General features: G+C 67.3%; 59 protein-coding genes (2 of these 59 running past the window's edge). 26 read left to right on the top strand and 33 right to left on the bottom strand.

Translation table 11 applies throughout. The features are described from left to right. Window positions 1-1,175 carry the 3' portion of a type IV secretory system conjugative DNA transfer family protein gene (locus D9599_RS15840; protein ID WP_198382239.1) on the top strand. The gene continues 1,138 nt to the left of window position 1, outside the view, so only the last 1,175 of its 2,313 coding nucleotides appear in the window; its start codon lies off the left edge, out of view; it ends in the stop codon at window positions 1,173-1,175. A 211-nt stretch (window positions 1,176-1,386) separates the two neighbouring features. Here the strand turns inward: D9599_RS15840 and D9599_RS15835 are convergent, their stop codons facing one another. The 4 genes from D9599_RS15835 to D9599_RS15820 form a co-directional block, all read right to left on the bottom strand. Continuing rightward, window positions 1,387-2,046 (bottom strand): DsbA family protein, encoded by a 660-nt coding sequence (locus tag D9599_RS15835; protein WP_198382238.1) that lies wholly within the window; start codon window positions 2,044-2,046, stop codon window positions 1,387-1,389. Between the two features lie 34 nt (window positions 2,047-2,080). After that, window positions 2,081-4,180, bottom strand: a complete 2,100-nt coding sequence (locus tag D9599_RS15830) for a protein-disulfide reductase DsbD (RefSeq protein ID WP_232480557.1) — start codon at window positions 4,178-4,180, stop codon at window positions 2,081-2,083. A gap of 89 nt (window positions 4,181-4,269) precedes the next feature. Then, window positions 4,270-5,667 carry an ATP-binding protein gene (locus D9599_RS15825; RefSeq protein ID WP_198382237.1) on the bottom strand — a complete coding sequence of 466 codons (1,398 nt, stop codon included), beginning with the start codon at window positions 5,665-5,667 and terminating at the stop codon, window positions 4,270-4,272. Continuing rightward, on the bottom strand, window positions 5,664-6,329 hold the full coding sequence (locus D9599_RS15820) for a winged helix-turn-helix domain-containing protein (RefSeq protein WP_198382285.1): 666 nt from the start codon (window positions 6,327-6,329) through the stop codon (window positions 5,664-5,666). Before D9599_RS15820 ends, D9599_RS15825 begins: the two co-directional genes overlap by 4 nt. 217 nt (window positions 6,330-6,546) lie before the next feature. On the opposite strand from D9599_RS15820, the gene D9599_RS15815 reads away from it, so the two are divergent. Next, window positions 6,547-7,356 (top strand): TlpA disulfide reductase family protein, encoded by an 810-nt coding sequence (locus D9599_RS15815; RefSeq protein ID WP_198382236.1) that lies wholly within the window; start codon window positions 6,547-6,549, stop codon window positions 7,354-7,356. A gap of 48 nt (window positions 7,357-7,404) precedes the next feature. Here the strand turns inward: D9599_RS15815 and D9599_RS15810 are convergent, their stop codons facing one another. Genes D9599_RS15810 through D9599_RS15780 form a run of 7 tightly spaced genes read right to left on the bottom strand, consistent with a single transcriptional unit; the run spans window position 7,405 to window position 15,218 of the window. Continuing rightward, window positions 7,405-8,223 carry an OBAP family protein gene (locus D9599_RS15810; RefSeq protein ID WP_232480556.1) on the bottom strand — a complete coding sequence of 273 codons (819 nt, stop codon included), beginning with the start codon at window positions 8,221-8,223 and terminating at the stop codon, window positions 7,405-7,407. A 32-nt stretch (window positions 8,224-8,255) separates the two neighbouring features. Further along, complete coding sequence (locus D9599_RS15805) at window positions 8,256-9,638, bottom strand: rhodanese-like domain-containing protein (protein WP_198382235.1); 1,383 nt, start codon at window positions 9,636-9,638, stop codon at window positions 8,256-8,258. 50 nt (window positions 9,639-9,688) lie between these two features. Further along, window positions 9,689-10,612, bottom strand: coding sequence for a substrate-binding domain-containing protein (locus D9599_RS15800; protein WP_198382234.1), 924 nt, complete (start codon window positions 10,610-10,612; stop codon window positions 9,689-9,691). A 53-nt stretch (window positions 10,613-10,665) separates the two neighbouring features. Further along, window positions 10,666-11,448: a transcriptional initiation protein Tat gene (locus D9599_RS31385; RefSeq protein WP_232480555.1), complete on the bottom strand. Its 783-nt coding sequence runs from the start codon at window positions 11,446-11,448 to the stop codon at window positions 10,666-10,668. Window positions 11,449-11,490: 42 nt separating this feature from the next. Continuing rightward, entirely contained in the window at window positions 11,491-12,948 is a 1,458-nt protein-coding gene (locus D9599_RS15790) for a bifunctional UDP-sugar hydrolase/5'-nucleotidase (RefSeq protein ID WP_198382233.1), read from the bottom strand. A gap of 30 nt (window positions 12,949-12,978) precedes the next feature. Then, window positions 12,979-13,905 (bottom strand): MBL fold metallo-hydrolase, encoded by a 927-nt coding sequence (locus tag D9599_RS15785; RefSeq protein WP_198382232.1) that lies wholly within the window; start codon window positions 13,903-13,905, stop codon window positions 12,979-12,981. Next, window positions 13,902-15,218 carry an FAD/NAD(P)-binding oxidoreductase gene (locus tag D9599_RS15780; protein WP_232480554.1) on the bottom strand — a complete coding sequence of 439 codons (1,317 nt, stop codon included), beginning with the start codon at window positions 15,216-15,218 and terminating at the stop codon, window positions 13,902-13,904. Before D9599_RS15780 ends, D9599_RS15785 begins: the two co-directional genes overlap by 4 nt. A 184-nt stretch (window positions 15,219-15,402) precedes the next feature. Here D9599_RS15780 and D9599_RS15775 point away from each other — a divergent pair, with 184 nt between their 5' ends. From D9599_RS15775 to D9599_RS15755, 5 genes are all read left to right on the top strand, one after another. After that, window positions 15,403-16,068 carry a peroxiredoxin gene (locus D9599_RS15775; protein ID WP_198382231.1) on the top strand — a complete coding sequence of 222 codons (666 nt, stop codon included), beginning with the start codon at window positions 15,403-15,405 and terminating at the stop codon, window positions 16,066-16,068. Continuing rightward, window positions 16,065-16,436 carry a helix-turn-helix transcriptional regulator gene (locus D9599_RS15770; protein WP_198382230.1) on the top strand — a complete coding sequence of 124 codons (372 nt, stop codon included), beginning with the start codon at window positions 16,065-16,067 and terminating at the stop codon, window positions 16,434-16,436. Before D9599_RS15775 ends, D9599_RS15770 begins: the two co-directional genes overlap by 4 nt. Before the next feature lie 8 nt (window positions 16,437-16,444). Beyond that, window positions 16,445-17,230 (top strand): sulfite exporter TauE/SafE family protein, encoded by a 786-nt coding sequence (locus D9599_RS15765; protein ID WP_375373054.1) that lies wholly within the window; start codon window positions 16,445-16,447, stop codon window positions 17,228-17,230. A 39-nt stretch (window positions 17,231-17,269) separates the two neighbouring features. Further along, a complete protein-coding gene (locus D9599_RS15760; RefSeq protein WP_198382229.1) occupies window positions 17,270-18,031 on the top strand; it encodes a substrate-binding domain-containing protein in 762 nt (253 codons plus the stop codon). Window positions 18,032-18,442: 411 nt separating this feature from the next. Then, window positions 18,443-19,237 carry a c-type cytochrome gene (locus D9599_RS15755; RefSeq protein WP_198382228.1) on the top strand — a complete coding sequence of 265 codons (795 nt, stop codon included), beginning with the start codon at window positions 18,443-18,445 and terminating at the stop codon, window positions 19,235-19,237. Window positions 19,238-19,369: 132 nt separating this feature from the next. Here the strand turns inward: D9599_RS15755 and D9599_RS15750 are convergent, their stop codons facing one another. Together D9599_RS15750 and D9599_RS15745 are read right to left on the bottom strand one after the other, a co-directional pair. Continuing rightward, window positions 19,370-19,846, bottom strand: coding sequence for a hypothetical protein (locus tag D9599_RS15750; protein ID WP_198382227.1), 477 nt, complete (start codon window positions 19,844-19,846; stop codon window positions 19,370-19,372). A 12-nt stretch (window positions 19,847-19,858) separates the two neighbouring features. Then, window positions 19,859-21,160: a sulfite oxidase gene (locus tag D9599_RS15745; protein WP_198382226.1), complete on the bottom strand. Its 1,302-nt coding sequence runs from the start codon at window positions 21,158-21,160 to the stop codon at window positions 19,859-19,861. Window positions 21,161-21,260: 100 nt separating this feature from the next. Between D9599_RS15745 and D9599_RS15740 the strand changes: the two genes are divergently transcribed. The 3 genes from D9599_RS15740 (at window position 21,261) to D9599_RS15730 (ending at window position 24,273) form a co-directional block, all read left to right on the top strand. Beyond that, entirely contained in the window at window positions 21,261-21,770 is a 510-nt protein-coding gene (locus D9599_RS15740; RefSeq protein ID WP_309228640.1) for an RNA polymerase sigma factor, read from the top strand. After that, window positions 21,767-22,471 (top strand): hypothetical protein, encoded by a 705-nt coding sequence (locus D9599_RS15735; protein WP_198382224.1) that lies wholly within the window; start codon window positions 21,767-21,769, stop codon window positions 22,469-22,471. Before D9599_RS15740 ends, D9599_RS15735 begins: the two co-directional genes overlap by 4 nt. A gap of 62 nt (window positions 22,472-22,533) precedes the next feature. After that, entirely contained in the window at window positions 22,534-24,273 is a 1,740-nt protein-coding gene (locus D9599_RS15730) for a chloride channel protein (RefSeq protein WP_309228639.1), read from the top strand. A gap of 80 nt (window positions 24,274-24,353) precedes the next feature. On the opposite strand, the gene mobF is transcribed toward D9599_RS15730, so the two are convergent. Then, window positions 24,354-27,455, bottom strand: a complete 3,102-nt coding sequence (gene mobF / locus D9599_RS15725) for a MobF family relaxase (RefSeq protein WP_232480552.1) — start codon at window positions 27,453-27,455, stop codon at window positions 24,354-24,356. Then, window positions 27,455-27,772: a hypothetical protein gene (locus D9599_RS15720; RefSeq protein ID WP_198382222.1), complete on the bottom strand. Its 318-nt coding sequence runs from the start codon at window positions 27,770-27,772 to the stop codon at window positions 27,455-27,457. Before D9599_RS15720 ends, mobF begins: the two co-directional genes overlap by 1 nt. 836 nt (window positions 27,773-28,608) lie before the next feature. Here D9599_RS15720 and D9599_RS15715 point away from each other — a divergent pair. The 5 genes from D9599_RS15715 (at window position 28,609) to D9599_RS15695 (ending at window position 31,788) form a co-directional block, all read left to right on the top strand. After that, on the top strand, window positions 28,609-29,430 hold the full coding sequence (locus D9599_RS15715; protein ID WP_232480551.1) for a hypothetical protein: 822 nt from the start codon (window positions 28,609-28,611) through the stop codon (window positions 29,428-29,430). Then, window positions 29,427-30,101: a hypothetical protein gene (locus D9599_RS15710; protein ID WP_198382220.1), complete on the top strand. Its 675-nt coding sequence runs from the start codon at window positions 29,427-29,429 to the stop codon at window positions 30,099-30,101. The genes D9599_RS15715 and D9599_RS15710 overlap by 4 nt, the downstream gene beginning before the upstream one ends. A gap of 517 nt (window positions 30,102-30,618) precedes the next feature. Beyond that, window positions 30,619-31,023 (top strand): hypothetical protein, encoded by a 405-nt coding sequence (locus D9599_RS15705; protein WP_198382219.1) that lies wholly within the window; start codon window positions 30,619-30,621, stop codon window positions 31,021-31,023. Between the two features lie 13 nt (window positions 31,024-31,036). Beyond that, complete coding sequence (locus tag D9599_RS15700; protein WP_198382218.1) at window positions 31,037-31,456, top strand: hypothetical protein; 420 nt, start codon at window positions 31,037-31,039, stop codon at window positions 31,454-31,456. Window positions 31,457-31,590: 134 nt separating this feature from the next. Further along, window positions 31,591-31,788, top strand: a complete 198-nt coding sequence (locus D9599_RS15695; RefSeq protein WP_198382217.1) for a hypothetical protein — start codon at window positions 31,591-31,593, stop codon at window positions 31,786-31,788. Here D9599_RS15695 and D9599_RS15690 read toward each other — a convergent pair. From D9599_RS15690 to D9599_RS15680, 3 genes are all read right to left on the bottom strand, one after another. Then, window positions 31,757-31,963 (bottom strand): helix-turn-helix transcriptional regulator, encoded by a 207-nt coding sequence (locus D9599_RS15690; RefSeq protein WP_232480550.1) that lies wholly within the window; start codon window positions 31,961-31,963, stop codon window positions 31,757-31,759. The two genes, D9599_RS15695 and D9599_RS15690, sit on opposite strands and share 32 nt — an antisense overlap. 495 nt (window positions 31,964-32,458) lie before the next feature. Further along, window positions 32,459-33,193 carry a hypothetical protein gene (locus D9599_RS15685; RefSeq protein ID WP_198382216.1) on the bottom strand — a complete coding sequence of 245 codons (735 nt, stop codon included), beginning with the start codon at window positions 33,191-33,193 and terminating at the stop codon, window positions 32,459-32,461. Between the two features lie 826 nt (window positions 33,194-34,019). Beyond that, on the bottom strand, window positions 34,020-34,259 hold the full coding sequence (locus D9599_RS15680) for a hypothetical protein (protein WP_198382215.1): 240 nt from the start codon (window positions 34,257-34,259) through the stop codon (window positions 34,020-34,022). A gap of 131 nt (window positions 34,260-34,390) precedes the next feature. On the opposite strand from D9599_RS15680, the gene D9599_RS15675 reads away from it, so the two are divergent. After that, window positions 34,391-34,951 (top strand): hypothetical protein, encoded by a 561-nt coding sequence (locus tag D9599_RS15675; protein WP_309228638.1) that lies wholly within the window; start codon window positions 34,391-34,393, stop codon window positions 34,949-34,951. A 40-nt stretch (window positions 34,952-34,991) separates the two neighbouring features. Here the strand turns inward: D9599_RS15675 and D9599_RS15670 are convergent, their stop codons facing one another. The 8 genes from D9599_RS15670 to D9599_RS15635 form a co-directional block, all read right to left on the bottom strand. Beyond that, window positions 34,992-35,198 (bottom strand): hypothetical protein, encoded by a 207-nt coding sequence (locus D9599_RS15670; protein WP_198382214.1) that lies wholly within the window; start codon window positions 35,196-35,198, stop codon window positions 34,992-34,994. Window positions 35,199-35,352: 154 nt separating this feature from the next. Continuing rightward, window positions 35,353-35,751 carry a hypothetical protein gene (locus D9599_RS15665; protein ID WP_198382213.1) on the bottom strand — a complete coding sequence of 133 codons (399 nt, stop codon included), beginning with the start codon at window positions 35,749-35,751 and terminating at the stop codon, window positions 35,353-35,355. Between the two features lie 2 nt (window positions 35,752-35,753). After that, the gene (locus tag D9599_RS15660; protein ID WP_198382212.1) at window positions 35,754-36,023 is read right to left on the bottom strand and encodes a hypothetical protein; all 270 of its coding nucleotides are present in this window, start codon (window positions 36,021-36,023) and stop codon (window positions 35,754-35,756) included. 10 nt (window positions 36,024-36,033) lie between these two features. After that, window positions 36,034-36,312 (bottom strand): hypothetical protein, encoded by a 279-nt coding sequence (locus tag D9599_RS15655; RefSeq protein ID WP_198382211.1) that lies wholly within the window; start codon window positions 36,310-36,312, stop codon window positions 36,034-36,036. A gap of 106 nt (window positions 36,313-36,418) precedes the next feature. Further along, complete coding sequence (ssb, locus tag D9599_RS15650; RefSeq protein ID WP_198382210.1) at window positions 36,419-36,952, bottom strand: single-stranded DNA-binding protein; 534 nt, start codon at window positions 36,950-36,952, stop codon at window positions 36,419-36,421. A 388-nt stretch (window positions 36,953-37,340) separates the two neighbouring features. Next, complete coding sequence (locus tag D9599_RS15645) at window positions 37,341-38,285, bottom strand: hypothetical protein (RefSeq protein WP_198382209.1); 945 nt, start codon at window positions 38,283-38,285, stop codon at window positions 37,341-37,343. A gap of 80 nt (window positions 38,286-38,365) precedes the next feature. After that, on the bottom strand, window positions 38,366-38,878 hold the full coding sequence (locus tag D9599_RS15640; RefSeq protein ID WP_198382208.1) for a hypothetical protein: 513 nt from the start codon (window positions 38,876-38,878) through the stop codon (window positions 38,366-38,368). Window positions 38,879-39,076: 198 nt separating this feature from the next. Further along, window positions 39,077-39,571 (bottom strand): hypothetical protein, encoded by a 495-nt coding sequence (locus D9599_RS15635; RefSeq protein WP_198382207.1) that lies wholly within the window; start codon window positions 39,569-39,571, stop codon window positions 39,077-39,079. 129 nt (window positions 39,572-39,700) lie between these two features. On the opposite strand from D9599_RS15635, the gene D9599_RS15630 reads away from it, so the two are divergent. Continuing rightward, window positions 39,701-40,252: a hypothetical protein gene (locus D9599_RS15630; protein WP_198382206.1), complete on the top strand. Its 552-nt coding sequence runs from the start codon at window positions 39,701-39,703 to the stop codon at window positions 40,250-40,252. A 21-nt stretch (window positions 40,253-40,273) separates the two neighbouring features. Here D9599_RS15630 and D9599_RS15625 read toward each other — a convergent pair whose 3' ends face one another. The 4 genes from D9599_RS15625 to D9599_RS15610 all read right to left on the bottom strand — a co-directional run bounded on the left by D9599_RS15625 (window position 40,274) and on the right by D9599_RS15610 (window position 43,953). Beyond that, entirely contained in the window at window positions 40,274-40,630 is a 357-nt protein-coding gene (locus D9599_RS15625) for a hypothetical protein (RefSeq protein WP_198382205.1), read from the bottom strand. 139 nt (window positions 40,631-40,769) lie between these two features. After that, window positions 40,770-42,578 (bottom strand): DNA cytosine methyltransferase, encoded by a 1,809-nt coding sequence (locus D9599_RS15620; protein WP_198382204.1) that lies wholly within the window; start codon window positions 42,576-42,578, stop codon window positions 40,770-40,772. Window positions 42,579-42,676: 98 nt separating this feature from the next. After that, window positions 42,677-43,381, bottom strand: coding sequence for a hypothetical protein (locus tag D9599_RS15615; protein ID WP_198382203.1), 705 nt, complete (start codon window positions 43,379-43,381; stop codon window positions 42,677-42,679). A gap of 212 nt (window positions 43,382-43,593) precedes the next feature. Further along, window positions 43,594-43,953: a hypothetical protein gene (locus D9599_RS15610; RefSeq protein ID WP_198382202.1), complete on the bottom strand. Its 360-nt coding sequence runs from the start codon at window positions 43,951-43,953 to the stop codon at window positions 43,594-43,596. 62 nt (window positions 43,954-44,015) lie between these two features. On the opposite strand from D9599_RS15610, the gene D9599_RS15605 reads away from it, so the two are divergent. The 6 genes from D9599_RS15605 (at window position 44,016) to D9599_RS15580 (ending at window position 50,903) form a co-directional block, all read left to right on the top strand. Beyond that, window positions 44,016-44,773 (top strand): IS5 family transposase gene (locus tag D9599_RS15605; RefSeq protein ID WP_198382186.1). Its coding sequence is split into 2 segments (ribosomal slippage): window positions 44,016-44,349 and window positions 44,349-44,773, totalling 759 coding nucleotides; the frame shifts between segments, so codons are not numbered across the junction. A gap of 127 nt (window positions 44,774-44,900) precedes the next feature. Then, window positions 44,901-46,007 carry an L-dopachrome tautomerase-related protein gene (locus tag D9599_RS15600; RefSeq protein WP_198382201.1) on the top strand — a complete coding sequence of 369 codons (1,107 nt, stop codon included), beginning with the start codon at window positions 44,901-44,903 and terminating at the stop codon, window positions 46,005-46,007. Window positions 46,008-46,015: 8 nt separating this feature from the next. Beyond that, entirely contained in the window at window positions 46,016-47,098 is a 1,083-nt protein-coding gene (locus D9599_RS15595; protein ID WP_198382200.1) for a catalase family protein, read from the top strand. A gap of 23 nt (window positions 47,099-47,121) precedes the next feature. Continuing rightward, window positions 47,122-47,634 carry a (2Fe-2S)-binding protein gene (locus tag D9599_RS15590; RefSeq protein ID WP_109462180.1) on the top strand — a complete coding sequence of 171 codons (513 nt, stop codon included), beginning with the start codon at window positions 47,122-47,124 and terminating at the stop codon, window positions 47,632-47,634. Further along, window positions 47,631-48,644, top strand: a complete 1,014-nt coding sequence (locus D9599_RS15585) for a xanthine dehydrogenase family protein subunit M (protein WP_198382199.1) — start codon at window positions 47,631-47,633, stop codon at window positions 48,642-48,644. The genes D9599_RS15590 and D9599_RS15585 overlap by 4 nt, the downstream gene beginning before the upstream one ends. 12 nt (window positions 48,645-48,656) lie before the next feature. Continuing rightward, window positions 48,657-50,903, top strand: a complete 2,247-nt coding sequence (locus D9599_RS15580; RefSeq protein ID WP_198382198.1) for a xanthine dehydrogenase family protein molybdopterin-binding subunit — start codon at window positions 48,657-48,659, stop codon at window positions 50,901-50,903. Window positions 50,904-50,946: 43 nt separating this feature from the next. Here D9599_RS15580 and D9599_RS15575 read toward each other — a convergent pair whose 3' ends face one another. The 3 genes from D9599_RS15575 to D9599_RS15565 all read right to left on the bottom strand — a co-directional run bounded on the left by D9599_RS15575 (window position 50,947) and on the right by D9599_RS15565 (window position 53,085). Continuing rightward, window positions 50,947-51,594, bottom strand: coding sequence for a TMEM175 family protein (locus tag D9599_RS15575; protein WP_255531587.1), 648 nt, complete (start codon window positions 51,592-51,594; stop codon window positions 50,947-50,949). Window positions 51,595-51,600: 6 nt separating this feature from the next. Continuing rightward, window positions 51,601-52,431, bottom strand: coding sequence for an aldo/keto reductase (locus D9599_RS15570; protein ID WP_198382196.1), 831 nt, complete (start codon window positions 52,429-52,431; stop codon window positions 51,601-51,603). Window positions 52,432-52,506: 75 nt separating this feature from the next. Continuing rightward, window positions 52,507-53,085 (bottom strand): TetR/AcrR family transcriptional regulator, encoded by a 579-nt coding sequence (locus tag D9599_RS15565; protein ID WP_198382195.1) that lies wholly within the window; start codon window positions 53,083-53,085, stop codon window positions 52,507-52,509. Between the two features lie 138 nt (window positions 53,086-53,223). On the opposite strand from D9599_RS15565, the gene D9599_RS15560 reads away from it, so the two are divergent. The 3 genes from D9599_RS15560 to D9599_RS15550 all read left to right on the top strand — a co-directional run. Continuing rightward, the gene (locus D9599_RS15560; RefSeq protein WP_198382194.1) at window positions 53,224-54,213 is read left to right on the top strand and encodes a zinc-dependent alcohol dehydrogenase family protein; all 990 of its coding nucleotides are present in this window, start codon (window positions 53,224-53,226) and stop codon (window positions 54,211-54,213) included. A 192-nt stretch (window positions 54,214-54,405) separates the two neighbouring features. After that, complete coding sequence (locus D9599_RS15555) at window positions 54,406-54,696, top strand: metal/formaldehyde-sensitive transcriptional repressor (protein WP_109462186.1); 291 nt, start codon at window positions 54,406-54,408, stop codon at window positions 54,694-54,696. Between the two features lie 96 nt (window positions 54,697-54,792). Further along, window positions 54,793-55,336, top strand: partial view of an IS5 family transposase gene (locus D9599_RS15550; RefSeq protein WP_198382193.1) — the 5' portion only. Its footprint extends 278 nt past the window's final position; the window shows 544 of its 822 coding nt (coding positions 1-544); it begins with the start codon at window positions 54,793-54,795; its stop codon lies off the right edge, out of view.

Here is a 55,336-nt window from a genome sequence, read left to right as displayed (position 1 = left end):
TGGTGGTGAACCTCCCGGCGCTGGAGAACTCCGACGACACCCTGGCCGCGCTGGGCAAGATCGTGGTGGCCTCGCTGCGCGGCATGCTGGCCCAGCTCCTCGGTGCCAAGCTGGAGGGCGACAGTAAGGAGATCTTCTCGCTCAAGCCGGGCATGGGTGAGGGACCCTTCCACGTCGTATTCGACGAGGTGGCGTATTACGCCACCAACGGCATGGACCGGATGCTGGCGATGGGGCGCGGCCTGAACATCATGTTCTGGCTCTGCTTCCAGGAGGTATCCGGCATCTGGGCGCGGCTGGGAGAGAAGACCGCATCGCTGCTCGGCAATGCCAATCTGACCATCGCCATGCGACAGCAGGACGCCAACCGCACCCGGGAGTGGATCGAGAAGACTGCCGGTGAGACCGAAGTGACGCAGGCCACCTCCTTCGTGGCGGGCGAGGCCGGGCAGTACCGCGAGGGTCCCTCGGCCGAGGTCCGCAAGGTGAACCGGGTGGCGTGGTCGGACCTGCAGAAGCTGCTGGAAGGCGAGGCCATCGTGATGCTGGGCGGGCGGCGAGTGTACGCCAAGCTGTTCCACGCCGACGTCAAGGCGGATGGTCCGATCCGCCGAAACCGGCCGCTGATCCTCCCCGGCCTTGCCAAGGCCGGGCAGGAGCCTGGCGGCTTGGTGAAGAACGTCGTCGTTCGGCTGGAGAGTGGGCGCGTTCCTCCTGGGCTGCCGGTCACGGAAGATCCGGTGCTACGGGCGATGGTGGATGCTTTCCGCACCAGCAACGCCGAAACGACTGAAGGGCGGATCGCTGCAGCCATCGCCGCTGCCGGCGCGACGTCCCTCCCCGCCCCGGCCAACGACGCCCTGCCAGAGCCGCCCGTCACGAGCAGCCAGCCCATGATGGAGGCGGTAAAGGTGGTCCCAGCCGGCGATAGGGCCGCGAGCCCGGCCCCCGCTTCGTCGGCGCGGATCGTTGCCGGAGATCGCGGTCTGTCGGCGTCGATCGCCGCGATTGAAGTGGCGCACGGCGACTCGCCGGCCATGGCCGAGCGCATCGGCCGGGAGGTCGCTCGCAGCGTGATCGAGGCTGGCATACTCGACCTTCCCGACCCACCGGTCATGACGGCCAAGGAACTGGCCGCGCGGCTGAGACTGCTCCTCGAGAAGTTGGCGGCATGATCGCGGCCGACCTTTCGGACCCCCGTCGCGTCCTCGCTGCCATCCATTATCCCGCGACGATGGCCGATCTGGCGGGGTCAAGCGGACGGTCGGTCACCGAGGCCACGCAGACCCGCTCTGCCTCATTTGGAACGTTAGAGCGGTAACCTACTGCCTAGGCCCGCATTTCATTACACGGACGGCCTCATCATGCTCCGCCAGGGCATGTTGCCTAGCTCTCGGAGCGGATCTTCCCCACGACCTCCCGCATCCCAGCCAAGTCCATCCCACCTGGGACGAGGTACCGGCCGATGACGAAGCCTGGCGTGCCCTGGAGCCGGAGTTGACGAGCCTGCACCAGGGCCTCGCCAAGGGCGACATCAATTTCATCCGAGCGCTGCCGCTGGTCGCGTTCGAGCGCGATCAAGTTGATGCCCGAACTCTCCGCAGCTGCCCGGACACGGTTGTCGTCCAGCCTTCCAGGGAGCCGCATCAAGGCTTGATGCAGGGGTTCGTAGCGCCCCTCCTGCCAACGGGACGCCAGCGCCATCCGCGCCGCATAGGTGGATGTCGGCGTCAGCATCGGCCAATGCTTGTGAACGAGGCGGACCCCGGGATCTTCCTCCAGCAACGCCCGCACATCCGGCTGAACCCTGCGGCAGACCGGACACTGGTAGTCGAAGAACTCGACCATGGTGACGTCACCGGCCGGGTTCCCCAGGATCACCGCGCTCGGACCACGGGCCAGTTCGGCCAGCAGGCCGCTACCACCGCCCTGGCCGGGTGACGCCGCGTGGGCCGGTGACGGCGCGCTCCGACCGATCGTCCAGGCGGCGGCGCCGAACACGGCGACCCCTCCAAGGGCCGTGGCTGCGATCGTGCGACGCTTCATGGGCTGCTCCTGGCAGTTGAGGAAGGAGGCTGGATCAGGGTGCGCGTCCCAGCGCTTCATCAAGCGCCTGGAGAACGCGTTCCTTGGTCAGCAGCTCGGGAAGAACGATGCCGTCCCGTGCGGCAGGGCCGTAGACGACGTTGAAGGGGATGCCATAGCGATCGAACCTTCGCAGGTAGGCCGAGATGACAGGATCGGGCCGGGTCCAATCCGCGAGCATCGGCGAGACATCCGCGCCGTTCAGGCGGCGGGCCACCTCGACATCGGCGAGTGCCACGCGCTCGTTGACCTTGCAGGTGAGGCACCAGTCGGCGGTGACGCCGACGAACACAACACCACCCGCCTCCACGCGCCCCGCGATCTCGGTTTCCTGGAAGCGCGACCAGTTCACCCCGGCCACCGCGCGCGCGGGCGCGTCAGCGGCGTCCGGCAGGACGGTCGCGGTCAGGGGGGCAAGGAGGGCTGCAGCGAGGAGCGACAGGGCTGCCAGCGCCGCCGTTGTGGAGCGCCCCGGACCGCCCTCATCGATCCCAACAAGGATCGCCGCGAGGGCGATCATCAGCAGAGCGACGATCGCCGCAGCGGCGACGCCGGTCTGGACCGAGAGGATAGAGAGAAGCCAGACCGCGGTCAGGACGAGCGGCACGGCGAGGAGGCGCCGCAGGGTCAACATCCACCGCCCCGGCCGGGGCAGCCGCGTGGCCAGTGAGGGTAGCGTGGCCACCAGTAGGTAGGGCAGCGCGAGGCCAAGGCCGAGGGCGGCGAAGACCAGGTAGATCTCGGTCGCTCCGCGCGACAGGGCGAAGCCGACCGCCGTGCCGAGGAACGGCGCCGAGCACGGCGTCGCGAGCAGGGTTGCGAAGGCGCCGGTCGCGAAATGACCGGCCAGTGATCCCTCCTTCCGGCCGCCGCCGCCGAGCTTGTCTGCCAGCAGGCGCGGCAGCGGGATCTCGAACAGGCCGAGCAGGTTGGCCGAGAAGAGCGTCAGGAGAATGACCAGCAGGATGAGGAAGAGGGGCTGCTGGAACTGGATGCCCCAACCGATCCCGGCTCCCGCGATCTTGAGGCCGACCATCGCCGTTGCGAGGACCAGAAACGAGAAGAGGATCCCCGCCGCGGAGGCCAGAAAGCCCGCGCGTACGGAGCGCGGCGTGCCGCCGCCGTGCCGGGCGGCCGACAAGAGCTTCAGGGACAGGACCGGCAGCACGCAAGGCATGAGGTTGAGGATCAGCCCGCCGAGCAAAGCGGTGGCGAGGATGCTCGCAAGCCGCGCGACGTTCCCGCGGTCGTCGGCTTTCCAGCCCTCCCCCGCTACGCCAGGGGGTTGCCCGGCCGTTGCCCGGACATGGGCCTCGACAGCCCTGGAGCCGTCCAGCAGCGTCAGCCGGAGCATCGCCGAGGTCACGTCCAACCCCTCCGGAAGGGGCGGTGCGAGAGGAGCGGTCAGTTCGACCCGGCGCCGCTCGGTGGCGAAGCGGAGGCGGGGCGCTCCGAAAGCGAGCGGCGCCTCGGCCTCCACCAGAAGATCCGGCTCCCCAAACGGGGTCTGCGCGGTCGCGACGACTCGCAGTTCTGGTCCGCCGGATGCCTGTACGATCTCGGCTCTATCGAGGGTGACACCCTCCTGCTCGGCCGTCCTGGGCACCAGGGCGCGGAAGGCCTCGATCCGTGCGGCATCGGCATCGCGGCCGACGGATCCGGGATCGATGTCGGCAGCGAAGGCGATCTCCACCCGGGTGCAGATGTCGCTGCAGACGTAGACCGCTCCCCTCACGTCGAGCCGGGCGGAGGCACCCGGATCGGCCAAGCGGACATCGAGGGGGAGAACAACGCTCCCGTCGTAGCCGATCGTCTCGAAGCCCATGAAGGCCTGACGGTGCGGTGCGGGCCATCCCACCCCGACCTCTGCGACATTCAACGACGCCGACGTATCGATCTCGGGCGGGAAGCCGCCATCGCCGGGCGAGCGCCAATACGTCTTCCACCCGGGCCGCAGGTCGATCTCAAGACCCAGCCTAGCCCGGCCGGCACCGTACATTCCTCCCTCCAGGAGACGGACCGTCGCTCCGGGGGAAACGATGTCGGCGGCGCGGGAAGGACCAGGCGCGGTGAGGCAGAGGGCGACGGCGAGCAATGCCGCCGCCCCTCCCTGGGCTAGCGACCGGATCGCGGCGGCCAGCCACGTCCGGGCGCGGTGCCGTGCTTGTGGGTGCCGGCACCCCGTCACGAACACCGCCCCCTCTCGTGCGCCGCGGTCACCGTGGCCGGCGCCGCGCGGTGGATCGCCGTCGCCGGGACGACGATCCCGGCGCGCAGGCCGCCACGCGGACGGTTCGCGAGTTGGAGTTCGGCGCCGCAGCGCCGGAGGGCGAGCTCCGCGATCGACAGGCCGAGGCCGGTGCCGGTGCCCCGGCGGTGGCGACCGCGGAAGAAGCGGCGTGTGACGACGTCGATCTCGTCCGCCGGGATGCCCGGCCCCTCGTCGTCGACCGCGATGACGAGGGACCCGCCGGAGGTGTCGCACCGGACGAGCACCTCTCCGCCGGAGCGGGAGTGCTGCACCGCGTTCTCGACGAGGTTCCTCAGCGCGGTGAAGAGCAGCCGCTCCGGCATCCGAACGTGAACTTCCTGCAACCCGCCCCCCGCTCTCAAGGCCACGTCGCGCGCCCGGCCACCGGGCGTGAACTCCTGCTCGAGAAGCGCGAACATGGCCCGGAGGTCGATGACCTCGGGCCGCGCCGCCTCGCCCTCCGCTTCCAACTGGGACAGGTCCAGCAGCTGGCGGACCAGCCGGGACGTCCGGTCGACCGAGACGAGGATCTGTCGCAGGGCCCGATCGCGCATCGCCTCGTCGCGGGCCGACAGCGCGACCTGTGCCTGGGTTCGCAGACCCGCCAGCGGCGTGCGCAGCTCGTGCGCGGCGAAGGAGGTGAACTGCCGCTCGCGCTCACGGGCATCCGCGACGCGCGCTAGGAGGCCGTCCAAGGCATCGGCCACGGGTCGGATCTCCCGGGTGCCCAGGTCGATCGGGATGGGCGCAACGTCGTCGGCCCGTCGCTGTCCCAGCACCGACGCTAGGCGGCTCAGGGGCGCCAAGCCGCGTCCGACGCAGAGCCAGATGAGACCGGCCAGCAGCGGGAGTATCAGCGCCACGGGCACCGCCAGCCCGAGGATCATGTCGCGCACGAGGCGCTCCCGGACCCTGACGTTATCCCCGACCAAGATCCTGACCTGGCGCACCGGATCGTCGATGGCGTAGACGCGCCAGCGCTCCCCGTCGACGAGCGTCTCAGAGATGCCCTCCCCACGATCCGCGAGCGCCACGCTCGGCGCCCCGGAGGACCGCCCGAGGAGGCGCCCATCGAGCGACCATATCTGGCACGAGAGCTGGCGCCCGTAGCTGCCCTCGGGCAGGGCGGGAACGGAGAGCGCTCCTTCCCCGCCGATCGACTGCCCTGCGACGAGCGAGGACACCATCCGTCCCGCCTCGACCAAGCGCGCGTCCAGCGCCCGCCCCAGCTCTCGCTGGGTGCTGACCCAGATCCAGCCCGCCGCGAGCAGCCAGACAAGCGCGGTGGCCCCCGTGAGAAGGAGGAACAGTCGGGTCCGAATGGAGTTCATCGGGCGGCCGTGTCGATGCGGTAGCCGGATCCCCGGACGGTCTGGATGACGTCCCGCCCGATCTTGGCCCGGAGGTTGTGGATGTGGACCTCGACCGCGTTGCTCTCGACCTCCTCCTGCCAGCCGTAGAGGCGCTCCTGCAGGCTGTCCTTCGAGAGAACGATCCCCGGGCGTTCCATAAGCGCCTCAAGGATCGCGAACTCACGACGGGAAAGCGGGACGGGATGGCCGTCCCGCGCGAGGGAGCGGCGGGCCTGATCCAGGATCAACCCGTGGCATTCGAGGACGGGTGACGACCGCCCCTGCGCGCGGCGGGTGATGGCCCTCAAGCGCGCGGCGACCTCCTCGAGGTCGAAGGGCTTGCCCAGGTAGTCGTCCGCCCCGCCGTCCAGGCCCGCGATCCGGTCCCCCACCGCGTCCCTCGCCGTCAGCAGCAGGACGGGCGTCCGGTCACCACGGGCGCGAAGCTCCCCGAGGACCGACAGGCCGGACCCGTCCGGCAGCATGAGGTCGAGAACCACCGCGCCGAAGGCGCCGGCGCGCAGGGCGGCGTGGGCGTCCTCGCAGGTGCCTACAGCATCGGCGTGGATGCCGTGTAGCGACAGCCCGGCCCTGATGCCGTCCAGCAATACCTCGTCGTCCTCCACCAGCAGGATCCGCACGGTCACTTCCCTCCCGGGGATGCCCGCATGCGGGGCGATCCTTAAAGCTACCTTAATGTCCGCTCCGTACCCGGCCGCGATCGATGCGCGCCGGCGAGGTCCGGCCTCGGAGCAGGTTCAGTCCATGCCTCACGCCTTTCCGGCGGCGCGGTTCCCGTCGCGCAACATCCAGAGCCGGCCTTGCCGGCACGGCACCGGCCGCACGGAAGGCTGACGCGTGGGAGCGGTGTCCCTGGGCCCTCTCGTCATGGCGACCGACCGGCTCGCCGCGATCCTCGGCATCGGCGCCTTCTTGCTTGCCGCCTCGCTGCTGTCGGATCGGAAGGATGCCCGGTTCGGCCCCTGGGCCGCGATCGCCGTGCCACTCGGCGTCGTGGCGGCGAGGCTCGGGCACGTGCTCGAGCACGCCGGGACCTTTGCGCAGGAGCCTCTCAGGGCCTTCGCCTTCTGGCAGGGAGGCTTCTCCTTTCTCTGGGCCATCCCGCCAGTCCTCCTCTTCACCCTCTACCGCCTGCGGGAAGTCCGGGCTCTGATATGGGCGACGGCTCCGGTCGCCTTCGGCATGCTCGCCTGGGCGGGCGCGTTCCAGCTCGCCGCACTGGCCTCCGGTGATCCCAGACCACTGCCCTCCATCACTCTGCAGCAGGTCCAGGGCGATCCGATCGACCTCGCAGATACGGATGGCCGTCCGCGGGTTCTGAACCTCTGGGCCACATGGTGCCCGCCCTGCCGTCGGGAGATGCCCCTCCTCGCGGAAGTCTCGCGGGCTACTCCGGGCGTCGACTTCCTGTTCGTCAATCAGGGAGAGGGAAGCGCTAGGATCGTGGAATACCTCTCAAGGGAGGGACTGGAGCTGACGCATGTCGTGCTCGACTCCACTTCCGAAATCACTAGATACTTCGGAGTTCGTGGAATTCCGGTGACACTGTTCTTCGGCGCGGATGGAAGGATGCGGCACCTGCATGTCGGTGAGGTATCCCGCGAAGCGCTCGCGGAATACCTTCGTTCCATCCGCGGGGCCTCCTGAAGGCGCCACAGATACCGATGGACCTGAGCGGTATCAGGGAAGAGCGTCTCAACGCTTGTTCCGGACCGGGACGGTGTTGACGGCGAGTTGGGGTGTCTGGCCACCCTCCCACGAGTTGGCGCCTGCCGCTGGCGTCGGGACGGGGATGTCGGAGCGCGCCTTCCGCTTGTCGGCCATGGATACCCCGAGATTGCGATCACGCTGGGCGATGATTGCCGGATCGATCTGCCCGTCACGCGTATAACCCATCATCAGCTGCGGGATGCCGAGCGGCAGCGTGTCGCCGCGATCGACCTGCCAGGTATGCCAGGTCTTGCCGTAGGTGGTGGTGAGCGTGCGCATCGCGGTCGTCTCCACCGCTTCCGGAATCCCGGGCATCACGAGCAGGCCCGAGGTCGTCTCGTAATGGTGGCTGTGCCAAAGCTTCTTCTCGTCCTCGGAAAGCTGCAGGTAGAGCTTCTCGGAGACGATGTACTCGATGCCGATCAGACGGGCCTGCTCGTGGTTCGCATCGAAAATCGTGCACTGGTGCAGATCCTCGGTGAGATGCGTGCAGAAGTGATGCGCTTCGACAGGACGGCCCATGTCGTCGGCGTAGAAGTGGAACCCGTTCAGATAGAGGTTCATCGCGTTCAGCGGCGCCTTGGTCTGAAGCACGGCCGCCCCCGCGTCCAGCATCTGGCTGCGCGTCGAGTGCGGCGCGCCAGCCGCGGCCGGACCGCCCGGGTGCGGTGCGGGCGTCGGTGCCGCGGGGGATTGGGCGAGGGCTTGCCCGCAGGAACAGGCAACCACCGCCGATGCAGCTGTCGCGGCTAGGTTCGTCCCGAAGCGACGGCGGTTCATCGGGGATTGCAGTCGGTTCATCATCGAGCCTCCTCAATCAGGTTGGGCCTCATGGATCAGCGCTCGACGGGCAATTCGGCATGCTTCCATGCCGTCCAGGAGCCGGGAGTGTTGAAGACCTGTCCGAACCCCGCTGCGGCCAGCACCGACGCTCCGATGGATGCCCGGTAGCCAGTGCCGCAGTAGGTCACGACGGGACGGTCGGGGTCGAGTTCGCCCGACCGCTCGGACAGGTGGGGCACGTAGATGTTCTGTGCCCCGGGAACGTGCCCTGCTTCGAACTCCTCCGGGCTACGGACGTCGAGGATCTGCAGACCGGGGTTCGCCCGGCGGTCATCCAGCGCCTGGACCGTCCACTGGTCCACATGCCGCAAGGGCTTTGCGGCGTTCTGCCAGGCCGTCAGGCCCTGACCGAGCCACCCGAGCACCGTATCGTAGCCCAGGCGGAAGGCATGGGTCGCAGCCTCCAGGGCCTGCTCCGGTCCCTCGGCGACCAGCACGATGGGAGTCCCATGCTCGACCATCCATCCCAGCCAGGTCGGGAACTCCTTTCCGATCCCGATGTTGAGCGCACCCGGGACATGCCCACCGCCGAAGGCCAGCATGGACCGGGTATCGATCGCGACCGCTCCCTCCCGCATGGCCTTTTCGAATGCGTCGGGCTTCATGGGAGGCGGAACCGGGACTACGCCCCGCACCGGTGCCCCGGCCGCGTTGATCCGCTTCAGGCGGGCGTAGTGGCGGGGCGGCTCGGGCATCCCTTCCAGCAGCCATGACGTGAATGCCTCACGTCCGCGGGGTTCCAGGGCCGGATTAACGGCCCGCTCATGCCCGACGGTGCTCGCCAGCAGGTCGCCAAGCGACTTGCCACAGGCTGATCCAGCACCGTGTCCTGGCCAAACAGCGGTGCCGTTCCCCATGGGCAGGACCTTCTCGAACAGGCTGTCGTACAACTCCCCGGCGAGACGCCGCTCGAGGTCGTTTCCGAGGAGATCCGGACGCCCGACGTCCAGGTTGAACAGCGTGTCCCCGGTGAAGGCGCCGAATGGTGCCTTCCCCTGCTTCCTGGCCGACAGGGCCAGGGTGACATGCTCAGGTGTATGGCCTGGCGTGTGGATGGCGTGCAGGGTCAGCTCCCCGAGGCGGAGCTCCTCCCCGTTCCGCAGGCGCCGTAGAGGAAAGCCGTAGTCGCCGTCCCCGCCGACGATCTCGGCGCCAGTCCGGGCGGCAAGCTCGTGGCTGCCGGATGCGAAGTCCGCGTGGATGTGGGTCTCGACTGCGTAAGCGAGGCGTAGGCCGCGCGCCGCGGCCTCCTCGACGTAGATGTCGACATCCCGTCGAGGATCGACGATGGCCGCCACCCCGGCCGCATCGTCTCCGACCAAGTAGGAGAGCTGAGCGATGCCGTCCGTGTAGAAGCTTTTGAAGACCATGGCCATGACAGTGCTCCCTGTGCTCCTCCGGGGTGAGTGTGGCGGTTGATCGGCCGCTACCCGGCCCCACCGACATGCCGCTTGAAGCCATACCGCTCGAAGATCTGTAGTCCCTGATCGGAGGTGATGAAGTCCAGCCACAGACGTGCGGCCTCTGGATGCGCCGCATCCTTGCGAACCGCCCCAGCGTAGGTTCCCGTCGTGTTCACCTCGTCCGGGATGTCGACATGTCCGATGGGATTGCCGACCTGCTCCTGGAACACGGCCTCGGACTGCCAGGTCACCCCGGCCTGGGCACGCCCCTGCATCAGGAAGACCGGTGTCTGCCGATGGTGCATGGTGGTCAGGACGCACGTCCCATCCCGTACCTTCGAGCCGTACACGGTCTCGGCCAGCGCCTCGCCCCCGGCCTTCACGAGGGAGGCGCGGATCTGCTCCGCCACCCCCTCGAATTCGGGGTTCGGCATGGCGAGCCGGATGTCCGCCCGGCCCAGATCGGCCAGGGTCCGGACGCCGGCCGGGTTATCCTTGGGAACCATGATGGTCAGGGTGTTCGTGACGTAGGAGACGGCAGGCGGGACCAGAAGGCCGCGATCGATCAGGCGCCGCACGGCACCCAGCCCCGCGAAGTAGGCGTCCGCCTGGACCGTCCAGGTCATGTTGCCCACCGTGACGGTGCCACCCGCCTCCATCTGCCGCACCAGCAGGCCCGGCGGGATCGTCTCCCAGTAGATCCTGCCCTTGTACTCCGGGCGGGCAGCGGCAAAGGCCTGCACCAGCGGCGCCATGGCGAAGAAGTAGTTACCCCCGACGTACAGCACGAGCAGCGGGTTCATGGGATTGCCGTGGAAGTCGGCGAGGTTGTCGGCCTCCGGCACGGTGAACTCGAGGCCGCGGTGCTCGACGTCGTTATTGGCGCCGCCCTGCCAGGGCGGGGACACACCAGGGCTGCCCTGAGCCTGTGCGCTGTTGGCGGCCATGGCGATCCCTGCTCCTAGAACGACGCGGCGTGTGGTCGTCGGCCCGGCGAAGCTCACTTCGCGTACTCGAACCCGGCGCTCTGCAACTCGGGCAGCGTGCCGACGGCGCCGGGTGTGAGGATGACGCCTGGCACGAGATGGTTGGTCAGATCGGCCGCCACGGTCGGCACATCGGCCCTGTCCGGGTTCACCCCTGCGGCGACCAGCTTCTCCGCCGTCTCCCAGAGCGCGTTGTGGCAGGCCGTGAAGACGACGCCTCGCCGCTGGAGGGCCGGGATGGAGTTGAAGCGGGAGGAGAAAGGCCCTTCCGGATCCTGATGGCTGCGGGCACCAGGCGAAGGGGCCTGCCGCTCGACGATGAGCGTGTTCGACGCGAACCTCTCTCCCGCGAGATTCGTGAGCTGGTACTTGTCCCAGACTGCCTGATCGAGGAGGGCGAGGTTCGCCGTGCCGTGGGTGGCGGAGACCGCTAGGAAGTCAGGGTGTCGGAAGGACCAGATCTGCGCGTTGAGCGAGTTGCGCATCAGGTTCAGCCAGGGTCCACCGATTTCGGTGTGGTCCCAAACCTGCTTAGGGCTCCCCTGATAGGAGAGGACGGCCTGGAGGGCTTCCTGGTCCCACTGGTTCGGATCGTCCAGCACCATGGGGACGGTCCTGAAGTCACGACGCCGCGGAGCGCGCGCGAGGCGCATCGAGATGTCCCGGAGCTTGTCCGCTCCGTCCGGGAGCCAATCGCCAGCGGGGGTCTGGGCACTGGCCACCACAGGAAGCAACGTCGCGGTCGCCGCGAGCACGGTCCCAGTCAGGATGACGCGCCGGTTCATGATGGTGTCCATCGTTCTACTCCGGAGCTCGGAGCCTATCGGTTCTGAAGGAGTTCAGACAGGAACAACGCTCTGCGCTGCCGTGGGTCTGACGACCTCCCTGGCGGAGACGTAGTTTCGCAATGCATCGACCGCGCGAATCTCGAGGTCGCGGCGTGCCCGGCCATATTTCTTGGGGACGCCCTGCGCGGTGACATAGGCAGCCTCGTAGACCCGCTCGGGATCGACCTCTTCCCCATCGACGAAGAGGCGTTCCACCCGCTGCCCGGCGGGGTTCTCGAGCTTGGCGTAGAGGCGGAGGCCGTGGCAGCGCTTCACGTAGCCGCCCATCTGCTCGTAGGGGTCGGACGCGAAGGTGCGGTGGAGATTCTCCTCCATCATCGCGAAAAGTTCCGCCCCCGTAAGCTCCACGACGGATACGGGGGGATTGGGCGGGATGATGTTCCAGAGATCTCCGACGGTGATCGGGCCAGGCGGAACCGGTGCGCCGTATCGCCAGCCATTCGAGAAGGCGATCTGGGTACCAGCCGCTTCCGCCACGGCATCGAGCAGGAGAGCATCCATAGGTGTCTGGAACATCGTGTTGCGATGCAAAGCTACCTGGGTCTGTCCAATCTGCTCCCCGAGCATGGTCCGGTGCGGCGCCAGAGCTTGATCGACGAGGTCTCTCACCTCGGCATCCTCCGGCAAGGATTCGTCAACGGAGATGAGCCGGTGCTCGACACCGACGACCTTGCCTCCACTAACCTCGATATCCAGGCGACCGACGAACGCGCCATGACATCCGGACTGGATGATAGGGGTCCCGTTCACCCAGGCCGGATGCTCCATCCGGTTGTGAGTGTGGCCACTCAGGAGAGCGTCGATCCCGGGCACCGCTGCTGCCAACTTCATATCCTGCGGAAAGCCTAGATGGGACAGGACGACCACGAGGTCGGCGCCCTCGTCCTGACGGAGGCGCGCAATGTGGCCGAGGAGTTCGTCCTGTCCCATCGTCAACCGGATACCGGTGCTGAAGTGAGGCGGCATGGTCTTGTCGACGATGGTTGCCGCGATGCCGATGATGCCGATCCTTAGCCCGCCCCGTTCGACGACGCGCGTCGGGGTGAAGACGAGTTCCCCCGTCTCTTTGTCGAAGCAGTTGATGGCAAGAAGAGGATACGAAAGCTGGTTCGCAAGAGTTTGGAGGTGGGCAGGACCGTAGGCGAAGTCCCAATGGGCCGTCATACCATCCAGTGCCAGAGCATTCAGGATAGGCACCAGAGCCTGCCCCTTACTGCGGACCACGGGATAGGTCCCATGGAAGGTATCGCCGTTGTCGAGGGCGACGACCGCACCATCACGCTCCTGCCGAAGGCGCTTCAGGAGAGTCGCAATGCGGGCGTATCCACCGAGGCGGGGAAAGCTCGCTTCCTCGCCTCGCCAGACCAATTCGGGGTGCGGCTCCAGGTAACCGTGGACATCGTTGATCTGAAGGAGGGTGATCCGTCCTGCTGACATCGTCTTGTCCACTCCATCGATGGTGAGGGCTACGGGCGCTCCCTAGTCCCAGGGAGCGGTTCCGAAGGCGTTCAGTGGCATTTTTAGATAGCGACGGCCGTCGCCTTCCGGCTCGGGAAGTCGGCCCCCAGCGATATTCACCTGAAGCGAGGGAAGAATGAGCTTGGGCATCGGCAGTGTCCGGTCACGCTCCGTTCGCAGCTTGACGAAGCTAGCCTCGTCCTGACCCCGAACGTGTGCGTTCTCCGCCTTCTGCTGAGCGACGGTGCTCTGCCACTCGACCTTCCGGCCACTCGGCTGGTAGTCATGCCCCGTAAAGAGTCTTGTGTCGTCGGGTAGCGAGAGAATCCGCTGTATGCTCCGCCAGAGTGCATAAGCATCCCCGCCTGGGAAATCGGCGCGCGCGCTACCACTGTCCGGCATGAACAGAGTATCGTGGATGAATGCCGCGTCTCCCATCACGAAGGTGATGGAGGTCATGGTGTGACCAGGACAGAACATCACGGAGGCGTCCATCCCCCCAATCCGGAAGCTATCCCCATCGGCGAAGAGCCGATCCCACTGCGAGCCATCCGTTCGGAAGCTGTCCGGCAGATTGTAGAGACCCTTCCAGAGCTTCTGTACCTTGACGACGTTCTCACCGGTCGCGGTGGGTGCTCCCGTGCGGTCATTGAGATAGCCGGCCGCCGAGAAGTGGTCGGCATGCGGGTGCGTGTCGAGGATCCACTCCGGCTTTAGATCGTGTTCCCCAACGAACGCCAGGATCGCGTCCGCCGAGCGCGTCGCGGTGGAGCCCGACTTCTCGTCGAAGTCGAGGACGGGATCGATGATGGCGCACGCCTTCGTACGGGGGTCCCAGACGACGTACTGCAAGCTAAACGTCCGCTTATCGAAGAAGGCCTTCACCTCCGGACGTGAACCGCCCTCGGACGCGACCGATCCGGTGGGGTTGGCCAGCACATCGCTCATGCCCGGTAGGCCTCGGCGAACCGACGCTCCTTGTGCTTCACGTCGAACTCGCTGCCGCGCAGCATCATCTTCCAATACATGAAGGGCAGGAACTTCGTCTTGAGGAGCCAAGCGCTGCGGCGCGGCTTGCGCGGATCCAGAGGAAAGGTCGGCGTGACCTTGCCGCCGTAGGTGAACTCCGCCAGCACCACCTTTCCGTAAGCAGTGGTGAGCGGGCACGAGCCGTAGCCATCGTAAGCTGCCTCGAGAGGCTTGCCATCGATGGCAGAAAGGAGATTTTTAACCACCGTCGGGGCCTGAAGACGAACAGCTGCCGCCGTCTTCGCGTTGGTGGTCCCTGCTACATCACCGAGTGAGAACACGTTATTGTACTGAGTGTGCTGCAAGGTGGCGGCGTTGACGTCGATCCATCCCGCAGCGTTCGCCAGGGGGCTACTCCGGACGAAGTCGGGCGCGACTTGCGGCGGCGTGACGTGCATCACGTCGAAGCGCTTTTCGACTTCGGACGTCTTGCCATCGCCATCCGTGACCGTGAAGTAGGCGGTGCGGCTGGCCCCGTGAACGGCCTTCAGGTTATGCTTGTAGCGTAGGTGGATTCCGTATTCGTCGACCGCTGCCTTCAGGGGCGGCACGAAGAACGGTACGCCGAACAGCACGTCGCCCGCGAGACAGAACTCGATCTCCGCCTTGCGTGAAAGGCCACGGCGCCGCCAGTGGTCGGCGGCCAGGTACATGATCTTCTGGGGGGCGCCCGCACACTTGATGGGCATGGCGGGTTGAGTGAACAGGGCTTGGCCACCCTGAAAATCCTGCAGGCACCGCCAGGTGTACTCGACTGTGTCTGCCGAGTAGTTACTGCAGACACCGTTGCTGCCCAGTGCCTCTCTCAGGCCTTGGATCTTGTCCCAGTCGAGTTTCAGACCGGGGCACACCACGAGATAGCGGTAGGCAACCCGGCGGCCGTCTTCCAGCTCCACCTGGTTTTCATCCGGAAAGAAGGCGCTGACCTTTCCTCTGATCCAGGCGACTCCCTGGGGAATCAGTGTCTCCTCGCGCCGGATCGTCTCAGCGAGGGTAAATACGCCCGCGCCCACCAGTGTCCAACCAGGCTGGTAAGAGTGAGTCTCGGATGGCTCGACCAGCGTGACGGACAAGTCCGGCCGGTGCCGACGCAGCTCGGCGGCCACCGTGATGCCGGCCGCCCCTCCTCCCACGATGAGGATGCTGGCCGTCTCCTTCGCGTCCTGCGTGGGCCGCTCGGCTCGACCCGAGCGGATCTCTTTTACAGGGAGCGTGTCCATCGCGACCTCCATGTCCCGGTCTCCAGTGGTGCCGGCTGTTCATCGATAGTTATGCATTTTCGATTTGATTTCTAGCTTAAATGACTCAATATGGAGACATCGCCGGTACAGGACCGTTAGACATGGGTGGATGATGAAGGGGGCAGCTGACGGGGAACACCTCTCGACAGATCACTTGGATCGTTCAGGAAGGGCTATGAGCGAGACAGATCAGCGACATGGCGGACCGCCACTCCTTCACGATCCGGCGCCGGAATTTCATGCCCGTACCACGATGGGCGATCGCTCTCTGAGCGACTATCGCGGGCGATGGCTGCTGCTGTTCTCGCACCCGGCAGACTTCACCCCAGTATGCACCAGCGAGTTCATCGCTTTCACGAAGGCGAGTGATCGCTTCGAGCAGCTGGGCTGCTCGCTACTAGCTCTCTCGGTAGACAGCCTCTTCTCGCACTTCGCCTGGATCCGGAGCATTCACCAGCAGTTCGGTGTCAAGGTGTCCTTCCCCATCATCGAGGATCCTTCGATGGCAGTCGCCCAAGCCTACGGGATGATCGCGCCGCATGCTCCGGACGCCTCCTTGGTTCGGGCTGCTTTCGTCATCGATCACGCAGGCATCATCCGCGCGATCAGCTGGTACCCGATGACTACCGGGCGGAACGTCGAAGAGCTTCTACGTCTCCTTGCTGCCCTGCAGACGGCCGATGCTTACCAAGTCTCTACGCCCGAAGGCTGGCGTCCGGGAGATGATGTGATCCTACCCCCGTCTCTTACCGTGGAGGCGGCATACTCTGAGCACGAGCACGGTGCCGACTGGTATTTCCGGACAGGACCGTTGCCGAAGCCGAGGGCGAAGGCACGGTGACCTTCCCTCAGATCGACATTGCCGAGGGCGTTTCCCTTCTGCGGGCACTGGCCAATCCTGCGCGGCTGAACATCGCCCTGCACGTGCTCGACAGAGAATGCTCTGTCGGTCAGATCGAGGAAGAACTCGGCCTCAAGCAGCCCAACCTATCTCAGCATCTCGCTGAGATGCGGGACGTAGGATTGCTGGTGTCCCGGCGGGAGTCGCGGATGGTCTTCTACCGGATTGCGCCAGGACGTGCAGAAGGACTGATCCAATGCCTGCGCCGGGGGCTGGCTGGCGAAGCTCCAACACCGTTGCCCACATTGCGTAGCCCTGCGCGTCGCAACGGCTCAGCCGCCACCTTCGCTGTGATCAAGAGAGCCTAACCGTGCTGTTGCAATCCATCCTCGCGGTCCTTTCCGGAGGCCTGGTCGGCTTCACGCTGGGCCTCATCGGAGGCGGTGGATCCATTCTAGCCACGCCACTGCTGCTTTACGTGGTAGGATTGCAGCCACATATCGCCATCGGCACCGGTGCCCTAGCCGTATCCGCGAACGCATTTGCGAATTTCGCGGGCCATGCCAGGGCAGGCAATGTCCGGTGGGCCGACGCGGCGATCTTCGCAGGGGTCGGCATGATTGGCGCCGCGATTGGGTCCTGGTTCGGCAAGAGTTTCGACGGCCAACGGCTGCTCTTCCTCTTCGCGATACTGATGGTCATCGTCGGCGTGTTGATGCTGCGTCGCAAGGACACGAAGCGCACGACCGCGGAACAAGAAGAGCGCCCCTCGATGGGTCGGCTTCTACTGATCGCCGGGTGTGCCCTCTGCGTCGGAACGCTGTCGGGCTTCTTCGGCATCGGCGGCGGCTTCCTGATTGTGCCAGGGCTACTGTTCTCCACTGGCATGCCGATGCTCTACGCCGTCGGTTCTTCCCTCCTCGCGGTTGGAGCTCTCGGCCTGACGACGGCAGTGAGCTACGCTTGGTCCGGCCTCGTAGATTGGATCGTCGCTCTCGAATACATCGCGGGTGGCTTGGCTGGAGGGTATGTCGGCATGCAGCTCGCCTGCCGTCTCGGCCATCGCAAGGCCGCGCTCAACCGGATCTTCGCAGGTCTGGTCTTCGTCGTCGCCTTCTACATGCTCTACCGCAATGCCGCTGCGTTCGGCTTCAGAATCTGACCTACACTTGCCCAATCCCCACCCTCCAGGACGCGATACATGCTGAGCAGGTTCCTTGCCGTCCTTGCTGTCTGCCTTGCCGTCGGTGGCACAGCTTCCGCCGAAACGCTCCGTGTCTACGGGCCAGGTGGACCTCTTCCAGCCATGCGCGAAGCCGCCGAGGTTTACGGCCGCACCCGAGGAGTGGATGTGCAGGTCACGGGCGGACCGACGGGAAGCTGGATTGATCGTGCCCGGACCGATGCTGACGTCGTGTTCAGTGGCTCCGAGACGATGATGACGGACTTCATCGTCGCTATGGGCGATCGCATCGATCCCAGCAGTGTCCGCCCGCTCTATCTCCGGCCGTCCGTCATCCTCGTGCGTCGCGGCAACCCCGAGCGGATCTCGGGCTTGCAGGACCTCATGCGGCCTGGCCACCGAGTCCTCGTGGTCAATGGGGCCGGTCAGAACGGGTTGTGGGAAGACATGGCGGGCCGTACGGGCGACATTAGGAAGGTCCGCGCACTACGTGCCAACATCGTCCGGTTCGCGGCCAACAGCGCGGAGGCCCGCCAGGCCTGGATTGACGACCCTTCCATCAACGCCTGGATCATCTGGTCGATCTGGGGGGTGGCAAACCCCTCCCTGGCTGAGATCGTGGAGGTTGAACCGGAATTCCGCATCTACCGGGATACGGGCGTCGCGATGACCCGCCAGGGGACGACGAAGCAAGCCGCAAGAGACTTCATCGATTTCCTGTCGTCGGAAGAGGGATCTGCGATATTCATCAGATGGGGCTGGTCGACAGCCACGCCCTAGCTTCCACAAGAAAACAACTCAAAAACCAGGGTTCCGGAGGAACGGAAGATGCGCACACCTTCGCTGCTGACGACGGCGTACGGCGCGATCGCCGTAAGTGGTATTGCGCTATTCCTCTCGCCGAAGCGGCCCGATCAATCCACCTCACGTCCCCAGGTGACCCGCCAGCAGACTGCAGCGACGGCCCCCTCACCGCCAACGCCCTCTGGCTCCGTCCCGGCGTCAACTGCTGCAGCGCCAGGGAGGCCAGGACAGCCAAGTGTAGCATCTGCCACGCCCACATCGGCCTGGGAGATTCCCGACCCCGATACACTGCCTGCGAATGACATCTTCGCTCGGACTGTTCGCCGCGGTCGTGACTTGATCTCCAGGACATCATCCCTGATCGGACCGGATGCCCACGATCCGGCGATGCGCTTCGCCGGGAACGGCCTCACCTGCCAGTCCTGCCACCTGCAGGCCGGAACACAACGATACGGACTGCCGCTGGCCGGAGTTTGGGGCGTTTTCCCACAGTATATCGGTCGCGAGGACGAGGTCCGCACCCTCGAGGAGCGTGTCAACGGCTGCATGGAGCGCAGCATGAACGGGCGTTCGCTGCCCGTGGATGGCGACGAGATGAAGGCTATCCTTGCCTACATCCGCTACATCAGCGGTCCCCAGCAGGTCGGCAGGTCCCTCGAAGGTCGTGGGGCCCCTCCGATCCCCCTACCCACCCGGGCGGCAGATCCGGAGCACGGCAGGCAGGTCTACGCGTCCGTTTGCTCGACCTGCCACGGAGCCGATGGGCAGGGGCAGCGGTTGGAAGCAGCCGAAGCGGTGGAGCAGGGAAAACGTTACCAATTCCCGCCGCTCTGGGGACCGGATAGCTACAACAACGGCGCTGGAATGGCACGCACCATCACCGCCGCACGCTTCGTCCACGCCAACATGCCTCTCGGCACAACCTTCGAGCAGCCGCAGATCTCAGGCGACGATGCCTACGACGTAATGGCGTTCGTAAATTCCCAACCGCGGCCGGAGCGCCGCAATCTCGATCAGGATTATCCTGATCTTTCCCGCAAGCCCGTGGACGCTGGGTATGCGCCGTTCGTCGGCCCATTCCCGCCAGACCAGCATCGCTTCGGTCCGTGGCAGCCAATCCAGGAATGGCTGCGAGCAAACGCTGAAGACGTGCGCTCTACTGGTCGGCAACACGCCCAGTGACTCAGAAACAGCGCGCAAGATCGCCTAATCTGATCCTCTGATGCAGGCTTTCGCTTAGCTGCGTATCATCAATGGTGGCCATTTCTCGCATCGCCACGATGAGTTCCAACCCGTCGTGGCGATGCTTTGCGACTAATCTGTGAGGAACGGGTTGCGCGCACGTGGGTTAGCACGGCGCGCAGGAAAAGCCGCGGCGAGATAATCCACGATCACCACCCGCATGTCGGGCTCCAGCGGGGTCATGTTCTGCTTCTCCACCATCCAGTCCATCAGCGCGTCCCAGCGCTCCCGCGACAGGCCGGAGCGGCGGATGATCGCGGTGGAGTGGCAGGCGGTGCAGCGCGCGAAGGTGTCCTCGCGCCCGTGGCCGGGCGGCAGGGCGTCCTCGGTCTCCGCCGGGGTCTGCACCGCCGCCAGCCGGGCGTTCTCCGCCGCCACCGCGGCCGCGCGCGCCTGCTCGGCCCGCTGCGTCTCCGCGTAGGCCAGGGCCATGGGGGTGGGCGGGTAGGGCGCCCGTGGCTCGTGCCGGCCCCACCAGCCGGCCTTCTGGCCGGCCAGGGTGAGCGACACCAGCACGAACAGGCCGACGATCATCCGGCTCATGGTCATAGGGGCGTTGCCTCAGCCGACGAGGATGGCGGCGCGGCCGATGGCGTTGGCGCCGTAGCCCTGCGGGTTCCAGTTGGCGGCGACGTGCGGCTGCATCCGCCCCCGGGCGTCCGTGGCGCGGTGCCACACCTCGAAGTAGCCGTCGGAGGGCAGCTCCGCCGCGCCGCTCCAGCGCTGCCAGCTGTAGCGGTTGGGCGGCGGCTGGAGGGCCACCTCCTGCCAGGTGGCGCCGAAATCGACGGAGACGTGCACCGCCCGCGCCGCCTCGTCGCCGGCCCAGGCGTGGCCGCGCAGTTCGATCCGGCGCGTGCCCGCCGGCAGGCGCGCCCCGTGGGCGAGGTTGGTCAGCACCGATCGCACCGGCATCGAGGTCATGTCGGCGAAGGTGGCGCCGTCGTTCTGCGAGCCCGGCACGATCGGCCGCACCGGCAGGCGGTAGGAGGTGCCGCCCATGCCCTGCCCGCGATGCGGCTCGGCCAGCAGCGCGATCCGCGTCAGCCACTTCTGCGACAGCGAGCCCGGCCAGCCCGGCACGATCAGCCGCAGGGGATAGCCGTGCAGCTGCGGGATGGGCTGGCCGTTCATGCGGGTGGCGAGGAGGGTGTGCTCCTCCATCGCCTTGGCCACCGGCATCCCGCGGGAGATGGCGGCGCGGTCGGTGGCGCCCGACAGGTGCGGGTCGGCGCCGAAATGGCCGGTGAAGCGGGCGGTGTCCTTCGGCCCGGCGGCGCGGATCACGTCGCGCAGCCGCACCCCGGTCCACTCGCAGTTGCTGATGGCGCCGTTGTTCCACTGATTGCCGCGGGTCTCCGGCACGAAGGCGGAGCGGCCATTGCCGCCGCACTCCATCTGCAGGCGCAGCGTCACCGCCTCGAAGCGGGATTCGAGCTCGCCGAGGCTCAGGTCGAGAGGGGTGTTGACCTCGCCGTCGAGCTTGAAGCGCCACGTTCCCGGATCGGCGGCGAAGCGCTCGGGGATGCCGCCGTTGTTGCGGACGAACATCTTGTCGGCGGGGGTCACGTCGTCGTCGAGCAGCGTCTCCGGGGTCTCGGCGACCAGGGGCCGCTCGCCGAGCAGGAGCAGCGGCGCCTTGCCGTCCATGCGCAGCACCGGCGCGTCGCCGGCCGGCTGCGCCAGGGCGGCGGGCAGCAGACCCCCCGGCATCCGGCCCGCGAAGGGCACCGCCGTCCCCAGGGCCGCACCCAGGGCGGCGAGGGAGGCGCCCTTCAGTGCCCCGCGACGTCCCCAAGTCAGGGCCTCGGCCCGCTCGGGATCGGCGGCGAAGAGTTCCGCGAGGCTGCGCTCAGTCCGCATGGTCGTTCGTCCTCCCCGGACCGCGGGAGGGCGGCCCTTTCGGAGAAGGACGGGCGAGGGGGGTGTTTTATTCCCTCCCCGCTCCGGGCACCCTGCTGGGGTGTCCGAACAGCGCGATCTGCTCGCACGCCACGGCGCGGCCCTGCACCGCTACGCCCGGGCGCTGGCGGGCGACCCCGACCTCGCCCGCGACCTGTGGCAGGAGGCCGCGGCGCGGGCGCTCGCTGCCCGCCCGCCGCGGGGGACCGAGGCGGAGGCGCGGGTGTGGCTGTTCCGCATCCTCCGCAACGCCTTCCTGGACGCCGTCCGGCACGCCCGCGTGGCGCGCGGCCACCGCGCGGCGGAGGAGGTGGTACCCGGCCGCGACCGCTCGACCGGCGAGGCCGTCCTCGCGCAGGTGGCGGTCGCCCAGGCCCTGGCCCGGCTGCCGGAGGCGCAGCGCGAGGTGGTGGCCTTGGTGGACCTCGCCGGTTTTTCCTACCTGGAGGTCGCGGCCACGCTCGGGCTGCCCAAGGGCACGGTGATGAGCCGGTTGGCCCGGGGCCGCGCCGCGATGCTGATGGATCTGAGCGAGGACAAGGTGGTGCCCCTGCGGAGGAAGCTGGCGTGAGCGGCACGGACGAGCGCCTGAACGGCCTGCTGGACGGCGAGCTTTCCCCGGCCGAGGCCTTGGACACCGCCCGCGCCCTGCGCGACGACCCGGCGTTGGCCGCCCGCTTGGCCGGGCTGGCGGAGGTGCGGGCCGCCGCTACCGCGATTGACGCCAACCTACCGGCACCTACCCTCCCGCCGGGGCTGGCACGGCGGTCCCGGCGGCGGCCGGGGATGCTGGCCGGCACGGTTGCACTCGCCCTGTCGGCCGCGGCGGCGGCCCTCGTCCTCCTGCCGGCGCGGGAGCCGCCGGCGCTCGACTCCCACCGACGCTTCCTCCTCGCCACGGCGGACGCGCCCGACGGCGCCGCCGGGATGCCCGACCTGTCCGCCGCCGGGCTGCGGCTGGCGCGGGTCGAGGCCGCCGGGCGCGGCACCTACGCCGGCTACATCGGTCCCCGCGGCTGCCGCCTCGGCCTGTGGATCGGCCCCCGCGGCGACGCGCCCTCGGCAGGGACTGCGGCAGGGGCCGCGGGCGGAGGCGAGGCGTGGCGCAGCGAAACCGTGGCACGGGCCGACGGGCAGGTGGCCTGGATCGCCGCCGCGCCGGCGATGGACGCGGGCCGCTTCGCCGCGCTGGCGGCGGCGCTGCGGGCGGGTCCGGCCGCCGACACCGCCTCGCTGGCCACCGCCGCGACGCACCCGGCCTGCCTGTCCTGACGGACCCCCGGCTCTTCGTCGGAGCCCACCGGCAACGCCTGCGGCGGGCGGGCCACCGGGCCGTGACGGCCGCGCTGCGGGTGCCCAACGCGTTTCGCTCCTGGCTGCGCGGCGGCGAGCCCGGCCTTGTTGCCCTTGCCCTGCCGGTGGGCGCGGCGAGCGGACTGCTGGCGGCGGCGATGGGCGGGGCGGCGCACGGCCTGCACGCGCTGCTGTTCGACGCCGGCGGCGGCCTCAGCGCCGCGCGCGGCCTCGATCCGCTGGGCGTGCTGCTGCTGCCGGCGCTGGGCGGCCTCGTGCTCGGCCTGCTCAACCTCGGCATCGGCCGCTGGCGGCCGCGCCCGCCGGTGGACCCGATCGAGGCCAACGCCCTGCACGGCGGCCGCATGTCGCTGCTCGACGGCGTCGTGGTGGCGGCGCAGAACATCCTATCCAACGGCTTCGGCGCCTCGGTCGGGCTGGAGGCCGGCTACACCCAGGCCGCCGGCGGCGTCGCCTCGCGCGTCGGGCGCGCGCTCGGCCTGCGCCGGGGCGACCTGCGGGTGCTGGTCGGCTGCGGCGCGGCGGGTGCCATCGCCGCCGCCTTCGACGCGCCGCTCACCGGCGCCTTCTACGCCTTCGAGCTGGTGATCGGCACCTACGCCATCGCCTCGCTCGCCCCCGTGGTCGCGGCCTCGGTGGCGGCGGTGCTGACGGCGCGGCTGCTGCACGGGGCGACGTACTCGGTTCAACCGGGCGGTATCGGCGCGCCGGATGCCTATGGCTACGCGCTGGTGGTAGTGCTGGCGCTCCTCTGTGCCGCCGCCGCCATCGCCCTGATGCGCGGCGTCGGCGCGGTAGAGGAAACGATGAAGTCCGCCATCGCAAGGTCCTGGCTACGGCCAGTGGTCGGCGGCCTTGGCGTCGGCGTACTGGCGTTGCTGTCGCCGGGCGTGCTGTCGGCTGGGCACGGCGCCCTGCATCTTGCCTTCAACACCGAGGGGCCAGTGCGGGCGGCGCTGCTGCTCTTAGTGCTCAAGGCCGCCGCTTCGGCACTGTCGCTCGGCTCGGGCTTCCGCGGCGGCTTGTTTTTCGCCTCGCTGCTGCTTGGAGCACTCCTAGGCAAAGTGTTCGCGGTACTACCGCCCCTGCTCGGCCTGGAGCAGGTGGACTCGCTGTTCCTCGCCGTGGTCGGTATGAGCGCTTTCGGCACTGCCGTGGTGGGGGCGCCGCTGGCAATGACTTTTCTCGCGCTCGAAAGCACCGGGAACCTATCCGTGGTGGGCGCGGTGTTGACCGCAGTCGCGGTGTCTGGGCTCGTGGTGCGCCGAACGTTCGGATACTCTTTCGCCACTTGGCGTTTCCACCTGCGCGGCGAAACAATCCGCTCGGCGCACGACGTCGGTTGGCTGCGCGACCTCACCGTGGGCAAGCTGATGCGCCGTGATGTCCGCACTGTCCGTACTGATCTCAAACTTTCCTCGTTTCGGCGAGAGTTCCCTCTAGGCTCGACGGAGCGCGTCGTGGCGCTCAACGACGCCGGTTGCTATGCTGGACTGTTGTCGGTACCGGAAGCGCACGCCTTCGAAACCAGTGCTGAAACCGTCGCCGGCCTGCTGCGAGAAACCGACCGATTCCTACTCCCAGCAGTTAACGCTCGCGACGCGATGGCCGCTTTCGACGCCGCCGAAGCCGAGGCGTTGGCCGTGCTGGACGGTGCTGAAAGCCGCCAGTTGCTCGGCCTGCTGACGGCGGGCCACGTACTGCGACGCTATGGTGAGGAGGTGGACAAGCGGCGGCAGGAGGAGGCTGGATTGATGTGAGGCATTCGGAAGCCAGGAACACTCCCAGAGCCAGCTGCCACGACGTGGAGCGACAGCTAGGTGGAGGTGTCCTATCGATCCTAAGTCTCGGGCCCCGGTGCGATAGACCCCTTCGTAGCGGCTGCCGCCTCAATCTCGCGACGAGATACCTCAGCGTCCACGCGCAGTCCTCGTAGGTGCAACTCGGCCGATGGCCCGCCACGGAACTCCGAGAGCACACCATCCAGGGCTTGCACCAGATGCGGCAGTTCGGATCGCACCGCCTCGGCCTGGCGTTGCAGGCGGAACTCGCGCCCGACGTCGCGCCCCCGTAGTGCATCCATCTGCACCCGTTGCTCGAAGCGGATAAAGGTGTCGATCGCCGCCTCGCGAGCCTTGCGAGCTTCTCCCAGGAGATCCACTCCCAGCGGCTTGTAGGGCTTTTGTGACAGGTCCTCACTCACCTTGCGCCACAGCTCCTGGCTGGTGATCGGTGCGGCGTCGCCCAGCGCCTTGGTGCGCTTGATAGCCTCGAAGGTGGCGGCCTCCGCAACCATGGTCCAGCTGGTGCCCCGGGCCCGGCTCTCGGCCACGTACCCCTTGAAGGCCGTCACGCCGCCCGTTCCTCTGGGCAATGCGTTGATGTGCTCCTGCGAAGTGATACCCTGGGCCGCGTCGATGGTCATGGCGTGCCCATGTCCCAGCAGCACCCGACCGGTCGGCTTGTCCCAGAGGAACCGCCACGGCACCTCCCCCACACGTCCGCGCTTGTCCCGCAACAGCAGCCCCGCCTCGGTTTGGCCGGCGACGGTCACCACATCGCCGTTGCTGCCTAAGTTGGCGCTCTTGCCGTCGATCGTGCCCATGGTTCGCCGGAACAGGCGCACCCTGTCCCCGGTTGCCAAGGGCAGGTCGTAGGTCTGCCCGCGCCGGTCGACGGCCGGAAGGACCTGCTCGTCCGTCCCGATCTCACCCCGCGCCTTCATCCGCGCCCGGATGGCTCGGCTGATGTCGGCCACGTCCTCGTTGGTCGGGGCCGAGATGGTGATGCCCAGCTTCGAGCCGCCAGCGGTCAGCGCGTCGCGGCGCGTCATGTAGAAGTCGGCGATCTGGTCCACGACCTGATCCTGGTCACCGCCCAACAGGCGGGCCGAGCTATCGCCTCGCTCGCGCTTCAAGGCCAGGGCTTCCTCGGCCTTTCCCTCGCGGAAGAGGCTAGCGATGCGACGGTCCTCTGCACTGGTCTGACGCACCGTGCTCAGCAGCTCGGTCTGCTCGGACGCCGGCAGGGCCCGGCGCATTAGCTCCACGGCGTCGCCGGCTTCTACCGACTGTGCCTGCTCCCGGTCACCCAGGACCTTGATGGTCATGCCGGTGCGGGCTTGCACTTCCAGTAGGGTCAGCACGGCCCGGGGCGCGACCTGGCTAATCTCGTCCACTACCAGCACCGTGTTGCGGGTGGGCACGAACTCGCCCGAGGCGATGGATGTCAGCAGGGGCGACATCGCCACGGTGCGGCGGATGCCGGCGTCCTTCAGGGCTTCCGCTTGCCGCCAGGCAGTGGCCGCGCCGATCACCTCCCGGCCGCCCGCCTCGATGCGGGTGTCGGCGTGCCATGCGGCCACCAATGGCTGCAGCAGGGTGGTCTTTCCCGAGCCCGCAACGCCGGTGAGCATGGACAGGGCGCCCCCCTGCCCCAGGGCGTAGATCGCGGCGCGCTGCGCGGCGCCGTGCTCAGGGTCACGGTCGAAGTCCAGTCCGGAAGTCCGGATTGCGGCGGTGATGGCTGCGGCAGACAGGGCGCTCGAGCGGTCCCGGGCAGCGCGGTGGGCCTCGGTCTGCAGGGTGTCCTCGATGCGAAGCTGGGCCGAGTTGGTCACCCGCACCTTGTCACCGGACAGTCCGGCGACCAGAGCGACGTATTCGCCCCGGAGCTGGATACCCCGCTTCTCTATCAGCCCCACCACAGTGTCGATGTCGTCGGGGCCGCCGGAGATGCCGGTGCCGATGAGGCCGCGAGCGGCATAGAGGCGCAGCTTGTCATGGTCGATGACCGCGGCTGTGTGGAACTCAGTGGCCAGGTGCTTGGCGGCGAAGGCGTAGGCGCGGTCGAAACGCTCGGCATCGGTTAGTGGAGGATGTTCCACCCCCTCCATGACGGTGGTGTGCTTCCAACCGATCTCTTCGGCCTGGGCCTTCCAGACCTCCTGATCGGTGGCCTTGCCGGTTTTCGCCAGCCGGGCCGCTAGGCCGGTGACACTGAGGATCTTGAACTTACCCTCGGCCGACATGGCATCCCAATCCAGCCCTTGGCTCTCGGCGTAGGCTCTGGCCGAGCGCTCGACCTGCCGCCGCCCTTTGGAGAACGTATCGGAAGCGTCTTGAGGAATGGCGTCGAGGACCACCGCCTGCTGCTGGCTGTCATAGGAGGTCCTGGCGCCGAGATCGCGCAGGTACTCGGCCAGCCGGGCCTGAAAGTAGGCGCCGAACTCGTGGACACGGGAGTGCAGGCGCTGGGTATCGAGCGAGCCGACCCGGCCGTCTTCGGTGACCACGGCATTGAAGAGGGCATTGTGGATGTGCGCGTGGGGGTCGCCGGCCACCGGGACCTCCGCCAGATAGGTGGCACCCTGGATGCCATCGCGGACGGTCACGGTGGGGCGGGCGGTGTGGTGGCGAAAGCTGACCCAGCCCACGGCGCCGGGGTCCGCCCCCTCCTCGCCGCCGGCTCCCTTGCGGGCCCAGCCGAGCTCGCGGGCGACGTAGCGCATGGTAGCATCGTTGGCGCGGTCGATGGCGTGCCAGATGGCGGCGCCCTCGGCCGGTGATGCAGCGAACTCGGCGGCCAACGTGACCGACTTATGGGGGGCGAGGGTCAGATCGTAGGCACTGTTGGTCCGCTCGTGCTTGGACCAGGCCTCGCCGTTGTCGGCCCGCTTCGCCTCGAACAGGCGATCGAGGGCTTCGTCCTTGGGCATCCGGGCGGTGTCGATGCCGAGGGTCGCAGCGATTGAGGCCGGCATGTCAGGACGCCAGACCGCCCGACCGTCGCGGCCGGTGTAGTAGGCCGTGAGCCGCCCACCCGGGTCGAGGGGCCGACCAGAGGTAATGGCTGGATCGTGCTGCGTCTCCGGGGTGCCCTCGGTGAAGTAGGCCCGGAGGAGCTTGCCGGCACTGGCCGCGGCCAGCTTGCGGAATGTCATCACGCGTGGAGGTCCTTGTCCCGCTGGGCGCGGAGCACGGCGCGGGCGACCACGGGCGGCAGGTCGGTGCCGAGGGCGAGGGTACGGCCATCCACGCGGGTCAGGACCATGCCCTGCTCCCGAAGCAGAGTGATGATGGCCAGAAGCATCTCGTCCAGCGTCGGCCCCTCCTTCTCGGGTGGGGTGACGGCCTTGGTGAGGGCGGTCAGCTGCTCGCCGATCACCCGCAGCATGGCGGAGTGAGAGAGAAGAATCTCGCGGATCGACGGATCGTCGCTCTCCATTCGCGCCGAATGGGGGTGAGTTAAGCCGTCCATAGGGTGACCTCCGGGTTGTGGAGAGACCCTCTCACCGGGCGGCGCGAACGGAGAGCGAGAGATGCAGGAAAGACAGCCGGGCCGCAGGCCCATGCACCATCGGTGCAATGGTGTATGGACCCTACCCTTCGACGTCCCAGCAACGTCCCGGACGCGGCCCGTCAGGGTCCCGCCCGCGTCCCGCCGACGTCCCGTCAGGGTCCCGGCAGGATCCCGCTCGCGTCCCGTCAGGGGCCCGGGCGGGGCCCGCTCCGGTCCCACTGGGGGCCCACTCCCGTCTCCCTCAACCCGTTCCCGCACGGCAGGCGCTGCCTTTAGGGTGACGGTAAGGCCATGAAGGGAGGCGCTATCGAACGCCTCCAGAGAAGGGCTAGCAGTACCGGGCCAGTCGGCTCGTCAGCGATCTACCATTATCTGAAGAAGCACCACTCCAGGCTCCTCCCCCTCGTCGAGAAGCGGCAGTGCTCCTGGACACAGATCGCTGCCGAGATAGCGGTGGACGGACTACGTGGCGCAACGGGCAGTGCCCCAGAGCGCAGTGCGGTCCGCAAAGTCTGGGTCCGTGTGTGCCGTGACCTCGCCAATGCTGGGGACCAAGCCTCTACGGCAAGCACAGCCCGGAAGCCGAACCGATCCCCACGGAGTGGAACAATCGACGCTATCCGGGCGTCGGCAGGTCTGCCGGAAGCAGCTGCGAAAACGCCGTCCCCGTTCGCGCCGAACCCGGCGACACCTTCGGTCCCAGATAAGCGGCCGATGACCCCCCAAGAGGTGAGGGACAACTTCCGCCGAGGACTGGAAAACCGAAGCAGGCCTATCCGGCCGAGGAGCACACCTTGAACAAGGCAGCCAATCCGAAGAAGGAAAGCACGGAAGCTCTGGCCACGACAGTGCCAGCTGCTGTGAGCCCGGTGCAATCGCTAGTGGTCCGTCAAGGCCGGGGCCGGCTTGGAGGGTCGACGTTGCTCGAATACCTCGTCCTTCGGGCACGTCGGGCGGGTCACTCGGTTATCGTGGGCGACGGCGACGTCGATCATGCCTCCCTGTCCCAGGTCTTCCCGCCCAGGACCGGGGAGGGCGCCGTCCCACCCGTGAGCGCCCAGCCTGCGGACCTGAAGCAGTGGGTGACCGACCTGATCGGTCGCGCGGTGGACGAGCAGGCTTCGCTGGTACTCGACCTCGGTGGCGGGGAGGCAATCCTCCGGGACTACAATGAGGACACGTCGCTCGTGGACTTCTGCGACGAAGTCGGGATGGAATCTGTCGGCCTCTTCATGTGCGGTGCAGACCCAGCTGACTTCGACCACGTCGTGGGCATTTGGGACAGCGGCCACTTCCGCCCACGCCAGTCCATCCTGGTGTTCAACGAGTTCCTGGCCCCTCCGGGTCGCTCGGCGCTCGGCGCATTCGACTTCGTCACGAAGAGACCGGAGTTCGAGCGTCTGACGGATGAGGGGATGAACTGCCTTACAATTCCGCGGCTGGTGCCGATGCCGGCGATGCGGAATGCCGGCCTCTCATTCTACGATGCACTTGAGGGGAAGCCGGGGCGGGGTGGGAAGCCGCTTGGGCCCATGGAGCGGCACCAGCTCCGGAAGTGGGTTGAGCGGCTGGAAGACGGGCTGAGCGGCATGCAGGCGGAAAGGTGGCTGCCGTGAATGCCATGACGCCGATCTCCGCCGACCCAGCGGAGATCAACAACGCCCTCCGGCTGGCGCTCGACGACATGGAGGCAACGGCCTGGGATGCCGGAGTAAGCCCAGTGGAGCCACTCGGCGTCCTTTATCGGGCCCAGCGGGCCGTCCTGACGGCGTTTGCCAAGCTGGCGACAGACCAGCAGCAAGCCGTCGAGACCATGATCCAGGACACGCGGGCCGTGATGGACGCGGAGGTGGAGCGTCTCCACCGTGCCAATACGCTGGCCGATGCCACGATCCAGCAACTCAAGGCGGCCGGGACTGCGAATGAAGCGGACGCTGAGAAGGTGCTGGCCAAGGTGGTGGAGTTCATCGCGCCCGAGGTCGCGGCGGTCCTCCGCGATACGGTAGTGGTGAGGGAGCACGTCCACAATAAGCGGGCGCTCCGTCAGCACTACCTGAAGGGGGCAGGTCTAGTCCTTGCGTTCCTCACGGTGGGCTACGCTGCCCATGCCTGGCAGACCTGGGGCGCAACCGCTGCGGTGCAGAGCTGCCGGGAGAACGTGGTGTGGGACGCGACAGGCAGAGGCTACTGCCCGGTGGATCGCATCTTCGCCGGTCTGAGCCAACCGCAGCAGGGCTTGGTGTCATCTCAGGGCCGAGCCCCGGCGGCTCCGCAGCAAACTCGCTGAGGCACGGAGCCGGGCCTGACAAGGTCCGGCTCCGTTCGCGTCGATGGCTGAGAGAGTGGCGGAAGTCGCGAAGGAGGCGATCGCAATGGCGAAGAGCAAAAACAATAGAAGGCAGCGGATTTCCCCAGGTTGGGGAATGGCTCTGGCGATGGGGACGTTGCCATCCCTGGCGCTGGCGCAAGCGGGCCCGGTCACGATGAACGGGGTGCCGGAGCAGGTGATTCCGAGGGTGTTCGATGTCGGGCTGGGGTCGTTCACCATAGTGCCCGGCACTGGCGTCCCTAGCACGCCGACGGGGGGTGGTAGTGGCGGTGCTGGCGAGACAGGGGGGGCGACAGAAGCTGGGGCGAGCGTGGCACTCGACACCATGACGTCTCGCAGCTGGGGCGCGGCGGCGAGCGAAGGCGCCACGGCAGTCGGCGTTAATCCGTCTGCCGTGGCGGCGACCTGCATGGTGGAGAGTGGATGCCAGAATGTTGCCGCTCGATCTGGAAGTCAGATTCGAGGGGCATTTCAAATGCTGGATAGCACCTTCGAGAATGGGCTGACGCAGGCAGTCCGCTACAATCCGAATCTAGCGGGCACGGTCCAGCGAGGGGTCGACGGGTCGATGGACCCTGGCAACCAAGCCATCTCAGCAGCAGCCACCCTGCGCAGCGAGGCTGCCAAGCTGCAGGCTGCAGGCATCAGCAATCCCACGGTCCTAGACGTCCGTGGCGGCTACAACTTCGGGGGCCTCTACACGGTTCCCCTCGCGCAGGCAGGGGATAGCCAGTTGATGTCGGAAGTCCTGAGCCGGTACACGCCGGCACAGCTTCAAGGGAATGGCATCGGCCAATCGACGACGGTTGGCCAATGGCGCGCAAGTGTTGCGGCTAAAATGGGCGATGCAGCCTACCAGCCCGTGCTTACAGGTATCTGAAAGGAACGACGACGTGAGAACCACGATTGGCGCGCTGGCTGGAACCTTTTTTGCAACGCTCAGCGTAATGGCGGTCGCACAACAACCTCGCCAGCCGCTGACAGTGACGGGGCATCTTCAGGGCTATTCCTGCATGATGCTGAACCTGACGAATGAACAGCTGGCCGACTGGGAGAACGCACCCGCAGTGCTCGCCGAGCCTTCGCCAAACGCAGCCAAGCTCGGCGTCGCAACTGCCAACGTCATCGTCGCGGAACCGAGACGCGAGGTGAACGGCTACCTGCAGATGATGCACATGGACGGCCGGCCCGGTTGGATTGCCGCCAACAAGGTTGTTCCCTGGCGCAACGTTAGCAATCCACAGACCCGCTGCCTTCCGGCGATGATGTCGAACAACCGACCGGGCTTCGACTACATCAGACCTCGTGGCTGACGCCAAAGAAGGTTGACGCAAGGAAGGGGGTCGCAGCGTCGATGCGGCCCCCTTCACGTCCCACTCGGTTCTCTGGTTCACTATGACACCGCGTTCCACGGCACATCTCTGCTACGTGGCGTAGGAGATCTGAGATGTTCGCGAAGCTCGTCAGCAAAGCCCCTCCTGGATCGGTCTGGTTCGCGGCCGGAGCCGTTTTTTGCGTCCTCGGTGCCCTGCTGGCCTCCGGTCCGCAGGCCCGTGAGGTGGCTCAGATGGGCTGGTATGGAGCAATCGGCTTTGTGGTGCTGATCCTGGCGTTCAGCGACCGGAATCATCCCGACCGGGACTGACGGCACGCGGCCCCGGGTGGGCCGCGACGAAAGCCGCAAGCATGGCGAGCCATGCGGCCACGTCGGGGTCGATGGGGCTGCGGCCGTTGATCCAGCGGCGGATGGTGGTCTGGTGGCGGCCTGTGCGCCGGGCCAGCTCCCGCTCGGTCCAGCCGAGGGTGATGAGCCAGGCCAAGAGCCGGCTGCCCGAGACGGGCGAGTGAGGAAGCGAGGAGGTGTGTTCGCTTTGAACACACCGGCTGACTTCCGCGACGATGAACCGAGAATCTGACAGGGCATCGGGCATCTGTGAAGGGTGCTCCGCGTCGGCGCGAACGGGATGCGCTTCGATCGAGGGGGTCCGCCGGTGGTCGCCATGCGCCCTGGCGGGGCCGGGTTGCGCCGGGGGCGGCGTCGCGAAGCGGCGTTGCGCCCGGGGCGGCCCTGCCCTGCCTGAGGGGGCATGGCCCGCGCGCCAGTGCAATCAGTGCGTCACCGTGGCCCCGGAGGGGCCGCCGCTAAAAAGCCCCGGCGCGAAGCGCCGTCCGCATATTCCGCGGCCGGGCGCTGAGCGGACCTGTTGGGGAGCAGATGAAGTGCGGGGGGTCCAGGGGGGCAGAGCCCGGAGGGCGGCGCCCCCCTGGCCGGCGGTGGCAGAAAGGGCGGGGACCGAAGCCCCCGCCCGGTGTGGCTACTTGTTGAAGGCGTCCATTTCCTCGGCGGCGGCGCGGCGGGAAACGGTGCGGGTGTTGTCGGGGCGGCGGGTGTCGTAGGGCTTCCACGTCTCGCCCGTGAGGTGCTCGTAGGCGTCAAGCGCACCCTCGGCAGCGGCCAGGAGGGTTGCGGCCTGGATGCCCATTTCCCCGGCGAACTGACGGGCGCGGGTGGCGCGGCTGTCGAAACCGGAAACCCCCTCGCGGTCCTCGTCGCGGTCCTCGTTGGCGATCTTGGCGGTGAGGTCACGGGCCTGCGTCACCTTGTCGCTGTAGAACTTCCCGGCCCCGTAGGCGGAGCCGACAAAGGCGCCCACGATCCGCTGAAGGTGCATCGCCAGGGCGCGCTCGTTGAGGGTGTCGGTGAGGGCGGCGGCACCTTCGCGGATGCTCTGGTCGGTGGTGGTGCGGACGTGGAGCATGTCCACGCTCTCAAGGGCGAAGGTGCGGGCCAGGTTGTTGGCAAGGCCCTGGTGGGGGCAGAGGGCCACGGCGTCGGCCATGGTGATGGGGCCGCGCTGCTCGGGGGCCGGGCGCTTGGCGGGCTGCTGGGCGGGCTGCTGGGCGGGCGCGGAGGCCGGGGCGGCGGGCTTCGCCTTGCCCTTGCCGGGCTTGCGGGGGGCAGCCGCCTTGATGGCCTGACTCATGGTGGTGTCGGTGGCGCCCTTGTCGGAAGCGGCGGCGGCGGCGATGTTCTGGATAGCCTGGGACATGATCGGATTTCCTGTCTCTGGTGAGGCCGGGGGGAAGGGCTCCACCCCTTCCTTCCGGCCGTTCCCTCTCTCGGGAACAAGAGAACCTTATAAGTATTCGTGCGCGGTGTCTATATTATTCTTTGCCGCCCATACTGCCCGCCCCAAATACTATGACAATAATCAGACTTTCCTGAGCGCCCAGAGTGCAGAGGGCGGAGCCCTTTGCCCACCGGAGGTCCACGCGTCCGACGCCCCCCCTTCAGGGGGGTTGAGGTCGCGTGAACCCCGTAGCGTAGGCGCGCCATCTGGTTTGTGTGGATCGGCCTTTCCCTCGCGCAGCTCTCAGGTAGTAGGAGCGGGTTCCGTCTTGGTGCGCGGGCGTGGGTGGCTGCCCCGCGACGATGGCGTGGCGGGTGCGAGGCGCTGAGTTCTCCATAAGTATTCGTTCTTTCGAATACTTACGCTCCCCCATTTATGCCAAGCGATGTCTCGCCATGCCAGCGGCGCGGGGTAGCCACCCTAAGCCGGCGTGCCTGGGCGGGGCCCGGTCCTACTACCGCCCGGAGAGATGGGCGAGGGAAAGGCTGATCCACACACGGCACGCCGGAGCGGGCCACCCGCGCTGCCCCTGGCTGCATCCGGCACCCAGCCCCTTGCCGGCGCCATCACCCTTGGACCTTGGGCACGGCGATTGCCATCCAGACCGCGCGAGGGATCGTTACCCGAAGGGACGAGACCCCTCTTGGGGGCTCGGGGAGGCCGCGCAGGCGGCCGAGTAGAGCCCGGTCCCCGCAGGGGACGCGCCAGCCCTGAGCCCTGGCCCCCGGTTCAACCGCAGCGAAGATCAGGAGAGACGCCCGATCCGCTCGCCAAGCGCCTTGTGCTTCCCGCAGTACCAGATGCCGGGGATGCCCTTGATGGAATCACAGTTGAAGCCGAACGAACCCCAACGACCACACTCAGGGCAGTAGTGTTCGAACGGCTGGCCCGGTTCGTTTCTGATGACACCCTTGCGGCGCTCGTCCGGCTGATCGGCCGGTGTGTCGGTCAGCGGTCGGTACGGGATAGGTCGATCTTCGTTCACGGCAGCGATCTCCTCCGGGAAGAAAGACGGCGCCCGGCAGAATAAGTGTTTTCGATCAAAGGTTTATCTTGGAGGAGCCTTGAAGGGTCAGCTAGATTCCCCTCATCAAGACGATCACACAGGAGGCCGCGGTGACCGGATCGGACAATGTGGTGCAGTTCCCGCTGCGGCGGGTATTGCCGGAGCAGGTGGCAAAGGCGTTCGAGGGCGTTCCCGACGTGCGGGAGGTCGGCAATATCGCGGAGGCGTTCCAGCTCGAGATGCCGTCGCGCGATCTGCGCGACCGGGTGGAGGCGAGCGTGGCGGAGTTCGTGCTGCACAACGTGCCGCCGGAGAAGGGTGCCCGTCGCGAGGCGGCCCTACGGGACCTGCTGACGACCTACGCCGAGCGGGCCGAGACGGCGGCCGAGGTGGCACGCGACGCCTGGGTGACGGCGGAGGCGGCACAGGAAGGGGTGGTGCTGCGGCAGCAGGAGCAGGGCACGGACGCGGCGCTGGAGATCCTGTCGCAGCGGGCGAATGACCTGACCGAGCAGGCGGCGCAGCTGACGATCACGGCCTACGGCCTTTCGGTGGAGCGGTCCGCCGCGGCCCGGGTGGTGTCGCTGGCGCAGCGCGGCGAGGAGTGGAAGCCGACGAGCCTGCGCGAGGCCGAGTTGGCAGTGTTCGGCCTCGCGGTGGTGGATCGCTGATCCAGTCCAACAGATGGCTCGGATCGCGTGATCCGGGCCATCAGTGTTCCTGAATAGCCTCCAGGCGGGCGCTAGCCCGGCGATCGGCGGCGTGGGCCTCGCGCAGGAGGCGGGCGCTCTGGGCCGCGTTCAGCGGCTCGGCATCTGCGCCCTCCCGTAACCGCTCGGCCTCGCATTGCCAGCGGCGGATCTCGGCTAGGCAACCGGCTTCGGCGGTCCGCGGGACGGTGGGAGGATGATGGAACACGTCATGCCCTCCGGTGACCGGACGAGCGGGAAGGGCAGCGGGCGCGCGTGAGCGAGCCTGCCCCTGTAGGCGAGCGAAGCATGGCGGATCTCGGTGTGAATGGTGGAAGGAGCCAGCCACGCGGCGAACCGACGACGGGCTGGCGTGCGGCCTGTCAGGCGGCGCGCCGATGCCCCGCCCGCGAGAGGGTGGGCAGGGTCGGATAGCGGTTGTCCGGTAGTCCGAAGCCCTCGTCCTCGTGCAGCTGCAGGAGGCGGATCGCGACGCTCTGGCGGCGGCCGTCGCGCAGGGAACGCAGCATGGCGAGGTCGGTGCGATTGGCGGCATAGACGCTGAGCCAGCGCCCGGTCGCGGGATCGCGCCGGGCGGCGTGGTACTGGCCGTTGAGGAAGCTCTCGACGATCCAGGGCGTGCGGCAGACGGCGGTGTGGCCGAAGCGGGCGCGCCAGTAGCCGTCATCCTGAAGGTAGAAGATCGAGCCGAGGGCGACGGTGCCGACGCCGAGCGGGTTGTCACCACCCTGCCGGCGCTGTGCGTGGTACTGGCGTAGCATCCTCACGCCTCCCAGGGATTGCTGTCGTCGCGATCGCGGCGGAGTTCCGCCAGGTGATCGACGGTGAGATCGGCATAGGGCGCGAGAGGCAGGATCATGGCCTCCGGCTCGGCGATTTCACGCTGCTCGAGACTGATCCAGAGCAGAAGAGGGTCGGCATCGTCGGGAGCGTCCAGGTTCTCGACCTGGGCAAAGAAGGTTTGCATGGGCGCGTCCCAGCCGACGGTGACTTCGGTCCTTGGCTGACGCGCGGGAAGCTCATGGCGGCTCATGACCCCGGCCTCAGAACGGGATTTCGCTGTCGTCGAAGACAGGCAGCGGCGGCGGCACGAAGCCAGGCGTGTCCAAGCGGTAGCCGTCGTAGCCGTGGCGGTCGCACATGGCGTTGGCGAAGCGGCTGGCCGCCCTGCGAGAGGCGAAGCGGTAGGGGTGGCAGGCGGTCATGACGTGGCAGCGGCCGTAGAGGCCTTGGAAGCCCTCCTCGTGGACGGCCTCGAAGACGATGGTGGTCAGCGCCGGCGGGCGCGGCAGGGCCACAGAGGCGAGCAGACTGGCGGACATCGGATGGAATCCTCGCGCGCCGGGCAGGCCGTCAGGCCGCCCGGTAGGATGGAAGGGACAGGAACGAGGAGCACCCGGCGCCCCGAAGGGCGCCAGGGCGCGGACGTCAGAACGGCACGTCGTCGTCCAGGTCGGCCTTCGGCGCGTCCCAACCGGAGCCGCCGCCAGCACCCGCCGCCGCACCGGCCCGGGCACGCTGGCGACCGCGGCCACGAGTGCTGCCCTGCGCCGACGGCTCGCCGCCCTCGGCCGAAGCGCCAGCCTCGCCGCGTGCTTCCCGGCTGCCCGAGCCAGCGGGATCGCCAAGCATCTGCAGGGTGCCGTTGAACGGGCGGAGCGCGATCTCGGTGGTGTAGTGGTCCTGGCCATCGCGCTCCCACTTGCGCGTTTCCAGCTTGCCCTCGACGTAGATGAGGCTGCCCTTCTTCAGGTAGCGCTCGGCGACGGTGCCCAGGCCATCGGTGTAGATGCAGACCCGGTGCCACTCGGTCCGCTCCTGGCGGTTGCCCTCGCGATCCTTCCAGCTCTCGCTGGTGGCGAGGGAGAAGCTCACCACCTGTCCGCCGTTGCTGAAGTTGCGCACCTCGGGGTCGTTGCCCAGGCGCCCGATCAGCGAAGCCTTGTTGAGCGAACCAGCCATCGTCTTGTCCTCTTCATTCTCTCTCCCCGAAGAGGCTTCCGGCCCGTGCCGGTCGCGTCTCCTCGGGTGCGGTCGACAGGAGACGCGGTGGCGGGCGGTCCTACCCCTGAGGCATGTGAGGGAGGGGGTTGGGGTTGCGACGCAGCGGGGCATCGCCCCGCGCACGGCGCGGCCCCGGCCCCTGACCGAGAATGCCGAACCGCAGGCGCTTTCCCCGGCTTCGGGGAAAGCGGGGGTAGGAGCGGCCGACACCGTGGCTCAGACCGCAGCACCACGAGGAGATGCAGCCGGCACGGGCAGGCAACCGACACACTTCTCCCCACTCTCGTCCTTCGGACATCTCCCCCTCTCCATTCGGGTGTTCTCTCCTCCCCTTTCCCTCCTCCCGTCAGGCGGCTTCGGCCGCCGTCTCCGGATCGGGCAGGTCGTCCAGGAAGGCCCAGTGCAAGGCGGCCATCGGACCCAGATCGCTCCAGTCCACCTCGCCGTCCTCGTGCAGTGTCCGCAACTCGTCGGCCGCCGCGGCGACCCGGGCCTCGATCGGACCCTTCGGGGACTCTGGCAGGGCAACCGGGAAGAAAGGGAAGCGCGCCCCCTGCCCCGGTTCCGCCAGCAGGGCCAACTGGCGGCGCTGAAAAGTGACCATGTGCCGGGCGAGGAAGGCGTCGGTCTTGCTCTGCCCGGCGACGAAGGCGGCCCGGCGCGCAGTCTGGCCGTAAGCCTGGCTGTCCACCGAGGCCACCCGTGGATGGTCCCGCAGGGCGTGCATGGCCTCGGACTTCACCCCGTAGAGATGCAGCCTCGCCGGGGCATCCCCGAGTGCCCGATCCAGCGTCTCCACCACGCGCAGCACCCCGTCGGTGCCGCCGACCTGACGACGGCAGACGCTGCCGACGCCCAGCACCGGGGCATGCTCGACGCCCGGCAGGCGGTCGAGGCAGCGCAGGTAGTGGTCAGGGCGCCAGCCCTGCACCACAGGGACGAGCCGCTCGGAGATGCCGCGCTCCTCCGCCTCGCGGAGGCAGAGCATGTACAGTCGTACCGTGCCGGCGATGCGGTCCAGCACCTCGGCGTCGTCGCGGGCGATCTCCGGCTCGACGCAGAGGTCCATGGCGGAGAACCAGCGCCAGGGAGCGGCGGCCGCCAGCTCGATGTAGGCGGCCACGGTCCAGGGGTAGAAGCCGTAGCGGGCCATCGCCCCGAAGCCGGCAGAGTCCAGGGCGGCATTGAGCCCGGCGAGACGCCGCAGCGGCCGGTGGTCAAAGCCCACCCAGTCGCGAACGCCGGCGCGGTCGGGGCGCCAGATCGAGAAGGCGTTGGCGCTGAGCAGCACCGGCGACCGCAGGCGTCAAGCGGCGGCGAGGAGCGGCCCGTCCGCGAGGTGCGGCAGGCCGAGCAGGAACTCCGGCATGGTCAGAACAGCGACGGCTGGTCGGAGGCCCAATCCGCGGCACGCGGGCGGGACAACTCGGCGACCGGCGGCTTGTCGGGCTGGTAGCGCGCCTGCAGGCGGTTCAGCAGGGCGCGCTCGCCCGCCTCGGTTTCGCGCGCGAGGGTGGCGCGAAGGCGGGCGACCAGCCCTGCCGAGCGGAGCTGCGCGATTACCGCGCGCTCGAGATCGGAGAAGGTAAAGGCCGGGTCGCCCCAGCAGGGGTGCGCGGTCAGCTCCTCGAGGAAGCGCAGCTTGTCGGCGGTGGAGGTGAAATACTCCGCCCAGAAGCCGTGCACGTCGTAGTGCGCGATCATGCCGAAGCGCTGGGAAAGGACACGGTAGAACTTCAGTGTGAAGCGCTTGCGCAGAAAATCCTCGGCGATGAAGGCGAGAAGCTGATTGCCGAAGGCGGCCTTGGCAGCGCCGTCATCGAATTTGGTAGCGGTGAAGTTCTCCGCGCGCAGTGGCGGGTTCTGGAAGCTGGCAACGGTCATGGCGCTTTCCTTCCCGTGAGGGTTCCTCTGAACCCCTCACGGCGGGCGCGCCGACGGCGGCCGGGGCAAGGGCGCGCGATCTCGCGCGGGCGGCGATAGCCGCCTTCCCTTGCGGCGGACGTCGCGGTGCGGCAGCGGTCCTCAACCCCTTCCTCCCAACCTGGGCCGCATGAGGTGGGGCGTCGGTGCCGGCGTGTGTCAGGCCGCTTCATCGCGGTAGATCGCGACGGCCTCCTCTTCTGGCATGGTATTGAGCCATGCCTTCACATTCCACTTCGCCTTGATGTCCTCCGACTCCAACACCTGCTTCAGCTGCTCGGGTTTCAGCACCTTGGTCTGGAAGATCCCTGGCTTCTCCGTGTGAGTGTAGAGCGCGCGGTTCCGGAGCGATCGCTTTAGGTCGCGGCGCACGATCCAGTCGGTCAGGAGTTTGTCCACGATCCACTCGGCGTCCTGCACGATCATGCGGGGTGGACCACCTGTGGGTGTGCCGATGTCCACCTCCGGCAGGGTCTTTCCGTAGGTGTCCAGGCGCGCGCGCAGGGCGTTGGGCTGCACGTTCGTGGCGCCGCCGGTTCCATGGTTCTGGGCGTAGCCCTCCTTCTTGCCGTCGATCCAGATGTCGGCGTGAAAGTTGCTCGTCTCCTCGCTCAGGGCGGCGCTGTAGGAGACCTTGCGAAGCTTGATCTTCATGGTGGCTTCTCTGCCCCAGAGGCCGCGAGGCGCCGGCTCGGCCGACGGCCGAGGTGGCATCGCCCGGCACCGTGCATCTCCGCCCGCGCGTGACCCGTTGAAGGGCCTGCAAGGATGGGATGGAGACGGATGACCGAGGCGAAGGACGGAAAGGCGATCAAAGTGAACCGGGCGCCGGTGCTGACGCTGTGGGCGGCGGTCGTGGCCGAGCGGCTCGGGCATGACCGCGAGACGGCGATCACGCTGGGCCGTGCCGTGGCCGGGTCGAGTGCCCGCGTGAAGGCCAAGGCCATCGGCATCGCCGAGGACGCGCACGAGGGCGGCGACCTGCGCGACGAGGTGCGCAAGCAGGGTGAGAGGGAGCAGCGGCCGAAGGCCGTGCATCTGCTCGGCCGCGACGTGCCGGTGGTCGAGGAGAAGGGCGCCCTACGCGCGCTGGATCACGACAAGGCGGCTTCGCCGAAGGCGGCGGCCGGCTACGTCGAGCGGGCTCTCAAGGAGGATCTCGCCGCCGTCAGGCAGGCGATGGAGGACTTGGCTGGCTCGATGGAGCCGGAGGAACTGAACCGGATCGGCTTCCGGCTGTACGAGCACTTCCGGCCTGAGGTGCCGGCAGGGGCCAAAGGCTGGGGCGCCAAGGGCGTACTCAATCTCGGCAAGATCCGCTCGGCGGGTGGCTAATCAGCCACCTGTGCGCGACGCCTAGCTCTGGTCCCAGGCAACGATGGTCAGTCGCTGGTCCGGCGGACAGGTGTCGATCACCGAAGGGTGCATGGTGACGTACCAGGCCTTCACGATCGCGGCGGAGGCCATGTCTGGAACCGCCCGCACCGCCGGAAGGATATGGCGGGCGTTGGCGCTGTAGATCCTGGGATAGCCGTCGGACCGGAGCAGCACCGTATCGCCGGTTTTCAGTAGCTCCTCGAACGGGCGGATCCCCGAGGCGCCGGTGGTCCAGGTCGCCAGGATGGTGTCCCGGTCGTGGTTGCGGTTCCATTCCTCCGGCGTCTGCGTCGTGACGGTGATCTGCCAGCCTGCCATGCCCGTTTCCTTCTGCATCTCCTGCTCCGAACCATCGCACGGACGCGGCAGGCTGGCTGCTGAAAGCGCATCCTCGGCGCGGTCCTGCCTGCGAAGCGGTGTAGCAAGGCCTGCCAGGACCGGCGGAGGCGCACTGGCGTTTCCGGGTGCAGCTGCATCACGCCACGTCCTGCGGCTGGCGTACGGACAGCGCCACAGCCATCGGCCGCACCCAGATCGGCAGGGTCGAGAGCATGAAGCCTTCCCCTGACCAGGCCAAAAGCAGCGTCCGGCCCATCGTCTCGGCGATTGCCTGGGCGGCATCCGGCGGCACGGCGTTGCCGATCCGCTCACGCCAGTCGGCATCGCTCAGCCCGTCCAGCTCGGCCTGCTCCTCCGGGTCGATCAGCGATTGCAGGGCACACAGCTCGGCCGTGGTGAAGGGACGATGCCACGTCCCGTCCAGCGCCCGGATGCGGGCCACCACTCGGTCCGAGGCCCCCGGCAGCGTCGGGCGGGGGTCGGCCACGCTCCAGCGGCCGTTGTCGTAGCCGGCCGCCGCGCTGACGGCGCCCGTGGACTGCTGCCACGGCACCACCCCGTAGTGCCCGGTGCCGTAGTAGTCGTCGCCCTTCTCGCGCTTGAGGCGCGGCCGGGGGTCGGCGACCGCGAAAGTGCCGTTCGACGGCAGGCTCTCGCCGGCCACGGTGCCGGAGGTGGCGTCCCAGGGCACCACCCCCAGCGCCCCCGAGCGGCGCACCTCGCCGCGTGGGTCGGCCACACACTGCCCGGTGCCGTGGGCGCCGGTTACGGCCCACCCGGCCCCGTCCCAGGGCACGATGCGGAACTCGTTGGAGTGTTTGGCCGGGCCGTTGTGGCGCGGGTCGGCCACGGCGAAGCCGCCGGCCCCGACCGCGGCCTTGCCGATCACCACCTGGGAGGGCTGGTCGAAGCGCTTCACGCCATACTGGCCGAAGGCGGCCACGCCGTCGGCGCGGCGGGGGTCGGCGACGCTGTAGGCGCCATTAGACGGCCCGGATCGACCGGCGACAGTGCCGCTGGGCTCTTCCCAGCGGTTCACGCCCAGCACGCCGCCGCGCCACTCGGCGCAGGGGGCGAGGGCGTAGTCGCGCAGCAGCCCGTCCTCGACGGCGAGCTTGCCCAGCGAGCGCCAGTCGCTCCCGGCCTCGACGAAGGCGAGGCGCACCCACGTCGCCCAGTGCAGCATCGGCACCCGGTGCATCGGCCCCGCCGCCGGGTCGCCCGGCAGCGGCATCCGCGACAGCACGTCGCCCACCCCGTGCAGCGACCGCTTCGGCGGCTCGTACAGGAACGGTTTCACCTTGGCGGCGTGCCGGGCCACGAGGAGGAAGCGCTTGCGGCTCTGCGCCAGCCCGCCGAGCTCGCCGCAGTCGTGAGTGGTCTCGGCCACAGCGTAGCCGTAGGCGCGCAGCAGGCCGGAGATCCGGTTCAGCAGGGCGCGCCCGCGCGATGCGATGCGCGGCACGTTCTCCAGCAGGATCAGCTCCACCGGGTCGTCGCGGTAGGCTTCCAGCGCCAGCCAGATGCCGCGCAGGGTGAGGCGGTTCAGCGCCTGGTACTTCCCTGTCTTGCTCTTGGTCTCCGAGAGCAGGCCGGAGAAGCCCTTGCACGGCGGGGAGGTGAACAGGACGTTCGGGCGCTCGTGGCCGAAGGCCGCGCGCACGTCGTTCACGGTGGCCTCGCGCCAGCCGGCGGGCGGCTCCTGGCCGTGGAAGTCGCGGTACTGCTCGCGGTCGAACAGGTCCATGCAGGTGCCCGGTACGCCGGCCAGGCGGCCGAAGTCGCGGATCGCCGCGGCGTCGACGTCGATGCCACCGAGGCAGCGGAAGCTGGCGGACAGATTACCCACCCGCGAGGTGGCGCGGTTGAAGCCGCGGGCGCCCCCGCCGAGGCCGGCGAACAGGTGGGCGTGCAGGATGGTGGCGTGACCGTGCTCGGAGAGCATGGCGCGGGGCTCCAGAAACGCGAACGGCAGGGCCTGGGCCCTGCCGCGCGCGACGTCGGTGATGGATGAGGGACGAGAGGCGCCGCAGCGCCCTCGGATCAGGCCGGAACGGCGATCGGCACGTCTCGCGAGACGCGCGGGCTGATCAGCGAGCGCTCCAGGGCGATCCTGGCGGGGGTCACCGGCAAGGACCTGAGCCCGGCGAGGCGGGGCTCCAGGGAGATGAGGTCCAGGCCAGGATGGCGCTGCTGCGCGAGTTCCTGAGCCGTCATCTCGTCGGCGGCGACCACCTCGCCTGCAACGTCGTCACCGTTCGGCACTGCGCCGCGGTAGTCCCAGGTCAGCCGGAGCGGCTGGGCGGGCTCTTCGGTCGAGGTTCCGACGTGCTCGATCGGCGCGACGAACACGTCGACGCCGCGGCGGCAGGTCAGCGTCTCCAGCCGGGTGTGCAGCATGATCGTCGAGCAGGCGCGGGCCTCCTCGAGGTCGTCGCCGGCGATGGTCAGGGCATCGAGCAGGGCGGCGCGGGCGTCGGCGCAGTCCCGCACCAGCAGCCCGTGGACGCAGGCCCAGCGCTGCGTAACCGCCGGGGGCGCCTTTAGGCGCGGCCCGCTGCCCGAGTTCCCGGCCGTCCAGGACCAGGAGTGCTCGTCGGTGCTGACTTCGACCACGAGGGAGGGTTTGTCGCAGTGACGGAAGGCGTGCCCGGTGCCGGGATAGCCCTCGATCGGGCTCCAGCCGTCGGGCGAGAGGCCGAGATCCTCGGCCGCCGAGCGCAGGCCGCGCTCGATCAAGGTGCTCATGGGTTCAACTCCCGTGGGGGATGGGGTGCGTCGGGGACGAACCGTCGTTTCCGGTCCTCTCGTCCCTGACCCCTCCCCCGTGGCCGCGTCTCAGGCCGCCGGGGGCAAGGGCGAGCGGAGCGAGGGAGCGCAGCGACGCACCCTTGCGGCCGGAGGACGGACGCGGCAGCGCCTTTCCCCGTCCTTCTTCCGCTCTCCCTCGGGTTCCGCCTTCAAGCACGGCGGGCGCGCAAGTACCTGCCGGACGCCGAGAACAGGCCGTGGACGCCGCGGACGAGGTAGAAGGTTCCGGCGACCCCGACCCCGAGGGTCAGGGCCCAAAGCAGACCGAAGACGATGGTGATCGCGACACGTCCCTGATTGGGATCGCGAACGGCCTGGCAGGTCTCCCCCTCTCGCAGGGAGATTACGGCCGGCTCGGCTTCCCTTTGGAGCGGCTGTGTGCCGGGTCGGAACGAGGCGTCGTACACATCGCAGGCATCGAGCAGATCGGTGATACGAGCGCGCACATCGGCACGAGCCGCATCGGGGTTCGGAATGTCTGCCCGAACCCCTGTCGGCGACACCGCCACTAGGGTCAGGACCCATTGATATGAGCGTCGCGATCTGATTCAGGCTCCGCGAGGAGACCGGGATGAGCGACCTGTTTTGGCTAAGGGATGAGCAGATGGAGCGGCTGCGGCCGTTCTTTCCGAAGAGCCACGGCAAGCCTCGAGTGGATGACCGGCGGGTGCTGAGCGGCATCGTGTTCGTCAACCGCAACGGGCTGCGCTGGCGCGATGCTCCTGGCGCGTACGGCCCGCACAAGACGCTGTACAACCGCTGGAAGCGCTGGGGTGAGGCAGGCGTGTTCACGCGCATCATGGAAGGTCTGGCTGCGGTGGGCGCCGAACCCAAAACGGTGATGATCGACGCGACCTACCTGAAGGCGCACCGCACGGCATCGAGCCTGCGGGTAAAAAGGGGGATCTCGGCCGCCTGATCGGACGCACGAAAGGCGGCATGAACACCAAGCTCCATGCCGTCGCCGACGCGAACGGTCGCCCCTTGAGCTTCTTCATGACCGCCGGTCAGGTCAGCGACTACACCGGTGCGGCCGCGCTGCTGGACGACCTGCCAAAAGCGCAGTGGCTGCTCGGCGACCGCGGCTACGACGCCGACTGGTTCAGGGACGCTCTTCAGGCCAAGGGCATCCAGCCTTGCATCCCAGGCCGCAGGTCGCGCAACGAGCCCGTCCGGTACGATAAGCGCCGCTATCGGCGCCGCAGCCGCATCGAGATCATGTTCGGCCGCCTCAAAGACTGGCGCCGCGTCGCCACCCGCTACGATCGCTGCCCTACGGCCTTCTTCTCCGCCATCGCCCTCGCTGCCACCGTCATCTTCTGGCTGTGATCAACGATTCCTGACCCTAGCCCTTTTATTTTTTGGGTTTTTTTTGGGTTTTCTGGATCTAAGCATGGGCCTCGTTCGTTGACCATTAAACCGCCGCGTATCGCGTCCGGTGAACTGGAGCAGACCGATGCGGAAGCGCGGTGTTCTGATCGGGCTTGGTGCCCTCACGATAGCCTTGGCGGGAGCTGCCTACGCTCAGACTGGGCGCAGCACCGCGCTGACCCAGGTGGCGCGGTTCGACCACCAGGTCACCGGCGTCGCCGTCACGGCCGACGGGCGCCGCTTCGTAAACTTCCCACGCTGGACCGACGACGCGCCCATATCGGTTGCCGAGGTGATGGCCGACGGGGCGCTCCGGCCCTACCCCGACGTCAAGTGGAACAGCTGGCGCAACGCCAGGGCGAACGAGATGTCGGTCGGCGAGCACTTCGTCTGCGTCCAGTCGATCGTGCCGGACGGCCACGGCAACTTGTGGGTGCTCGATCCCGGTGCGCCCGGCAACGAGAAGATCCTGGAGGGCGCACCGAAGCTCGTCCGCATCGACCTGAAGACGAACAAGGTGACCAAGGTCATCGCGGTGCCTGGCGACGTTGCGTTGCAGGGCACCTACCTCAACGATATCCGGTTCTCGCCCGATGGCCGGACCGGCTACATCACCGACAGCGGCACGCGCGGCGCAATCATCGTCGTCGACTTGGACGACGGAAAGAGCTTCCGAGCGCTTGATGGCCATCCGTCGACCCAAATCGACAAGAGCGTCACCGTCGCCATCGAAGGCAAGCCGCTTGTCCGCCTCGATGGGCGGCAGCCTGCGTTCGCGTCCGACGGCATCGCGATCTCGAATGACGGGAAGACGCTCTACTGGCAGGCGCTGACCGGAAAGACGCTCTATTCGATCGCAACCGACAAGCTGCGTCCCGACGTCAGCGAGCGAGAGCGCAGTGGCGCGGTGCAGACCGTTGCCACCACCGCCGTTGCGGATGGGCTGTGGATGAGCAAGGCAGGGACGCTCTACATCACCTCGCCGACCGATTATTCGATCAGGCGGCTCGCCGGGTCGGGGACGGAGATCGTCTTGACGGATAAGCGGCTACGCTGGCCGGACACCTTCGCCGAAGGTCCCGACGGGACGATCTACGTCACCGCGAGCCACATTCAGGACACGCAGTGGTTCACGCCGGGTGCCCCGCCGTCGATCCGCACCGAGCTGTTCTCGTTCGCTCCTACCCGTTGAGGATCGCCATGACCTACCTGCGCTACCGCGACGACATCGAGACGCTCGAACCAGACGAGCAGGCGACGATCGACGGCATCATCCAGGGGATGACGCAGCAGAGCGAGGTGGTCGAGAAGCGTGAGCAGCATGCCGTGCGCGCCAGCCATGCCAAGAGCTCGGCCTGCGTTGTCGGCACGCTGACGATCGCCGACGACCTTCCGCCGGAGCTGGCGCAGGGGTTGTTCGCCGAGCCGGGCAGCTACGACGTCGCGATCCGCTTCGCACAGGGCCCAGGCGAGACGCTGGGCGATCGCGTGTCGACACACCGCGGCATGGCGATCAAGGTGTTCGGCGTCGAGGGCGAGAAGCTGCTGGGGCATGACGCGTCGACGCAGGACTTCGTGCTCGCCACGGGGCGGACGTTCCCGTCGGGAACCGCTTCCGGGTTCCTCAGCGACGCGAAGAAGATTGGTGCCACCACGCCCATGCCGGAGGGCGTCAAGAGCGCTGTGTCGTCGATGGCGCGCAACTTCAATAAGGTGCTGGGTCTGTTCGACACCGCCTATGCCAAGGCGGATTTCTTCGGCCACCCATTCAGCCACCCAATCGGCGACGACTATTTCAGTCAGGCACCGGTGCGCTACGGCGACTATGTCGCAAAGCTCGGTGCCGTGCCGGCATCGCAGGCGCAGGATGCGCTCGCCGAGTGGCAACTCGATCCGCACGAAGACGAGGACGGGTTTCGTCATGCGGCGATCGAGTATTTCCGTGACCAAGAGGCGGTGTTTGAGCTGAAGGTGCAGCTCTGGGCGAACGCGGAGACGCAGCCGATCGAGGACGCCTCGGTCGAGTGGCCGTCACAGGACAGCCAGTATCGCACCGTAGCCACGATCCGCATCCCTGCGCAGGAGGCGTACAGCCCGGCGCGCGTGCGCTACTTCGACGAGGTGATGACCTTTCGTCCCGCGAATAGCCTGGCCGCGCATCGGCCTCTCGGGTCGGTGATGAGGGCGCGGCTGCAGGTGTATCGTGCGCTGTCCGCCTTTCGCCACCGCGAGAACGGGGTCGCCGAGGAAAACACCGCCGACATCACCGCCATCCCGGCCTAACGCGAAGCAGGAAAGCGCCAATCATGCCGACAGCCATCAACTCCGCCACATACGCCGCCGTGCCGATCGGCACGGTGCCGACCACGCTGACGATCAACGGTGAGACGCGCACCCGCGCGATCGAACCCTGGACGACGTTGCTCGACCTGCTGCGGGAAGGCGAAGACCTGATCGGCACCAAGAAGGGCTGCGACCACGGCCAGTGCGGCGCGTGCACCGTGCTGATCGACGGGCGCCGCATCAACTCGTGCCTCAAGCTGGCGGTGACGCTGGACGGTGCGGAGATCACGACGATCGAGGGGCTGGGTCAGCCGGGCGACCTCCACCCGCTGCAATCCGCCTTCTGCGACCACGACGCGTTCCAGTGCGGCTATTGCACGCCTGGCCAGATCTGTTCCGCGCAGGGCCTCATCAACGAAGGCAAGGCCAGGACTCGGGACGAGGTTCGCGAGCTGATGAGCGGCAATCTGTGCCGGTGCGGCGCCTATTCGAACATCATCGATGCGGTGCTCGACGTGATCGGAGAAAAGGCATGAACCGCTTCGACTATGCCCGCCCGACCAGCGTCGCCGAAGCGGTGCAGGCAGGTGCCGGAGAGCAGGTCCGCTACCTGGCGGGCGGCACCAACCTGATCGACCTGATGAAGGAGAACGTCGATCGGCCGACGACGGTGATCGACATCAACCGCCTGCCGCTCGATGCGATCGAGGAGCTGGACGGCGGAGGGTTGCGGCTCGGAGCGCTCGTGCCGAACTCCAACACTGCGTGGGACGCGCGGGTCGAGCAGCGGTATCCCTTGCTGTCCTCGGCGATCCTCGCCGGCGCCAGCCCCCAGCTGCGAAATGCCGCGACCAACGGCGGCAACCTCAACCAGCGCACGCGCTGCTATTATTTCTACGACGTCGCCACGCCTTGCAACAAGCGCGAACCGGGCTCGGGCTGCGGCGCGATCGGCGGGGTCAATCGCATCCACGCCATCCTGGGCGCGAGCAACCAGTGCATCGCCACGCACCCATCGGACATGTGCGTCGCGCTGGCGGTGCTCGACGCGGCCGTCCAGGTGACAGGTCCGGACGGCGACCGAGCGATCCCGATCGCCGATTATCATCGGCTGCCCGGCGACGAGCCGTGGCGCGACAACACGCTGAAGCCCGGCGAATTGGTGACGGGCATCGACCTGCCGGCCGAAGATTTCACCCAGAACTACACCTACCTGAAGCTGCGCGATCGCCTGTCCTACGCCTTCGCGCTGGTTTCGATAGCCGTCGCGATGCGGGTCGAAGGCGGCATCATCGCTGAAGCGCGGGTGGCGCTCGGCGGCGTTGCGCACAAGCCATGGCGCAGCACCGAAGCCGAGAAGCTGCTGAAGGGACAGCAGCCGTCGCCGCAGGCGTTCGGCGCTTTCGCCGATGCCCTCCTCGCCGGAGCGGTCGGTCAGGGCAAGAACGACTTCAAGATCCCGCTCGCGCGCAAGGGAATCGTCCGTGCGCTGAAGCAGGCCGCCGAGGCCACCCCGCAATCGCAGACCGACAAGCGCATCGCTTAAGGAGCAGACATCATGGCTACCGCAGCGAAGATCGGAATCGGCAGCGCGATCAACCGCGTCGATGGCGTCGAGAAGGTCACCGGCACGGCGCGCTACGCCGCCGAGCATCCAGTGGAGAACCTGCTGTACGGCTACATCGTCGAGGCCGCGATCGCCAAAGGGCGGATCGTCAATATCGGTGAGGAAGCTGCGCGCGCCGTGCCCGGCGTCGTCGAGGTCATCACGCACCTCAACCGGCCGCACGTCGCCTGGACCGACCACAGCTACCAGGACGAGCTGAAAATCCCCGGCTCGCCATTCCGGCCACTCTACGATGACCGCATCCAGTTCAGCCAGCAGCCCATCGCGCTGGTGCTGGCCGAGACGTTCGAGGCAGCGCGCTACGCCGCCAGCCTGGTCGAGGTCGCCTACGAGGCGGAGGCGCACAATACCGACTTCGAGGTTGCGGTCGGCGATAAGTACGTGCCGAAGAAAAAGCGCAGCGGCTACATGGCGCCGAAAAACCGCGGGGACGCGGCACAGGCGTTCGCGGACGCTCCGCTGAAGGTGGCCGGCGACTACCGGCTCGCGCCGGAACACCATAATCCCATGGAGATGTTCGGCTCCACTGTCGAATGGCACGGCGACGGTAGCATCACCGTGTGGGATAAGACCCAAGGTTCGCAGGGGGTGCATGCCTACCTTGCCAGCGTCTTCGGCTTTTCGAAAAAGAAGGTACGCGTGCTCAACCCCTATGTCGGCGGCGCCTTCGGCTCGGGCCTGCGGCCACAGCATCAGGTGTTCCTGGCGGTCCTTGCCGCCAAGATGCTGGAACGCTCGGTCCGGGTCACGATGACCCGCAATCAGATGTTCAGCCACGCCTATCGCCCCCAGGCGATCCAGAGCATCGCGCTGGGCGCGGAGACGACCGGTAAGCTCACCGCGATCCGCAACGAGGCGACCACCTCCACCTCGCGCTACGAAGACAATATGGAGAACGTCGTCACCTGGGGGCTGATGAATTACGACTGCCCCAATGCCGACGCAGAATATACCGTCGCTCAGATCGATACGGCGACATCGGCGGACATGCGCGCGCCGGGGGCTGCGACCGGCATGACGCTGTTCGAGATCGCGATTGACGAGATGGCCTATGTCGCCAAGGTCGATCCGCTCGAGTTCCGGCTCGTCAACTACTCGCCCATCGATGCGATGAACGGAACGCCATACACCAGCAAGGCGTTGCGAGAGGCGTTTCGCGAAGGGGCCGAGGCGTTCGGATGGAGCGAGCGCTCGGCCGAGCCGCGCTCGATGCGCGATGGCAAGGAGCTGGTCGGCTGGGGCTGCGCGACCGGCATGTGGGACGCGCAATTTTCCAAGACGTCCGCGAGCGCGAAGCTCACGGCCAACGGACATCTGGAAGTAGCGTGCGCGACGTCGGACATCGGCACCGGCAGCTACACGGTGATGACCCTGGTCGCCGCCGACACGCTAGGTCTGCCCCCTGAGAAGATCACCGCCAAGCTGGGCGACTCCGACCTGCCGACCGCCCCGGTCGAAGGGGGGTCGTGGGGGGCGGCATCGTCCGGCGCGGCGGTGCAGCTCGCGTGTCAGGCGGTCGGCAAGAAGCTCCTGAAGGCGGCCGGGAAGATCGCCGGCGAACCGCTGGGCGGAGCGAGAATAGACGATGTGCTGTTTGAGGACGGCTGCATCGTGTTGAAGGACGTGCCGACGGTCCGCGTGCCATTCGGCGATGCGATGCGTGCCGCCGATCTGACGGAGATCGAAGAGGAAGCAACCGCTGCTCCCGGATTCCGCGACATGTGGAAAGGCCTCCACAAGTCAAAGAACACCCACAGCGCCATCTTCGCGGAGGTGAAGGTGGACGAGGAGCTGGGCGTGATCCGCGTCACCCGCATCGTCGATGCGGTCGCCGCCGGCCGCATCATCAACCCGAAGACGGCGCGCAGCCAAATCATTGGCGGCGTGGTGATGGGCATGGGCATGGCGCTCCACGAGGAGACCTTCCCCGACCACCGGCTGGGACGGTGGATGAACCACAACTTCGGCGAATACCATGTGCCCGTGCATGCCGACATTCACGATATCGAAGTGATCTTCGTCGATGAACCCGATTCCGAAGTGACCCCGCTCGGGGTCAAAGGGCTTGGCGAGATCGGCATCGTCGGCACCGCTGCTGCGATTGCTAATGCGATCTATCACGCGACTGGTAAGCGGGTGCGGTCCCTGCCGATTACGATCGATAAAATCTTGGGCTGATTAGCCGAAGTCAGCATCCGCCGTGCCGGGTCTATAGCCGGTCTCAGCCATTCTCCGGTTCTTGACCCGGCTTGTAGGTGGGTTTTGCTGGCGGAACGATATAGCTCAACGTAACGATCCCCGCGACGATCAGTCCAGCACGCCAATTCCAGAATGCCAGGATGAAGGCTGTCCAATAGGCTCCGGCGGTGACGGCGAATTTGAGGGTTGTTCGCCTGAGGTAGGCGTCCGTCAGGCGCTGGTCTGAAAGCCCCCTCGCGATTGCATAGACCCAACGCACGAACCACCACGTCGCCGGCGCCGCTGCCACGCCCAGATAGGCCAAAACGGCGGTCTTGCTTTCCGCGTCACCGCCAAGATGCTCGATGAGCGGCCGCGCAGGAAATGGCGTGATGCTGACAGCGGCAAGAAAGCCGATGCTGAGCAGATTGTAGCCATGATCGGTTTTTTGCAGAAGCTTGCCGGTGAAGTGGCTGGAAGCCCAGTAAAGACCGATCAGGATCACGCTAAGGGCGTAGGCCGCATATTCCGGTGCCAGCTTTAGGTATGCCGCTGCCAGGTCGCCGTCAGTCGGCTCTGGTGCGTGTAGTTCGGTCACCGGGAGGGTGATGGCAATTGCCAGCACCGCGTCCATGAATGCCTCAAGGCGGTCCGATTTGCGTTCGGTTGCTTTGAGAGAGGATGTCGCCATCTGACGCTACAGCATTTCGAGTGGGCGACGGCCCGCTGGCCGGGGAAATGCCGCATCGAGTGTCGCAAGGTCGGCGTCGGAGAGGACGATATCTGCGGCAGCGCGGTTCTCCCGCACATGTGCAATCGAACTCGCTTTCGGGATGGCGATAAGGCCATCGTGGCGCAACGTCCAGGCAAGTGCGACCTGCGCAGGGGTTGCTCCAACCTGGGCCGCTACTTTGTCGAGGGCGGGATGGCTTGTGAGGCGTCCCTGCTCGACGGGACTATACGCCATCACTGGCACTTTGTGCTGGGCGAGCCACGGCAACAGGTCCAACTCAGGGCCTCGACGGACGAGATTGTAGAGGATCTGATCGGTCACGCAGCCATCTCCGCCGGCAGCGACAAGCTCTTCCATATCGTCGGTATCGAGATTGCTGACACCCCAGTGTCGGATCTTTCCTGCCGATTTGAGCGCCTCCAATGCCTCCACTGTCTCAGCGAGCGGCACCGATCCCCGCCAATGGAGAAGGTAGAGGTCCAGCCGGTCGGTGCCGAGCCGCTTCAGGCTCGCCTCGCACGCACCGGCAAGGCGGGAGCGCGATGCGTTCTGCGGATATGCCTTGCTGACGAGGTACAACTGGTCGCGAACGCTGCCCAGCGCCTTGCATATCAGCGTTTCCGCCGCACCATCGCCATACATTTCGGCGGTATCGATGAGCGTCATGCCCAGTTCGACACCGGCGCGTAGCGCGGCGATCTCATCGGATCGGCGCTCGGCACGTTCGCCCATCTTCCAGGTGCCTTGACCCATTGAAGGAACCACTTCCCCGCCGGGCAATGTCACGTGTTTCATGTGCTTTCGTCCTATGAGATGAGTTCGACTGTTCGGTCGCGGGAGGCGGATTGGCAGATGACCACCATGTAACGATCATATCGCGGCTGGCCATCGATCGAGTGCCATTTTGGCGATAGAGAGCAGTTCGTTGATCGTAGCGCCGTCGCGCGCCTGAACGGACATGCCTTCCATGACCGTATTGATGAATTTGCCTAGCACGGCCGGATCGGTGTTGGCCGCAAGCTCGCCCTGCGCGGCGCCGCGTTGCAGACGCTCGATCAGGAGGGCCTCCGCCGCGATACGCTTGTCGCGCAGCAGGCATTCGATGGCGGCGGACGCCGGCGAAACGGCTGCCGCTGCCGAATACATGAAGCAGCCGGCCGGCGTTCCAGGTTCCGAGAATGATGACGCCGCTCGTTCCAGCAGGCCTTTGACGGCCTCGTAGGTGGACAACGCCGGATCGTTGATGGGTGCATAGAGGTGGACGCTGAACGTCGCGGCGTAGCGCTCGATCACCGCCGCAAACAGCCCCGCCTTGTTGTCAAACGCTGCATAGAGACTGGCGGCGGCGACGCCAGTCTCCGCCACCAGATCGGCCATCGATGTCGCCTCGTAGCCGCGCTGCCAGAACAGCCGCACCGCCTTGTCGAGCGCAGCGTCAGTGTCGAACACACGAGGGCGACCTGCGCGGCGACGGGCTTTCGTCTCTGTCATCTCTGGTGCACGATATGGAACGATCGATAAATAATATCTTGAAACTGGTGGTCCGCTCCCTTACAGAACGATCATTCAATAATCAAGGAGTTTCCAATGAGCCGCATCGTCCGTATCCACGAATATGGCGACGCCAGCGTCCTCAGGATTGAAGATGTGGCAGTCCCCGCGCCCGCGGCCGACGAAGTGCAGATCGCGGTGAAGGCGATAGGCATAAACCGCGCCGAGGTGATGTTCCGCAACCATGCCTACCTTCAGAATGCCGAGTTCCCGAGCCGCCTTGGCTATGAGGCTGCCGGCACTGTCGTTACGGTCGGCACGGACGTGACCGGGTTCGCGGAAGGCGAAGCCGTCAGCGTCATCCCCCCGCTCGATATCGCGCGCTGGGGCACTTATGGCGAGGTCGCCAACGTGCCCGCCCGCCTCGTCGTCAAGCATCCGGCGGCGCTGTCGTTCGAGGAAGCGGCGGCCGTGTGGATGCAGTATGTCACCGCCTGGGGTGCGCTGGTGGAGCAGGCGAAACTCGGCGAGGGCGATTTCGTCATCGTCACTGCTGCCTCCAGCAGCGTCGGCCTTGCTGCCTTCCAGATTGCGCGGATGGTCGGCGCGACGGTAATCGCGACGACGCGTACCGGCGCCAAGCGCCAGGCCCTGATCGATGCCGGTGCACATCATGTCGTCGCGACCGGGGAAGAGGATCTGGTAGCGAGGGTGATGGAGATAACCGATGGTCAGGGTGCGCGCGTGGTGCTCGATCCGGTTGGAGGCCCGTCGTTCGAGCCGCTGACCGAGAGCATGGCACGCGGCGGCATCCTGCTCGAATATGGCGCGCTCAGCGGCGAACCGACGCCGTTCCCGTTGTTCTCCGTGCTGGGCAAGAGCCTCACGCTCAAGGGGTATCTCTACAGCGAGATCGTCTCGGACGATGCCGCCCTCGATCGCGCCAAGGCGTTCATCGTGGCGGGTCTGGAATCGGGCGCGCTCAAGCCGCGGATCGCGCGCACTTTCCCGCTCGACGCCATCCAGGACGCTCACCGCTTCCTCGAATCGAACGACCAGATCGGCAAGGTCGTCGTTACGGTCTGACCGGCATACCGGGGGGAGTGAGCGCCTTCCCCGACAGAGGATCGGACCCTCGGCGCCCATGCCAAGGCTGCTCGTGGCGCAGGCTTGAGAGCATGACCGGAACCTCGCCCGATTAGAAAAACGCCCGGCTCTGTGCAGGATTGAAACTCCCCCCCTGTATAGTATGCTGGAGCGATTTGTCGGGAAAACGCGATGCCACATTCATCAGAGGACAAGAAGCGAGCCATCACACGCTTGCGGCGTATCAAGGGTCAGGCGGACGCTCTGGAACGCGCGATCGAAGCGGGGGCCGATTGCGCTCCCCTGCTGCAGCAAATTGTCGCCATGCGTGGTGCGACAAATGGACTGATGGCAGAAGTGATGCAGAGTCATCTCAGGGAAACATTCGGTGCGGGCGCAGATCGGGCCGTCGGAGGCGCAGGTGGCGATCACGATGACGGCGTGGAGGGCGTAATGAAGATTCTGCGTACTTATCTTAAATGACAATTTCAGGCTCATTTTCTTGCCCGTGTTCTCCCGCACTTAGTGACCGTTTGAGAATGGCTTGGCAGGCCTTGGGCGGAGTGATTCAAGCTCGGGATGTGGACCCGAGAGACGCGTGGGCGGATGGCCGAGCTTGCCCGCAAGACGAAGCGCTACCCGTCTGACCTGACGGACGAGGAGTGGAAGCGGATCGAACCGCTGATGCCGAAGCCGCCGAGGCGGGGCCGGAAGCCCTCGGTTGACCTGCGCGAGGTGCTGAACGCGATCCGCTACCTGGCGCGCTCGGGCGGTGGCTGGCGGATGCTGCCGATCCACTTCGGGCCGTGGCAGACGGTGTACTGGTGGTTCCGGCGCTTCGTCCGGCGCCTGCTGTTCCGGACCATCCACGACGTGGCCTTGATGCTGGACCGCGAGGCAGCGGGGCGGGAGGCAAGCCCTTCAGGGGGCGTGCTGGACAGCCAGACGGTCAAGGCGCCCTTCGCCGAAGTTCGGGGCTACGACGGAGGCAAGCGCATCGTCGGGCGCAAGCGCCACGTCGCCGTGCACACGGACGGGCGGTTGCTGATGGTGAACCTCACGTCTGCCGATGTGTCGGACAGCGCCGGTGCACAGACCATCCTGGCCGCCATCCGCCGCCGCT

The organism is Roseomonas sp. KE2513, assembly GCF_016107305.1.
Lineage (GTDB): Bacteria > Pseudomonadota > Alphaproteobacteria > Acetobacterales > Acetobacteraceae > Roseomonas.
This window is presented reverse-complemented; position numbering and strand designations above follow the sequence as displayed.

What these genes read in the sequence shown, in the direction of transcription:
- D9599_RS15835 (WP_198382238.1), bottom strand. Translation starts at nt 2,046, where the DNA reads ATGAAGCGTCGCACGATCGCAGCCACGGCCCTTGGAGGGGTCGCCGTG.
- D9599_RS15825 (WP_198382237.1), bottom strand. Translation starts at nt 5,667, where the DNA reads ATGAACTCCATTCGGACCCGACTGTTCCTCCTTCTCACGGGGGCCACC.
- D9599_RS15810 (WP_232480556.1), bottom strand. Translation starts at nt 8,223, where the DNA reads ATGATGAACCGACTGCAATCCCCGATGAACCGCCGTCGCTTCGGGACG.
- D9599_RS15805 (WP_198382235.1), bottom strand. Translation starts at nt 9,638, where the DNA reads ATGGCCATGGTCTTCAAAAGCTTCTACACGGACGGCATCGCTCAGCTC.
- D9599_RS15800 (WP_198382234.1), bottom strand. Translation starts at nt 10,612, where the DNA reads ATGGCCGCCAACAGCGCACAGGCTCAGGGCAGCCCTGGTGTGTCCCCG.
- D9599_RS31385 (WP_232480555.1), bottom strand. Translation starts at nt 11,448, where the DNA reads ATGGACACCATCATGAACCGGCGCGTCATCCTGACTGGGACCGTGCTC.
- D9599_RS15785 (WP_198382232.1), bottom strand. Translation starts at nt 13,905, where the DNA reads ATGAGCGATGTGCTGGCCAACCCCACCGGATCGGTCGCGTCCGAGGGC.
- D9599_RS15780 (WP_232480554.1), bottom strand. Translation starts at nt 15,218, where the DNA reads ATGGAGGTCGCGATGGACACGCTCCCTGTAAAAGAGATCCGCTCGGGT.
- D9599_RS15775 (WP_198382231.1), top strand. Translation starts at nt 15,403, where the DNA reads ATGAGCGAGACAGATCAGCGACATGGCGGACCGCCACTCCTTCACGAT.
- D9599_RS15760 (WP_198382229.1), top strand. Translation starts at nt 17,270, where the DNA reads ATGCTGAGCAGGTTCCTTGCCGTCCTTGCTGTCTGCCTTGCCGTCGGT.
- D9599_RS15755 (WP_198382228.1), top strand. Translation starts at nt 18,443, where the DNA reads ATGCGCTTCGCCGGGAACGGCCTCACCTGCCAGTCCTGCCACCTGCAG.
- D9599_RS15750 (WP_198382227.1), bottom strand. Translation starts at nt 19,846, where the DNA reads ATGACCATGAGCCGGATGATCGTCGGCCTGTTCGTGCTGGTGTCGCTC.
- D9599_RS15745 (WP_198382226.1), bottom strand. Translation starts at nt 21,160, where the DNA reads ATGCGGACTGAGCGCAGCCTCGCGGAACTCTTCGCCGCCGATCCCGAG.
- mobF (WP_232480552.1), bottom strand. Translation starts at nt 27,455, where the DNA reads ATGACATTCCGCAAGCTGGCCGCGGCCAGTGCCGGCAAGCTCCTCCGG.
- D9599_RS15720 (WP_198382222.1), bottom strand. Translation starts at nt 27,772, where the DNA reads ATGGACGGCTTAACTCACCCCCATTCGGCGCGAATGGAGAGCGACGAT.
- D9599_RS15705 (WP_198382219.1), top strand. Translation starts at nt 30,619, where the DNA reads ATGCTGGATAGCACCTTCGAGAATGGGCTGACGCAGGCAGTCCGCTAC.
- D9599_RS15695 (WP_198382217.1), top strand. Translation starts at nt 31,591, where the DNA reads ATGTTCGCGAAGCTCGTCAGCAAAGCCCCTCCTGGATCGGTCTGGTTC.
- D9599_RS15685 (WP_198382216.1), bottom strand. Translation starts at nt 33,193, where the DNA reads ATGTCCCAGGCTATCCAGAACATCGCCGCCGCCGCCGCTTCCGACAAG.
- D9599_RS15665 (WP_198382213.1), bottom strand. Translation starts at nt 35,751, where the DNA reads ATGCTACGCCAGTACCACGCACAGCGCCGGCAGGGTGGTGACAACCCG.
- D9599_RS15660 (WP_198382212.1), bottom strand. Translation starts at nt 36,023, where the DNA reads ATGAGCCGCCATGAGCTTCCCGCGCGTCAGCCAAGGACCGAAGTCACC.
- D9599_RS15655 (WP_198382211.1), bottom strand. Translation starts at nt 36,312, where the DNA reads ATGTCCGCCAGTCTGCTCGCCTCTGTGGCCCTGCCGCGCCCGCCGGCG.
- ssb (WP_198382210.1), bottom strand. Translation starts at nt 36,952, where the DNA reads ATGGCTGGTTCGCTCAACAAGGCTTCGCTGATCGGGCGCCTGGGCAAC.
- D9599_RS15640 (WP_198382208.1), bottom strand. Translation starts at nt 38,878, where the DNA reads ATGACCGTTGCCAGCTTCCAGAACCCGCCACTGCGCGCGGAGAACTTC.
- D9599_RS15635 (WP_198382207.1), bottom strand. Translation starts at nt 39,571, where the DNA reads ATGAAGATCAAGCTTCGCAAGGTCTCCTACAGCGCCGCCCTGAGCGAG.
- D9599_RS15630 (WP_198382206.1), top strand. Translation starts at nt 39,701, where the DNA reads ATGACCGAGGCGAAGGACGGAAAGGCGATCAAAGTGAACCGGGCGCCG.
- D9599_RS15625 (WP_198382205.1), bottom strand. Translation starts at nt 40,630, where the DNA reads ATGCAGAAGGAAACGGGCATGGCAGGCTGGCAGATCACCGTCACGACG.
- D9599_RS15620 (WP_198382204.1), bottom strand. Translation starts at nt 42,578, where the DNA reads ATGCTCTCCGAGCACGGTCACGCCACCATCCTGCACGCCCACCTGTTC.
- D9599_RS15615 (WP_198382203.1), bottom strand. Translation starts at nt 43,381, where the DNA reads ATGAGCACCTTGATCGAGCGCGGCCTGCGCTCGGCGGCCGAGGATCTC.
- D9599_RS15600 (WP_198382201.1), top strand. Translation starts at nt 44,901, where the DNA reads ATGCGGAAGCGCGGTGTTCTGATCGGGCTTGGTGCCCTCACGATAGCC.
- D9599_RS15595 (WP_198382200.1), top strand. Translation starts at nt 46,016, where the DNA reads ATGACCTACCTGCGCTACCGCGACGACATCGAGACGCTCGAACCAGAC.
- D9599_RS15590 (WP_109462180.1), top strand. Translation starts at nt 47,122, where the DNA reads ATGCCGACAGCCATCAACTCCGCCACATACGCCGCCGTGCCGATCGGC.
- D9599_RS15585 (WP_198382199.1), top strand. Translation starts at nt 47,631, where the DNA reads ATGAACCGCTTCGACTATGCCCGCCCGACCAGCGTCGCCGAAGCGGTG.
- D9599_RS15580 (WP_198382198.1), top strand. Translation starts at nt 48,657, where the DNA reads ATGGCTACCGCAGCGAAGATCGGAATCGGCAGCGCGATCAACCGCGTC.
- D9599_RS15575 (WP_255531587.1), bottom strand. Translation starts at nt 51,594, where the DNA reads ATGGCGACATCCTCTCTCAAAGCAACCGAACGCAAATCGGACCGCCTT.
- D9599_RS15570 (WP_198382196.1), bottom strand. Translation starts at nt 52,431, where the DNA reads ATGAAACACGTGACATTGCCCGGCGGGGAAGTGGTTCCTTCAATGGGT.
- D9599_RS15560 (WP_198382194.1), top strand. Translation starts at nt 53,224, where the DNA reads ATGAGCCGCATCGTCCGTATCCACGAATATGGCGACGCCAGCGTCCTC.
- D9599_RS15555 (WP_109462186.1), top strand. Translation starts at nt 54,406, where the DNA reads ATGCCACATTCATCAGAGGACAAGAAGCGAGCCATCACACGCTTGCGG.